Origin of the sequence: Haloferax sp. DFSO52 (assembly GCF_048158745.1) — an archaeon.
GTDB lineage: Archaea > Halobacteriota > Halobacteria > Halobacteriales > Haloferacaceae > Haloferax.
Window position 1 is genome coordinate 111,895 of the sequence record NZ_JBLOPB010000001.1, and the last position, 57,131, is coordinate 169,025.

Below are 57,131 nucleotides of genomic sequence, written 5' to 3' on the forward strand. Positions count from 1 at the left end.
GTAGTCGAGGACGCGGTCTGTCACCTGTCCTAATCGTTCTGGGTCGTCGGTCTGGGCCGCGTAGAGCGTCTGGTCGAGGAATTCGAGCAGTCCCTCGCGGGTGTGGGCGAATCCCGACGCGATCGTCGCGAGCAAGTGCGTCCGAAGCGCGGGTTCGGCCGCGAGTTTCGAGTGCACGTCTTCTGCGTCGGCCCAGATGTATCGCTCGAACAGTTCGTCGCGCGAGTCGGCGTCTTTGGCGAGCAGCACCGCTTCACCGTAGGGATCGAGTCCCGGTCGGCCGGCACGACCCATCATCTGGTGAATTTCGAGGACGTCGAGCGGTTTCATGCCGCCGTAGTCGCCGTCGTAGCGCTGCCAGTCGCGGACGACGACGCGGCGACTCGGTGTGTTGACGCCGGCAGCGAGGGTCGGCGTGGCGCAGATACACTTGATGAGTCGGTCACGGAACGCGTCTTCGACGAGTGTTCGGTGTTCCGAGGCGAGGCCGGCGTGGTGGAACGCCGCGCCTTTCGCGACCACTTTCGCCAGGTCCTCGGAGGTTTCGGTGTCGGAGATATCGCGTATCTCGGCGGCGAGTTCCGCGAGTTCGCCGCGTTCGTCGCCCGTGATGTACTGCTCTGTCACGTCGGCCATCCGCCGGGCGGCGGACTCGGCGTTTCGCCGTGAGTTGACGAAGACGAGCGACGAGCCCTGGTCGTCGGCGTCGTCGCCCTCCAGAGCGTCGGCCACGAGTGCCGGTGTCTGTCGCTCGCCACGGCCGACGGGGACTTCTCGCTGGCTTCCATCGTCGAAGTTGATGGCGTTGCCGTAGTGGACACCCATCTTCAGGTCGATTGGTCGCCAGTCCGAGTGGACGAGTTCGGCGTCCAACCAGTCGGCGACGACGTCCGCGTTGCCGACAGTTGCCGACAGTGCGACCACCTGCAGATTCGGGTTGAGTCGGCGGAGTTTCGCCAGCGTGACTTCGAGCGTCGGCCCGCGGTTTCGGTCGTTGACGAGGTGAACTTCGTCGGCGACGACGCAGGTCAACTGGTCCATCCACGCCGCGTTGTTGCGGACGAGCGAGTCCACTTTTTCGGAGGTGGCGACGATGATATCTCGGGACGAAAGCCACTCGCCGGACGATTCGTAGTTCCCGGTGGAGACGCCCACGTCGATGCCGTACTCCTCCCAGCGCTCGAACTCGGCTTTCTTCTCCGACGCGAGCGCTCTGAGCGGGACGATGTAGAGTGCTTTTCCGCCGCGTGCGACGCTCGACAGCATCGCGAGTTCCGCGATGAGCGTCTTTCCACTCGCCGTCGGGACGGCGGCAACGAGGCTCTCGCCGTCGGTCAAGCCGGCCTCGACGGCCTCGGCCTGCGGTGGGTAGAGTTCCTCGATACCCTCGTCGTGGAGGGCCTCGGGAATCCCCGTCGGCAGGCCCGTCAGGTCCGCTGTTCGCATTGGGTCTCTCTTGGACCGTCTTTCGGTTTAAGCCATCGGGTCGGGGCGGGTCACTCGAACTCGTCTCTGTCGCCCGAATCGGTTGCGAACGTCGCACCCTGTCGTGGGTTTCGAACTCCGTTGCGAGCGTCGAAAAGTACCGTCCCGCGTCGGCAGGGCTATGTATGCCCCGGCGGAAACCCTCGCTATGAGAGTCGAGTTCGACCGAGACACCTGTATCGGCATCTTCCAGTGTGTCGACGAGTGGGACGCGTTCCAGAAGAATCTCGACGCCGGAAAGGCCGACCTCGACGGTGCCGAGGAGACCGACGACGACGTGTTCGTCCGCGAAATCCCCGAAGACGAGGAGTTCGACGCGAAGTTCGCCGCCCGCGTCTGTCCCGTCGAAGCCATCCGCATCATCGACGACGACGGCGAGCAACTCATTCCCTGAGTTCGTCGCTGGCAGCGTCTCGTCGACACGTCGTGCCCAGACGAGTCGTGAGACCGCCCACCGTGGTGACCACCTTCAAACCCCTTCGTTTCGAGTGGAGATTCGCCCGACGACAGACTGTAAGGGTTTAAGCGGCGGCGCAGGTAATCGTGCCAGTATGAGCCAAGCCACGAAAATCGTGCTCGGAACCATCGGCGTGTCGGCCGTCCTGGCCGTCATCTTCGTTGGGATGAGCCTCGCCTAGGATGTTCGAGACGCGCACGCTCCCGCCGGACCTCGAATCGGTTCGAGAGGAGTACGCACCGGGCGCGCTCGTCGTCGACGTTGCCAGAGATTTCGACACCATTCCTCCGGAAGCCGCCGAGAACCTCGGCCTCGTCGTCGAGTCACTCTCGCCGGCGGCCTACCCCAAAGAGTGGCTACCAGACGACGCGCCACAGGCACTCCGTCGATATGCCTCGTCGGATTTCACCATCGGAATGCCCGAACACGGAACCGTCACGTGGACCGACCAGACCACGCCGCCAGTCGTCCTCGTCAAGTATCGCGCGAAGGGAACACCCACGGATTTCCTCGACTTCCTCATCGCTGAGGCGCTCGTTCAGGCCGGAAACGACGACGTTCCCGAACAGTTCCTTCCGTTCTTCGGTGCCCAGTACCGCGAACTCGCGGATGCGATACCGCTCGGCCCGAGCGAAGTGTATCAGGTCGCCGCCGCGCTCTTCGACGGGTGGGTCGGCCTCCAGACGCGCGACGAGTTCGCCTCGTGGGAGGGTCGACACGACAGACTGTACGACGCGTGGGTCGACGCAGGCGAGCGATTAGACGACAGACTCGCCAGCCTTCCACGACTCGTCGCCACCGACCGACTCTCGTTCGCCGAGGCGACGGAGTTCGCGTGTTCGGCAATCAAGCACGAACGTGACCTGCCAGCACCATTCTCGGCACTCGACACGGCGGCCTACCTCGACCACGGCGCGACCTACGCGGTTCAGTGGGCACAGAAGACGTTCGAACAGTTAGCCGACGCGCGCGACGACATCTCCGACGCAGAATAAGGCCGTCTCAGAACTCGGTCGTGACGCTGCCGTCTTCGTTCAGGTCGACGACACCGTCGAACAGTTCGCGGAAGCGGTCGAGTGTCTCCTGGTCGTGGACTTCTTTCGAGAGGTGAAAGAGGCCGACAGCGTCGTACTCTTCGAGCAACTCCAGAATCTGCTTCGTCGCTTCGTAGGCTCGCTCTTCGTCGGCGTAGTAGGCCATCTCCGTCACCGAATCGACGCTGAGTCGGAGTTTTCCGTCGTGTCGTTCGAGGAACTCTCGGGTCTTCTCGACGATGCCGTCGAGATTGTCGGGGGAGGCGACGTAGTAGATGTTGTCCGCGCTCCGTCGCGAGTAGCCTCGTTCGATAGAGAGCGTGTCGAGAATCGTCGCACGGGATTCGTCGACCTCGTAGTACTCTAGCTTCTGTTCGACTTCACGTGCTGTCGTCCGTGTCGAGATGACGAGGAAGTGGTCGGTGTCGACTTTGAAGAAGTCGGTGTCGATGCGGTCGGTCTCGCCGATGCTCGGATGAAGAAGTAAGATACCTGTTCCGCCCGGAATCGTCTCGGGCGTCTCTTCGATGGCGAGCTCGTAATCCATAGTGGATGCAGATACTCTGCGGACTTAATCCTTCATGTCAATCCGCCACTCGTCGTGAAAATCACGGGGCCACGCGGTGTCAAAACAGGGAGTCGGCCGTCGCGGCACCGATGACGCTGAACACCGCGCCGACGCTCGTCGCTTTGAGCGTGATGGCGAGGACTGCGAGGTCGACCTGGATGCCGAACCCGTCGACGACGTCGCCCGACACGTCGGCGAGGAACGTCGCCGGCGCGTCGAATGCGAGTGCGAGGATGAACACCGAGAGATACGATACGGTGATGAGCGAGATGAATCGGATGGGGATGCCGCCGACTTCTTTCTCTTTGTCTGGGTCTCTGTTGTCTGCTTTGTAGAGCGTGCCGTAGCCGACCATGAGGACGATGATGAGCGTCAGAACGCCCTGGAGAGACGACATACTCCGGGCGAGAACCCACACCTCCTCGGTGACGACGAACGGCCCGGCCAACAGGAACCCACCGACGACCTGTTGTGCCGTGTCAGCGAGTGCGAATCGACGGCGGACTCCGACCATACACCGCTCGTCGGGACGGTGGCCATTAAATGACGCGCCCGCTCGGGTCGCCGTGGTTCGACTGTGCTTCGAACTGATTTTGTCCCCACCCACCGAGGGTGGAGTATGAGCGTCCGCGACGAGTTCGACGCCTGGGCGGCCGACGGCCGCGACAGGGGCATGGAAGACCGACACTGGCACACCGCGAAGCACGCGCTCGCCCGGATGCCAGTCGAAGAAGGCGACACCGTCGTCGACCTTGGAACCGGCAGTGGGTACGCCCTTCGCGCCCTCTACGATACCAAAGGAATCGGCAAGGGATTCGGTCTCGACGGGTCGCCACAGATGGTCGAGAACGCCCGCGACTACACCGACACCGACGACATCGAGTTCCTCGTCGGCGACTTCGACGACCTGCCGTTTGCCGACGACAGCGTCGACCACGTCTGGTCGATGGAGGCGTTCTACTACGCACCCGACCCGCACCACACGCTCGAAGAAGTCGCTCGCATCCTCGAACCCGGCGGCACCTTCTACTGCGCCGTGAACTACTACGAGGAGAACGTCCACTCGCACCACTGGCAGGACAACATCTCGATCGACATGACGCGCTGGTCCCACGCGGAGTATCGCGAGGCGTTCCGCGACGCCGGCCTCTACGTCGCAGAACAGGACTCCATCGCCGACGTGGACATCGACATCCCGCCGGCAGACGAGTTCCCGACCGACGACTGGGAGACGCGACAGGAGATGGTCGACCGCTACCGAACCTTCGGAACGCTCCTGACCGTCGGCGTCGCACCCTGAACGTCCGCCCTCTCTCTTCTCGATGAACCGAACCACCCTGTTTGGCTTCGCTCCACTGCTCGCAGCAGCACTCTGGGGTGGGATGTACGTCGTGAGCAAGTGGGGGTTCGACGCGATTCCACCGCTCACGCTCGCATTCTTGCGAATCGTTCTGGGTGCGGCGGCGCTCGGCATCGTCGTCGCAGCGACGACACCCCGGCGACAGTTCGCCCGCGAGGAGTGGCGACGGTTCGGTGGCCTCGCGGTCTGGTTGACGGCCGCTCTCACCACGCAGTTCGTCGGGACGGACCTCACGAACGCCAGTCAGGGATCGGTCCTCACTGTACTGACTCCCGTGTTCATCCTCGCACTCGGTGTTACCGTTCTCGACGAACGACTGAGTCGGCGTGCGCTCGTCGGAAGTGCCCTCGCCGTGTTCGGAACACTTGGCGTTCTCGCCGGCCGAGGCCTCGACACTATCGCGACGAATATCGACCCGCTCGGCGTCGCACTGCTCGTCCTCTCGTCGTTCTTCTTCGCTGGCTTCACCGTCTACGGAAAGCCGGTCATTCGACGGTATTCCGCGCTCGAAGCCGTCACGTACGCGACGATTCTCTCGGTGCCGCTGTTCGGGCTGTTCGTCCCGTTCGAAATGGCGACTCACGACATCTCGCTGCTGGCAGTCGATCTCACTCCGTCTGTCGTCGGTGCAGTCTTGTACCTCGGTCTGGCCAGTACGGCCGCAGCGTGGTACTTCTGGTACAAGGGTATGGAGTACACGAACGCGAGTCACGTCGCCGTCTTCTTCTTCGCGCAACCGGTCGTTGGCACGCTTCTCGGCGTGGCATTTCTCGGAGAACAGGTGGACGTTGGCTTCGTCGTCGGTGGCGTCGTCCTCGCTCTCGGTGTCTATCTCGTCAGTACCGATTCGTCCACCTGAGAGACAGCGACCGGCGTGAGGGAAACAGTAGCTCCGAGTTTACTCGACGACGTGCACCGACTCGGAGTCGAATCCCACGCCGAGTTCCGACCCGAGTTCGACCGTCTCGTCCCCGTCGTCTGCGACCACCACGGTCAGTTCGGTTCCCTGCCAGTCGAGTCTGAGACGCGTGGTCGACCCCTGAAACTCGGTTTCGACGACGGTCCCACGGATTCGGTTTTCCCCCGAATCGAGGCGCAGGTCTTCTGGCCGGAGACAGAACGTGACCGTCTCACCGACCGCCGCATCGACGCCGTCGAGTGCGACCATCTGGTCGTTGAGGCCGACCACAACCCCTCCAGTTTCCAGTCGAGACTCCACGACACCGGTGAGGACGTTGTTTTCGCCGACGAACTCCGCGACGAATCTGGTCGCTGGTCGGTGGTACACCTCACGCGGGGTTCCGACCTGTTCGACACGGCCACGGTTGAGGACGGCCACACGGTCTGAGACTGCGAGCGCTTCCGACTGGTCGTGGGTGACGTACACCGTCGTGACGCCGAGTTCCGATTGGATACGCTTGACCTGTCGGCGAAGTCGTTCCCGCAAGCGGGCGTCCAGTGCCGACATCGGCTCGTCGAGGAGGAGGAGGTCGGGCCCGGGCGCGAGCGCACGGGCGAGCGCGACACGTTGTTGTTGCCCGCCGGAGAGCGAATCCGGGTCACGGTCTTCGAATCCCGCGAGGTCGACGAGTTCGAGCAGTTCCGCGACGCGTTCGTCGCGGGAGAGGCCGCCCGGCGGGTCAGCAAATCGGAGGCCGTAGGCGACGTTCTCGCCGACACTCATGTGGGGAAACAGCGCGTAGTTCTGGAACACGACGCCGACCCCTCTCGCTTCGGGTGGAACACCCTCCATCGACTTCCTGTCGAATCGAACCTCCCCGTCTGTCGGCGATTCGAACCCCGCGATACAGCGGAGCGTCGTCGTCTTCCCACATCCGGAGGGGCCGACGAGCGTGAAGAACTCGCCTTCGTCGACCGACAGCGACACTGAATCGAGCGCCGTCGCCGTTCCGTAGCGTTTCGAGACGCGATCGAGTTCGAGTTTCACGGGGTGGCCTCCGGGGTCACGTCTCTCTGTCTTCGTCCGACCGGCATAACGTTCAGCACTGTCGGTCGGTGATTCTGCGTTGGCCGTCGACCGTTGCTCACTCATAGTTCACCCCACCGACCGCCGAACCGGTCCACGACGAGGAAACTGATGGACGTGACCACGAGAAGGACACACCCCATCGCCGTCGCAGGGCCGAGTCTCCGACCCAGTAATCGCTCGACTGCGACGGGCATCGTGTACCGTCCTGCACCCTCTGCGAGGATAATCGTCGAGTCGAACTCACCGATGCTGATGGCGACGGCGAACGCCGCACCCGCGACGACACCGGTCCAGACGAGCGGGAGTTCGACGTCGACGAGCGCGCGCGTTCGCGTCGCACCGAGACTCCGCGCCGATTCGACGAGTCGGTCGTCGAGGCGAGAAAAGAGTGGTGCGACGTTTCGGGTGACGAATGGATACGCACTCACTGAGTGCGCGGCGACGATTGCGAGCGCGCCGGTCACCCGAATCGTCGTGCCGAAGACGTCGACACCGAAGACCAGCCCACGAAGCAACCCCAGTCCGACGACGATTCCCGAGACGGCAAACGGTGCCATCGCCAGCGCGTCGATGAGTGTTCGTCCCCGGTAGCGACGGGTCGTGAGGACAGCCATCGTCACTCCCATCGGGACGGCGACGAGGAGTGTGCCGGCGGCAAAGAGAAGCGAGTTCCAGATTGCCGGGAGCGGCTTGACCTGGAACGACGCGCCGGTCGCCTGTCGCTCTGCGAGGAAGGCGTAATGTTCGAGCGTGAACCCGCCGTCAGCGCCGGTGACGCTGGCGAGAATCATGCTCGCGATGGGGACGACGAACACGAGGCCGACGACGAGCGCGTATCCGGCGATACCGATGGTTCGGAGCGTCGATTTCGGCGTCCACCTGGTGGGGAGAACGGGCTGTCGTGGCAGCGGGTTCGCGGTCCCACCGGCGGCGCGCTGATTCGCCTCGTAACTGAGGTACACCACGGTCAATCCGAGCGAGATGACCGTCTCGATGACGGCGAGACTCGCAGCCTCGGCGTACGCGAGGTCACGCACTTTCGCGAAGACGAACACCTCGATGGTCGCAAGTTGGAACCCGCCCAGTGCGAGGACGATCGGGAACGACGCGAAGGTGAAGATGAACGTCAGCGTCGCGCCGATGCCGATTGCGGGGAGGAGTTGCGGGAGCACCACGTCGCGGAACGCTCGTCGTGGATTCGCGCCGAGCGAGCGAGCAGTCTCGACGGCACGGGCGTCCACGCTCTCCCACGCGGCGGTGACGACGCGAGCGACGAGTGGCGCGTTGTAGAAGGCGTGGGCGATGATGATAGCTTCCAGCGTGAACAGCAACTCGACGGGGGGAAGGCCGACGAACGCGAGGGCGCGATTGAGCGTCCCGTTGCGGCCGAACGTCGCGACGAACCCGATTGCGACCATGATAGAGGGCATGACGAACGGGAGAATCGTGAGCGAGCGAAGCGTCTCACGGCCGGGGAACTCGAAGCGAGCGAACAGCCACGCCGCCGGGAGGCCGAGTGCGAGACTGGCGAGCGTGGAGTAGAACGCCTGTTTCGCGGTGAACCAGATGATATCGTAGAGGTAGAACTCGCTCGTCAGAATCGCCGTGAGCGGTTCGAGCGTGAACGCGCCGTCTTCGAGAACCGCGTCCGCGAAGACAGTGGCGACGGGATAGTAAAAGAGGACGACGAGGACGACGGCGGTGAGGAGTGCGACGAGAGTGAGCAATCGCTCTTCGAATGCGTGGACGACAGCGCGAACCGGTCGTTTGGTCGCTTCAGAGAGTGTTTCGATTGTACTCACAAATCTCACCGTGAACGGTCGATACAGGAATTGGGCGTGGGGGAGGGGGCGTTTACCCGTGCGTATTTATTTGCTCGCGAATTCGCGTGCCCACGCGTCGGTCCAGTCACTCAAGTTGTCCTTGAGGCGGTCGTACGAGAAGGTGACGGCTTCTGGGGGTTCCTGCGCGAACTTGGCGAACTCCTCGGGAAGTTCCGCCGTCGTGGTCGCCGGGAACTGGACGTTTCGGACGGCGATTTCGGCCTGCACGTCGGGTCGGAGGACGAAGTCCATGAACTCGCTCGCGAGGCCGGGTTCGGTGGCGTCGGCGAAGGGAGCCATCCCCTCGGGGTTGGCGTAGCCCTGGTCGTTCAGGAACCGAATCTGGTGTTTGGCCATGTCGGCACCGGACTCGTTGGCGTACACCTGGTCGGTCGAATACGAGACCACCATGGGTGCTTCGCCGTTGGAGTAGGCGGTGTAGGAGTCGGCCCAGTTGCCGAGGACGCGGACGTCGTTTTCCTTCAACTGTGCCCAGTAGTCGAGATAGCCGTCTTCTCCCATCGCGTCGATGGTGTGGAGTAAGAACGCTTGCCCCGTCGCCGACGACGTGGGATTCTGTGCGAGGAGTGCGCCCGAGTACTCGGGGTCGAGCAAGCCATCGAACGTCTCGGGAGCGATGAACTTTCCATCGTCGCCCTGCGTCTCGTCGTAGACGAGCGAGATGTAGCCCGTGTCGTAGGGGACCGCACGTCCCTGTGGGTCGAACTCTAACTGTTCGTTCACGTCACCACGACGCGAGAGGTCTTCTGCTGGTGCGAACAGAGCGTCGTCGAGGTTTTCGTCGATGCGGACGAGCATCTGAGCGTCGAGTCCGACGTAGAGGTCTGCGCCCGACTCGACACCGCGCAGAGCGCGCTCGATGTAGTGATTGACGCCTGCGTCTGGTGTCTGCCACTCGATGGTCGCGTCGAATTCGGATTCGAACTCCTCTTTCAACCAGACGCCCGGACTCGAACTTGGTGCGTCGACGAACGACCCGTAGGTCCCAATCGTGAGTGTCGGTGTTTCACTACCCGTGGTCGTTCCGCTGGTCGTCTCTTCTGTGGTCGTCGTTTCGGTTCCGCCCGACGACGCTGTCGTCGTCGGTTCGTCACCCGCTCCCCCGGTACATCCCGCGAGGAGTGCGGCAACTCCGCTTGCCCCGGCCGCTTTCAGGTACGCTCGACGTTTCATTACTCAGTTGTTATACTCGGTGGTATTTAATTACGGTGGTGTGTGGCATTCTGCTGTTTCACGCTGACACGACCGACTCAGCGTGTCGTCGGCGCAATGATTTTGCACTCGGCGGGTGAACCGCCGAGAGTGAATCGTTCTCGTCCGTACGTTCTCGGTGGGGTGCTAGCGCTGTTTGCCCTCCTCGCAGCGCTCATCCTCGTGGACGTTCTCGGCACAGTGTTCTTCGCGATTACCGTTGCGTACCTGCTGATTCCACTCAGACACCGACTCGAAGCACGAGGTGCCTCGCAGTGGATGGCGAGTGCGGCCGCCACCGTCGTCGCGGGCATCGGTGTGTTCGTCGTCCTCGCGCCGCTCTTCATCATCTTCTTTCTCCGATTGAACGAACTGCTCGCACTCGCGTCTCTCCTCCCCGATGCAGTCTCTGTGGAACTCTTTAACACGCTTTACGAGGTGACGCTCGACGAGGCGCTGGCAGTCGTCTTCGCACTGATTCGGTCGGTTGGCCGGTCAGTCGCGACGGCGGCACCCGAGGTCTTCATCAAACTCACGTTGTTCAGCTTCCTTGTGTTCTCACTGGTTCTCAGCGGCGGGTCGGCCGGGCGGACGCTTCTCGCACTGGTTCCTGCAGAGTACCACGACGCTGTCAGGGCGCTCGACTCACGGGCACGTGAGACGTTGTTCGCTATCTACGTCTTGCAGGCGGCCACTGCCGTCGGCACGTTCCTCATCGCCCTCGTCGTGTTCTGGGCACTCGGCTACGACTACGTCATCACGCTCGCGACTGTGGCCGCCATCCTCCAGTTCATCCCCATCGTGGGTCCGAGTTTCCTCCTCGCCGCGATGGCGGTGTATCAGGTCGCAATCAACGACATCGTCGCCGCCGTGCTCATCATCGTCGTCGGCGGATTCGCCGTCGCGTGGCTTCCCGACATCCTCATCCGCCCGCGTCTCGCCAAAGAGACGGCCGACTTGCCGGGTAGCCTCTACTTCATCGGGTTCGTCGGCGGACTGCTCAGTCTCGGACCGGTCGGTATCATCGCCGGGCCACTCGTCGTTGCCCTGCTCGTCGAGTCAGTCGCCCTTCTGAGTGACGAGCTGCACGTCGAAGACGACGGACCGGACCATTCCGACACCAGTTCAGAAACGAATTCTGCTACTCCTGAACGATAGCCCCGTCGCGCGCTTCCCACTCCGTGAGGCTTCCTTCGTAAAACTGCACGTCGTCGTAGCCGAGGTGCGCGAGCACGACGTACGTGTGACTGATTCGTCGCGCAGTGTTACAGTAGAGGACGATTCGACGGTCGGGTGTGATGCCCGCCGATTCGAGGATGGTTTCGAGTTCGTCGTGTGGTTTGAGGCCGCGCGTCTCGTCGTCGACGAGTTCGCGCCAGTCGAGGTTGACCGCACCGGGGAGATGCCCCTCGGCGAACTCCGCTGGGTCGCGCGTGTCGACGATGACCGCCGAGGAGTCGTCGAGTGCGTCTTCGACCGTCTCGAAATCGACCAGCGGAGACACGGCTGGGTCCGTCACCTCGTACGACGCTGCTGGCACGTCGCTCGCAGCGCTCGTCGTCTCGTACTCGCGGTTCCACGCGCTGAAGTCGCCATCGAGGAGGTGGAGTTTCGCCGGGTCGTGGCCGTACAGGAGCGCAGTCACGATGAACCGTGCCGCGAAGACGCCGTGCGTGTCGTCGTAAGCGACGATATCGTCGTCGGCCGTGATTCCGGCAGTCGACAGTAAGTCGGCCCACACGTCTCTCCCCGGAAGCATCCCCACGTCTCCCTCGGCGCTTCGAAACTCGTCGAACGGAATCGACGCGGCGTTCGGGATGTGTCCGATGCCGTCGAACTCCCATCCATCGCGAACGTCGACGACACGAACGTCGTCGAGGCGCTCTGAAAGCCACGCCGCAGAGACCACGTCTACCATACCCTTGTCTTCCGCGCCGGCGGGTTTAGGTTCGCGGCTCGATGCACCCCTCGCCACGTGTCCGAAATACCGGATGTTCTTACCGCATCACTCGTTTTTCGCCTAAAAGACGGGGATTTCGGCCGAATATGGGCGTCAAATCGGGCGACTGACCCACCGCATTACGGCAACATTTGCACCATCACCCGAGGTCAGGCCGTACATGCCGCCGCTGTGAGAGTTATGCCTGTTGCTGGCGTAGCTACTGTTACAATGTCAAGCTCCGACTACGCGAAAGACGTACTCGTCTCTGCGGACTGGGTGGAGTCCCACCTCGACGAGTTCCAGAGTGACGACCCGGCGTATCGACTCGTCGAAGTCGACGTCGACACCGAGGCGTACGACGAAAACCACGCCCCCGGTGCCATCGGGTTCAACTGGGAATCCCAGCTACAGGACCAGACGACTCGTGACGTTCTGACCAAAGAAGACTTCGGCGAACTCCTCGGGTCGCACGGTATCTCCGAGGACTCGACCGTCGTCCTCTACGGCGACAACTCGAACTGGTTCGCCGCCTACACCTACTGGCAGTTCAAGTACTACGGCCACGAGGACGTTCGCCTCATGAACGGTGGCCGCGACTACTGGCTGGACAACGACTACCCGACTACCGACGAAGTCCCGTCGTTCCCGGCGCAATCCTACACGGCAAAAGGTCCGTACGAGGAGATTCGTGCCTACCGCGATGACGTTCAGAAGGCAGTCAACAAGGGCCTGCCGCTCGTCGACGTTCGCTCGCCCGAAGAGTTCTCCGGCGAGATTCTCGCACCCCCGGGACTGCAGGAAACCGCCCAGCGCGGTGGCCACGTCCCCGGTGCCAGCAACATCTCGTGGGCCGCGACGGTCAACGACGACGGCACCTTCAAGTCTGCTGACGAACTCCGTGACCTCTACGCCACCGAAGGCATCGAAGGCGACGAATCGACCATCGCCTACTGCCGCATCGGCGAGCGCTCGTCGATCGCGTGGTTCGCGCTCCACGAACTGCTCGGCTACGACAACGTCACCAACTACGACGGCTCGTGGACCGAGTGGGGCAACCTCGTGGGCGCCCCCGTCGAGAAAGGAAACTAATCGAGCTACCCGACCCTCGAATTCCGTTCTTTTGTGACCTGCTCAGTGTGAGTGGCGTCGCTCTCTTAGCAGCACTCTCTGTACGAGTGACCAGCATCGTTCGACAGCGTTGCGGCGTCGTAGAACCCCACCCGAACTCGCCGCCGCCGATGGGTACAAACCCGAATCGGTCGTATGTACCCGCATGTCCGACTCCCTCGATTCTCTTCGCGACGCCCACGAGACACCCCTCTCCCGACTCGGCTCTTCGAAGGCGCTGTTCGCCGTCACCGGCGGCGAGATGAACGGTGACGCAGTTCGCGTCGCCGCCGCCGCAGAGGCAGCGGCCGCCGCGGAACTCTTCGACTCGTGGGCCGCCGACGAGTCGAACGACGAGGCGGCCGAGCTCTTTTCGGACCTCGCGGACACCGCCCGCGAACACGCCGAGACTGTGAACGCCGACCCCGATGCCGACGCACCAGCCATCTACGCTGTCCTCGACGACTTCGACGCGACTGACGAACGACTCGGCGGGGCGCTCGCGCGTGCGCTCGTCTCACTCAAAGCCGTCGAGCAGATGGTCGGCTTCTTCATCGGCGACGCCGACCCGAAGGCCGCCAACACGTTCCGCACGCTCAAGTCTGACCTGCAGGACCAACTCGAAACGCTCGCTGATGCGGTAGACGAACTCGCCAGCGACGAAGACGCCGCCCGCGACGCCGCAGATGAAGTCGTCGAAGCCGCCTACGACGAGTACGTCGAGACGTTGGAGGGGATGGGAATCAAGCCGAAGAACGTCTGTTAGACCCCCAGCTTTTTCGTCGTCAGTGGGTTCTTGGGGTGTCTGTTCGTACGGACGGTATGAGCGGTTTACTACTAGTTGTAGCCGGAGGGATAGCGGTCGTTGTTCTCCTGTCGATGAGCGCGTTCTTTTCGAGTTCAGAGACGGCGGTTTTCTCGTTGCCCCGAAAGTGGATAGAACAGCAGGCGACGACGGACGATCGCCGGGCACACATTCTGAAAGACTTGGTCGACGACCCGCATCGTCTTCTCGTGACGTTGCTGGTCGGAAACAATATCGTGAACATCGCGATTTCGAGTATTACGACAGTGCTCGTCGCTAGCTATCTCTCACCCGGTCAGACAGTCGTCGTTACGACAGTGCTCACCAGTTCGCTCGTCCTGATATTCGGTGAAATCGTTCCGAAAGCGTTCGGACTCGGGAACGCGAAACGCTGGGCGTTAACCATCGCGCCGCCCGTTCGGATCATCGAGCGTGTGCTCTCCCCGCTTATCACGCTGTTCGACGGGATTACTCGTCAGATGAACGCATTCATCACTGTCGACGAGAACATCGAAAAGCCGTACACTGACTGACCGAGTCTCGACTGTGCGACGGTGATGTTCCAAGTCGTTGTACACTCGTTCGCACGGCGACGTGAGACCGCATGTCTCCGACTACTTTCTGTGCCTGCCAACCCCACACGTTCCAGTGGAAACGAAGGGGTCTGTCTGCCGGGCGTCAGACGCCGGGAACCGTTTTTCGGTATTCGAGTACCTGCTGTCGGGCCGCTCGAACTGTCTCTGCTGTGTCGCCGTCGAGTTGGTTCGCGAGGTCGTGGAGGACGGTCATGTGGCGGGCGAGTCGCCCGTGGTCCGGTCCCTGCGCGCGGTCGGCCAGTTTGGCCAACTGGTCGGACTGGTTGTAGAGTCGTTCTCGGACCTCGCCGTCGGTCGCTTCGGCGGCGTCTTTGAGCAGTTGACTCGCTTTCTGTAGCTCCTCTCGTGTCATAGTATCACATACGCGTTCGCGTCGGAAAACCATTCTCCCGGCGGAAAACACCGCCTCGCTCAAGTACGCCGACTTCTAACACCAGACAATGAGCGAGTCCGGTCCCCTGTCTGCCGACAGACCAGAGGCAGAACGCGAATTCCGCGTCGATGCCCCCTTCGAACCGGCGGGAGACCAACCAGAGGCTATCGACGCGTTGGTCCGTGGTTACCGCGACGGAGCCGATATTCAGACACTGCTCGGCGTCACCGGTTCCGGCAAAACGAACACCGTCTCGTGGGTCGTCGAAGAGATTCAGAAACCGACGCTCGTCCTCGCCCACAACAAGACGCTCGCCGCGCAGTTGTACGAGGAGTTCAAGAACCTCTTTCCCGACAACGCGGTGGAGTACTTCGTCTCGTACTACGACTACTACCAGCCCGAAGCCTACATCGAACAGACCGACACCTACATCGACAAGGACATGTCCATCAACGAGGAGATCGACCGACTCCGCCACTCTGCGACGCGGTCGCTTCTCACCCGCGACGACGTCATCGTCGTGGCGTCCGTCTCGGCTATCTACGGTCTCGGTGACCCGAAGAACTACACCGACATGTCTCTCCGTCTCGAAGTCGGTGACGAACTCGACCGTGACGAGTTACTGCGCCAACTCGTCGACCTGAACTACGAACGCAACGACGTGGACTTCCACCACGGGACGTTCCGCGTCCGCGGCGACACCGTCGAAGTCTTCCCGATGTACGGCCGCTACGCCGTCCGCATCGAGTTCTGGGGCGACGAAATCGACCGGATGCTAAAACTCGACCCACTCGACGGCGACGTGAAATCCTCCGAACCCGCCGTCCTCGTCCACCCGGCAGAACACTACTCGATTCCCGAAGCACAACTCGAACAGGCCATCTCAGAAATCGAGGAACTGATGGAAGAACGGGTCAAGTACTTCCAGCGTCAGGGCGACCTCGTCGCGGCCCAGCGCATCGAAGAACGAACCACCTTCGACATCGAGATGATGCGCGAGACGGGCCACTGCTCCGGCATCGAAAACTACTCGGTCCACCTCTCGGACAGACAGTCGGGCGACGCCCCCTACACACTTCTCGACTACTTCCCCGACGACTTCCTCACCGTCGTGGACGAATCACACGTCACGCTCCCACAAATCAAGGGACAGTACGCGGGCGACAAGTCCCGCAAAGATTCGCTCGTCGAAAACGGATTCCGCCTCCCGACGGCCTACGACAACCGCCCGTTGACGTTCGAAGAGTTCGAAGAGAAGACTGGCAAGCTGCTCTTCGTCTCCGCGACACCCAGCGACTACGAACGCGAACACTCCGACCAGATCGTCGAACAGATCGTTCGCCCGACGCACCTCGTGGACCCGAAGGTGGAAGTCGCAGACGCGACGGGACAGATAGACGACCTGATGGCCCGCATCGACGACCGAATCGACCGCGAGGAACGCGTTCTCGTGACGACACTCACGAAACGGATGGCCGAAGATCTCACCGAGTATCTCGAAGAAGCGGGCGTCGACGTGGCCTACATGCACGACGAGACGGACACGCTCGAACGGCACGAACTCATTCGGTCGCTCCGACTCGGCGATATCGACGTACTGGTCGGTATCAACCTCCTTCGAGAGGGTCTCGACATCCCGGAAGTGTCGCTCGTCGCCATCCTCGACGCCGACCAGCAGGGATTCCTTCGCTCCGAAACCACGCTCGTCCAGACGATGGGGCGTGCTGCCCGCAACGTCAACGGTGAAGTCGTCCTCTATGCAGACGACCGGACCGACGCGATGGAGGCCGCGATTTCAGAGACACAACGTCGTCGTCGCATCCAGCAGGAGTTCAACGAGGAACACGGTTACACGCCGAAGACTATCGAGAAGGAAGTCGGCGAGACCAACCTCCCCGGGAGCAAGACCGATACACGCGGCGTCTCGGGCGATGCACCTGCCGACGCCGACGAAGCGGCCGAACAGATTCTCTTCTTGCAGGACCGGATGCAAGAGGCCGCCGACAACCTCGAATTCGAACTCGCGGCCGACATCCGCGACCGCATCCAGAAACTCCGCCGCGAGTACGACGTGGACCACCTCGACGACGGCATCGAACCCGAAGTCCCCGACGAAGACGACGACAGCCTCGCACCGCCGGACGAGTTCTGACGTGGCTGATTCGACTGCACTCACGTTTGCCGCTGGCGGTCTTCTCCGCCGCGACGACGGCCGACTCTGCCTCGTCTACCGTACTCGCTACGACGACTGGTCGCTCCCGAAAGGGAAGGTCAAACCGGGCGAACTGCTGGTCGAGACTGCCATTCGCGAAGTCAGCGAGGAGACCCGATGCTCGGTCGATTGCGGTGGTTTCGCTGGACGCTACGACTACCACGTCGCTGCCGATGCAAACACTTCGAGTGGGCCGAAAGCAGTCTTCATCTGGCATATGCGACTCGTCGACGAACACCCATTCGACCCCGACGACGAGGTGGGTGCGCGCGAGTGGCTTTCCCCCACTGAAGCCGTCGACCGTCTTTCGTATCAGAACGAACGTTCCCTCGTTCGACGTCTGCTCGACCCCTCGAACTGAGTACAGACTAGGGGTTGGTACACATGTTTCCGCTTTTTCGACACTTGTCGGTGTGTGGTCAGTACCCAAAAGTGGAGTCGGTATCAAGACTTATTACCCCGACTTCGCTATGCCCGTTTCACCGTGACCCGCATCTCTGCGGATGAGTCTGCAGGATACACAGTTCACCACGCATTCCCGAACGGGGGTATTACTTAGATGCCCACGTTCACCGAGTCACAGTCGCTCGACTCGTCGGGTGTCCACTCGTCACCGGCGACGCCGGTGTGTGAGACGGTCACATCGATTGCTGTGGATGAACCTCGCACGCGGTGCGAACCCGCTGCTGTTTCGGCAGACAACCTGTTTTGGTCGCGTCACTCGACCCGAGTGAACGCGCATGTCACAACGTACTGAACACAACGAGAACAATGAGCTCTCAGTCTCTCAGTCACGTCCAGAAGTCGTTCCTGAAGTATCAACACATCCTCGTGTTCATCGCACCCGTGCTGTTCATCGCCGCCGTCTTCACTGTGGCCCCGACGCCCACTGACGCCGGCATGGACTACTGGCTCAACTACTGGTGGTTGTTCCCGGTGTTCGTCCTCGGTGCAACCACTGTGAACACGGTCGGAATCAGTGGGTCGGCACTGTTCGTCCCGTTCCTCATCTTCATCTTCCCGGTGTTCGCACACCCGCTCGAACCTGCGACCATCGTGAAGGTGGGTCTCATCAGTGAAGCGTTCGGCCTCTCGAGTTCGGCCGTCGCGTTCATCCAGTACGGCCTCGTCGACCGCCGACTGGCGCTCAGCCTCGTCGCCGGGTCGATTCCGTTCGTCGTCGGCGGCGCGCTGCTGTCGTTCGTCATCCCCGAAGTCGTCTTCCACGCACTCCTCGGCATCGCCCTCCTGGCGGCGTCGTACCTGCTGTTCAAAGCCGACCTCGGCCACGACGAACCCAGTGGCTCCAGTTCCGAACACGCCGCGGCGACCGACGGTGGGACCGTCACGTCGAGTCTTCCGAACGACCCCGGCAAGCTCGGCCCGGCGGGCGTCCGAACCGACGACGACGGTACTGTCACCCGCGTCGACAGAGAGGGTGACGACTACACGTACACTCGCGGTGGCTACCTCCGCCGCTTCGCCAACTACAGCATCGGCGGGACGTTCCAGGGACTCGCCGGATTCGGTGTCGGCGAACTCGGCATCATCTCGATGCTCAGCACGAAAGTTCCCGTCCGCGTCGCTATCGGGACGAACCACATCGTCGTCGCACTGACGGCCATCCTCGCGTCGCTCGTCCACGTCTTCGGTGGCGGCCTCGTCGGTGGCCACACGCTGAGTCTGGCGTCGACGCCGTGGAACATGGTCATCTTCACCGTTCCGGCGACGGTTCTCGGCGGCCAAATCGCACCGTACGTGTCCAACGCACTGGAGACTGAGACTATCAAGACGTTCGTCGGCGGCCTCTTCGCGGTCATCTCCATCGCGCTGTTCCTGATGGCCGCAGGTATCTAACCGACGCGCACACCCACACCACACACTCGTTTCACACGACAGCAACACACCACTCGTTTCACCCAACCTCATGTACGACACCATCCTGTTACCGACCGACGGCAGCGATGCGACCGAAGCAACTATCGAACACGCAACGACGCTCGCACGGACCTACGATGCGACGGTCCGCGTCCTCTCGGTCGCCGACTCGCGCAACCGGTTCGAGACGCCGTCTGCCGGCATCGCCCCAGACGTGTGGAAAGAGTCCGAACTCGAACGCGCCGAACACGCCGTCGATGCCGTTCTCGAGGCCCTTCCGGACGACGTCGCGACGGAGCGAGTCGTCGAAGAAGGCGTGCCAGACTCGGTCATCGTCGACCACGCGAACGACGCCGACATCGACGTGGTCGTGATGGCGACCCACGGCCGAACCGGTCTCGACCACTACCTCATCGGAAGCGTCACCGAACGTGTCGTCCGGCAGTCGTCGGCCCCCGTTCTGACGGTTCGCGCCGCAGACGAGTAGGCAACGAACCCCCTCACTCACGTCCCATCTCGCCGTTTTCCGTGCGGATTAGTACCACGTCAATATCCCACACTCTCGAAATTCGAGAACCTTCTCACACGATTAATAGTCACTGCGTCGAACTTTCATACGTCTGCGAAACACGCAGACGTGAAGGGGGGAGTACGATGCTGTTCGTATCATACTGGGAGATAAACGAGAACAAGCCGCCCGCCGAGATCCTCGAAGCGGGCGCGAAACTGATGGAATCGGAGCTGTGGCCACCGGAGGGTGTCGAGATTATCCGCTGGGACCTGACCAGTGACAACTGGGGGGTTACCGTCTTCGAAGCGGACACGGCCGAAGCGGCAGAACGCGTCGTAACCGTCTGGCGTCTCGCCGTCCCGGGAATGTTCACGAAGACGAAAACCGCGCCTGCCGGACCGGCCGACCAGGCGATGCTCGACTTACTCGACATGATGGACGCGGTTCCGGTCGAAGCGTAACCCGAACACTCATTTTTCGACGCTCGTCCCGGCTACTTCTGTGATTCCATCTCGACGCCGCCGTCTTCGATTTCGATATCGATTGCCCCGGCGTCGGCGTCGATGTCTTCAGTCTGTATCGACCCGAGTTCACTGAGAATCTCTTCGATGTCGTCGAGTCCGATGAGCTCTCGCGTCTCTTCGTCGAACGCCAGACTCTCCAGACCGGCGGTTTTCTGCACGTCCGACTCGCTCAGTCCCTTCCCGTAGCGCCCGAGCAGCGACGTGAGTTCCTGCGGGAGGACGTACGTCGTCGAGGGCGACGTTCCGATGCGTCCCAGCGTCTCCATGCCCTTGTCGATGATGGCGCGTTCGCCCATCGATTCCGCGGCACGGGCACGCAGGACGGTCGAGATGGCGTCACCCTGTGCACGCAAGATGGCGGCCTGTTTCTTCCCCTGTGCGCTGATGATGTTCGACTGTTTGTCACCTTCTGCCTTCTCGACGGCAGACCGGCGTTCACCCTGCGCTTCCAGAATCATGGCGCGACGACGGCGTTCGGCGGCGGTCTGTTGTTCCATCGCGTTCTCGACGTCGGCCGATGGTTTCACCTCGCGAACTTCGACGGATTCCACGCGGACGCCCCACTCGTCGGTCGGTTCGTCGAGTTCTTCGCGGATACGGGCGTTGATGTGGTCACGGCGAGCGAGCGTCTCGTCGAGTTCCATATCTCCGAGTGCCGCGCGGAGCGTCGTCTGGGCGAGCAACGAGACGGCCCGGCGGTAGTTGTCGACTTCGAGGAAGGCACGCTCGGGGTCCATCACGCGGATGTAGACGACGGCGTCGGCAGTCACCGGCGAGTTGTCTTCGGTGATTGCCTCCTGTGAGGGAACGTCGAGCGTCTGGGTCCGCATGTCGAAGCGGTAGGTCTTCGAGACGAACGGCGGGACGAAGTTGATACCCGGTTCGAGGATGCCTTTGTAGTCGCCGAAGACGGTGAGCGTCCGCTTTTCGTACGCTTGCACGATTTCGACGGCGTCGTACACCGCCGCGATAGCGAGTGCGAGGATGACGTAGCCTGCCAGCGTCAGCGGTGTGACGGGCAGGACGACGACGGCGATGCCGAACAGCACCACCGCGAGTGCGAGGGGACCAAGCCAACGTGGGATGCGGGACGACCCACCGACTTTCGCCGATGACTCTGCGCCGGAGTCTGGTCGGCTGAGTCGCCCGAGTTGGTAGAACACGCTGTCCATGCAAGAGAGTGACACCGTAGACGAATAAACCTACCCAGCACCCGACAGTCAACGGCCCACACCCACAGCCGACACCCGGAACCCAGAGCATAGACCCCAACGACAGTGTCAACTGGCTTTCTTCTGGCCACCAAGTATTTACTGCCAACTCTCTGACCGGCCGTGTATGAAACTGAATCGTGCCCGCATCGACGTCGAAGACCTCCTCAAACTCGTGTTGGTCCTCGTCCTCATCTGGTTGGTTCTCGAAATCGTCGGGGAGATTCTCGGCCTCTTCACGATGCTCCTGGGGCCGCTCAAGCCACTCCTGGGTCTCGCTGTCGCCGCGCTCATCGTCCTCTGGTTACTCGACCGAATCTGATTCGAAACCGTCGGGGCGGTTCTCGACCAGCCCGACGACGACACGTCTTTGTACCTCACCCGTGAGACACGGCCGTGTACAGTCTGAACGTCCCGGTGCCGGGGCGGGTCGCCCGTCTCGCGTCTGACCTGTTTCCGTATCTCGCCCCGTTCGACCGGGTCCGTGACCGACACACGCTCGTCTGCAAACGGTTCGAAGAGACCGACCTCGACCGACTGCGTGAGCGCCTCCGACAGACGCTCAGCGGTGCGCCGGCGTTCGACGCTCGCGTCACGGGTATCGGGTTCTTCGAACACCCACCACGTGGATCTGCACCGGTCGTCTACCTCGAAATCGAGAGTCCCGGTCTCGAAGCGTTACACTCGCGACTCGTCGAGGAGTTCGGGGCTATCGACGGACTCGAAGGCGACGACTACGTGCCACACGTCACGCTCGCTCGCGGCGGCGACATCGCAGACGCCCGCGCGGTCGTGGGTCAACACGTCGACTCGGTCGACTGGACCGTCTCGCACGTCGACCTCTACGATGGCAACTTCCGCGAGACTGTGGCGTCTATCTCACTGCCGGCCTGACCGAGACGAGACGAGGGCCGGTCGGCCGGTCGCTACTTCCGAGCGTGTAGTCGCATCCCCATCGGTTCTCGGGGGTGCATCGTCAGCGACCCGCGGAGCGAAAACGGCTCGTCTCTGCTGTAGTCGAGTTCGTACTGTTGGGCCACCGTCCCGAGGATGAGACGGCCTTCGAGCAACGAGAGGTGCTTGCCGATACAGTGGCGCGGACCGCCACCGAACGGGAAGTACGCGAAGCTTGGTCGGTCCTTCATTCGCTCCGGTGACCATCTGTCGGGGTCGAACTCGAGGGGGTCGTCCCACCAGCGCTCCGACCGGTGGACGACCCACTGCGGGAGCATGATTGCCGACCCTTCTGGGACGCGATAGCCGCCGAGACGCACGTCGACTTTGGGCTCGCGGAACATCACGTACACGGGGGGATACAGACGCATCGACTCGTTCAACACGCGTTCTGTGTACTCCAACTGCCGAACGTCCTCGTACGTCGGCGTTCGCCCGCCGAGGACGTCGTCCAGTTCGCGGTGGAGTTTCGCTTCGGCCTCGGGATGTTGCGAGAGCAGATACCACGCGTACGTCAGCGTCAACGCCGTGGTGTCGTGGCCCGCGAGGAGCATCGTCATCAGTTCGTCGCGGAGGTTCTCGTCGGTCTGTTCGCCCGCGTCGTAGGCGCGGAGGAGAATCGACAGCAGGTCCATCGGTTGCTCACCGGCCGAAGCGCCCGCCGACACCGACGACGCTGGTGTCTGTCCGTACTCGCTCCCCCGACGTTCCTCGACGATGTCCCAGATGAGGTCTTCGAGCACTGACAGCGACTCTCTGTACTCGCGGTTTTCTCTCGTCGGTACCCAGTCAGGTGTGAGAAAGCGAATCGGGTCGGGTTCGAACCGCGTCCCGAGTGGTTCGAGGTTCTCCTGAATGATTCGGATGCGCTCGGCGTCGAGGTCCGCCCCGAACATCGCGTCGACGATTATCTCGACGGTCAGTCGCGTCATCTCCAGTTGCACGTCGATAACGTCGCCGTTGTGCCACCCCGAGAGCATCCGTTCGGTTCGGTCGGTCATCATCCCTGCCATCGTGGAGATGCGACGCACGTCGAAGGCGGGTTGAGCGAGTTGGCGCTGTTTCTGCCACGTCGCTCCTTCACTCATGAGGAGCCCCTCACCGAGCAAATCACCGATAGCCCGGTCTTGGAACTGTGGCTTTCGGAACTTCGACGCGTCGCTCACGAGGACGCGTTCGATATCGGCGGGATTCGTCAGCATGTAGGTGTCCAGCGGACCGAGGTCGAAGTGAATCACGTCGCCGTAGGCGTCTGCGACCGCTGTCAGGAAGGTAAAGGGGTCACGGGCGTACTGGCGACTGGCACCGAAGACGGGGACGCCCTTCGGTCCTGGAGGGGTCGAACTCATCGGATATGTGTTGGTTTGGAGAGGGAAGAATCTCTCGCCGAGGTCGCGCCCGACGAAGAAGGGAGTCGTCGCCAGTTAGTCGTGACCAACAAGTCGTCGCCAGCTAGTCATCACCAGCACCTCGTCGCCAGCGACTGCTCAGGGTCGCGGCGGGTCGCCGTCGTAGGCGTCGTGGTCGTTGTAGAAGTTCAGCATCGCGAACTTGAGTTTCGCCGGCGCGATGTCGACCATCTCGGCACGCTCTTCGACGGGAAACGACCCGCGGACGCCGTATTTCCCCATCGAAGAACTCTCTCGCGTGTAGCGCTTGTCGGCGAGGATGCGCACTCCGAAGTCGTCGGGTGAGCGGATGACTCGGCCGAGTGCCTGTCTGGTCTTGCGGATGGTCGGAATCTCGACGGCGTAGCGCCACCCGGCCGCTTTCTTCCCGCGGTAGATGCGGTCGTAGGCGTCTTGGACTGCTTCGAGACGCTCCGAGAGATGTGGATACGGCACGCCCACGACGACGACGGTTCGTGCGTCGTCGCCGTCGAAACTCACGCCTTCGGCGAGTGTCCCCCACAGCGAGGTGAGGAGTATCCCGTTGTCTTTGCCGACGAACTCCTGTCGTGCTTCCTCGGCACGGACGCCGGGTTCGTCGAGGAAGAAGTCGAAGTCGGCGACTGGGTTCGCTCGCAAGCGTTCGTGATACCGTTCGGCCTCGGCGTACGACGGGAAGAACACGAGTGTGTTACCCGGTGTAAATCGCGCCGCATCGACGAGCAGCTGCTCGATCGTCTCCTGTGTCGCCGGGTTGTCGCGCTCCGAGGAAAACAGCGCCGGCAACGAGACGGCGAACGTTCGCCGGTTGTCTTCGGGATATTCGAGACCGTAGGCCATCGTCACCGGGTTCTCGAGGCCGAGCGTCTCTTCTGTCACGTCGAACGGTCGCAGCGTCGCCGACATCAGAATGCTCGCGTGGACTTCTTCGAACAGTTCGCGAGTGACCTCACGGGGGATGCAGGTGTAGAGTTCAGCACGGCCGTAAATCTCCTCGGTGCCGCCGTCGCGCCGCACCGACAGCATGGGGTGGCGGCCGAGTTCGTCACCCATCTCCATCCAGTCGGCGATGAAGTTCGCCGCCTGCAGGGTCTGGCACTCCTTGCGCGTCGTCGAGTCGCCGTTTTTGTACTCGTCTTCGTACTGCTCGTCGAGGCGTTTGCCCAACTGGAGTGCGAGTTCGATTTCGACGTCGATTCCGCGGCCTTCGTACGACCGGAGGAACTGCATCGTCAGGTCGTCTCGGCGGCCCTGACTGTCGATAGAGAGGTCGTGCCAGTTTTCGCCCACCTGTTCGCGTTCGCCGAACCCGAACGCGTCGTCGTAACTCTCCTGCAGGGCGTCGAGGAACGTTCCGATGACGTTGCGGGCGCTTTCTGCCCGCGAGTCGTCGATGTCTTCTAGCTCGTTCATCGCGCTTTCGAGGGTGTTCTCGGTGAGGGCGCGACTCGCGTGGTCACGGGCGGCCCCCTCGATGTTGTGCGCCTCGTCGAAGACGGTGATGATGTCGTCGGCGTCGCGGTCCAACCACCGGAAGAACTGCTCGCGAATCATCGGGTCGAGCAGGTGGTGGTAGTTACAGACCACGAGGTCGACGCCTTCCATCCCCTCTTTCAGCAATTCGTAGCCACAGAGGTTCTGCCGGCCGGCGTGTGCGAAAATTTCGTCTGGCGTCCGCACGTCGTCGAACAACCACTGGAAGAACTCGTCCGTGTTCTGTGTGAGGTTGTTGTAGTAGTGTTCGCAGAAGTTGCCCTCTTTCAACTGGTCTAACTCGTCGTCGATGGCGTCGAGTTCGTCCGTGACGGCGTTTCTGGCCTCGCCTGCGCCGGATTCGCCGTCGCGCATCCGGTCGAGAAGTGTCTGCGCCTGTTCCGAGAGTTCGGCTTTGTCGGATTCCTTTTCGACGATGCTTCGCGTCGTATCGCGGAGGGTCTGGCACTCCTGAAACCCGACTTCGATGTGGCACATCGAGGATTTGCCGCGGAACACCACCGACCGGATTGGTTCGCGACGGGTGATTGCACGGGCGTCTTCGATGAACTGTCGCATCTGCTGGTGGACGTTCGTCGTGATGACCACCGTCTTATCGTGCTCGCGGGCGTATTCGAGCGCCGGCACGAGCGCCGAAATCGTCTTTCCCGTCCCCGTCGCGCCTTCGAGGAGGACGTTGCGTTCGCCGTCGAGCGCGTCTGCGATGCTCGACATCGCCGCCTCCTGATTCGGATACGGGGCGTCGTACGGGAAGAAGCGCCACGCTCTCTCCGAGTCGCTGTCGTCGCGTCCGTCGTTGGCGTGGGCCACGAACAGTTCTCGGCCGCCATCTGATTAAAAGTCTCGGAGGGGTGTCCCCGAATCACCAACTCTGTTCTCCGAGACGACGTTCTGGAAACCAAGATAGACCACACCATTTGACAAATATATCATATTTTCACAGAGCGTAGACTCACGTGGTGAACTGAGATGGATACCATTCCGACAGCCGAGATGAAAGCGAAGGTTCGGAAGATCGAAGAGAAGGTGTGGAACGGCCGGGACCCGGCGGCCTTCGACGAGATTGCGACCGACGACTTCGTGATGCGGGACCCGATGGGCGACCGCGACCTCGACGGGGCGAGAGAGATGATTCAAGCGGTGCTCGACGGGACGCCGGACCTCGAATTCGCCATCGAGGACATGTTCGCTGCAGGCGACCGAATCGCCGTCCGCTACACGCTGGAAGGGACCAACGAGGCCCCGTCGTTCCTCACGAAGGAACCGACGGGGAACCACTGGCGTTCGAGTGGCATCACAATCTACCGATTCGAGGGCGACAAGGTCGCAGAACAGTGGGACGCCTTCGACTACTTCGGAACCATGCAGCAACTCGGCCTCATTCCGGCCGAAGCAGAAACCGAGGCCGAAGGCGGTGCCGGCGCGCCAGCGTAGCCTGTTCGACTTTTCTTAGTTGTCGAGCAACTCGACGATGAGTCCCTTCTGGGCGTGCAAGCGATTCTCCGCCTGGTCCCAGACGATGGACTGCTCGCCTTCGAGCACGTCGCCGGTAATCTCCTCGCCACGGTGGGCGGGTAGACAGTGCATGACTTTCGCGTCGCTGTCGGCCAGCAGGTCGTCGTTGAGCTGGAAGCCTTCGAACGCCTGCAACTTCTGGTGACGCTCGCTCTCTTGCCCCATCGATATCCACACGTCGGTGTAGATGACGTCGGCTCCGTCGATTGCTTCGTGAGGGTCCGTCGTCACCGTCGGTGCCTGTCCGAGTTCGGCGGCCTGTGCGATGACTTCGTCGTCCATCGCGTAGTCGGGTGGCGTCGCGACAGTCAGGTCGACGCCGGCCATCGCACAGCCTTTGACGAACGACTGTCCGACGTTGTTGCCGTCGCCGACCCACGCCGCCTGTACCTCGTCGAACGGGCCGACGTGTTCCTGAATCGTGAGCAGGTCGGCGAGCGTCTGGCACGGGTGGGCGTCGTCGGTCAGGCCGTTGATGACCGGTGCGTCGGAGTGCTCGGCAATCTCCAGCAAGTCGGCGTGTTCGAACAGGCGAACCATGATGGCGTCGCCGTAGCGTCCGAGCACTCGGGCGGTGTCTGAGAGCGGTTCGCCGTGACCGAGTTGGATGTCTTCGGGGCCGAGAAAGAGGGCGTGGCCGCCCAGTTGCGTCATCCCCGTCTCGAAGGAGACACGCGTGCGCGTACTCGGTTTCTCGAAGAGCATCGCCAGCGTCGCTCGGGAGAGTTGCGTCTCGTCGTCGCCGGATTTGATGTCGGCGGCGCGGGTGAGGACGCGGTCTAACTCCGATGCGCTGATGTCGTCGATGTCGGTGAAATGTGTCGTTTCGAGCATTGTGTCGTGTGTCGTGTCTCCGTGTCGATTCGGTCTCTCAGTCTTCTACGAGCGTCTCGCAAACGTCCACGAGCACGCCGATGGATTTGTCGAACTCGGCGAGTTCGAGGCGTTCGTCGGGTGCGTGGTCGAGGTCAGAGTCGCCGGGGCCGTAGGTTGCCATCGGGCAGTCCCACGTGCCGGCGAAGATGTTCATGTCACTGGTTCCAGTCTTGCGAAGCAAGCGTGGTTTCGTCCCGTCGACGCCGCGGATGGCGACGCGAAACGCCCGCGCGACTTCGGTCCGCGGACTCATCATCACGGGCGGGATGGGCCTGTTCCAGTGGACGCTCCCGCGAGTGAGTTCGCCTTCGGCGACTTCGCGCACGTCGTCGATGGTGTAGCGCGGCGGGACGCGGAACTGCACGTCCACCGTCGCCTCGACTGCGAGGCCATCCTCGGTGGGGCCGCCGTCGAAGCTCACGGGTTTGGTCGTCACCGTGTCGAAGACGCCGTCGTAGTCTTCGTCGAAGAAGTCGGCGACGCGTGACCACCACGCGACGGCCGACTGGATGGCGTTGTCTTCGGGGCGCGAGGAGTGGCCCTGTTCGCTGGTCGAGACGTACGTCCCGTCGAGGAATCCGCGGTAGCCGAGGGTGACGCCGTCCCAGCCGGACGGTTCGCCGTTGATGACGGCGTCGGGCGCGTCACGGGTCTCGACGAGGTGCCACGCACCACGCGACGATGTCTCCTCGCCGACGACGCCGACGAACGAGACGCCAGTTTCGACGGCGGCAGCGGCCATCGAACAGAGCGGACCGGTCGCGTCGACGCTTCCGCGACCCCACAGAACACCGTCTTCGACCTTGACCGGGACTTCGCCGGGAACGGTGTCGATGTGTGAGGTGAGAAGCACCGAATCGTCAGCAGGTGCGCGAACGTTTCCGACTTCGTCTATCCACACCTCGCGGCCGTGTGCTTCGAAGAACGCCTTCAGCACTTCGGCGGCGGCTGTCTCCTCGCCCGACACCGAGGGTGTCGAGACCATATCGAAGAGGAGACGACGTGCGCCGGCCCAGTCGCTCCCGGCGATGAGGTCGGCGTCCGTCTCGGTGTGCCGGTCGTGTGTGGTTCCAGCGTTCATGATAACACGTTCGTCATGGCCTCAACCGCGTCGTCGGCGTGCGATTCGTCGATGATGAGCGGTGGGAGGAACCGAACGACGGTCCGGCCAGCAGGCAGTGCGAGCAGTTGTTCGGACAGTGCGAGATGCTTTAGGGTGCGGTTCGCACCGCGCTTGACCTCGACACCAATCATCAGGCCGTCGCCACGAACCTCGCGAACCGGCAGGTCGTGCGTCTCGACTGCTGCTTCGAGTTCGCTCGTGAGATAGTCTCCAATCTTTCCGGCGTGCCCGGGGATGTCCTGTTCGACGATGGTGTCGAGCGTGGCGTTGGCCGCCGCACAGACCACGGGGCCGCCGGAGAACGTCGACCCGTGAGACGCCGCACCGTCGGCAATCCAGTCGGCACAGAGCGTCGCACCGAGAGGCAGGCCGTTGGCGATACCTTTCGCGCTCGTGAGGATGTCGGGGACGACACCGGCCTGTTCGCAGGCCCACAGCGTCCCAGTGCGGCCGATTCCGGTCTGAATCTCGTCGAAGACGAGCGCCGCGCCCGCGTCTTCGGTCAGGTCGCGGGCGGTCTGCAGATACTCCGTCGTGGCGGGATTGATTCCGCCCTCGCCCTGAATGGGTTCGAGGAAGACGGCGGCCGTCTCGTCGTCGATTGCCTCGGCGAGTTCTTCTTCGTCGCCGTAGGTGACGAACTCGACACCGCCGGCGACCGGTTCGTACGGCTTCTTGTACTTCTGTTTCCACGTGAGTGCGAGCGAACCGAGGGTACGCCCGTGGAAGGCGCGCTTGGTGGCGATAATCTTCTGGCGACCGGTCGCAGAGCGAGCGAACTTCATCGCCGCTTCGTTGGCCTCCGTTCCGGAGTTACAGAGCCAGACGTTCTCGATGTCGCCGGGTGCGAGCGCCGCGAGTTTCTCGTACAACTCGGTGCGGACTTCGACCGGATACGACGCCTGCACGTAGGTCAACTTCGCGGCCTGCTCTTGAATCGCGGAGGTGACCGCGGGGTGCGAATGACCGAGTGCCGCGACGGCGTAACTCGCGCCGAAGTCGAGATACTCGGTGCCGTCGTCCGAGTAGAGGTAGGCTCCCTCACCGGATTCGATGGTGATGGGTTTCTCGTTGAAGACGAATCCAGACATTAGTCGGCCTCCTCCGCTTCGACCAGCGCACCGGGCGTCACGTGCGTACCGCCGCCGTTGAGCGCCGTCACGATGGGGTCGTTGAGGTTCGCGTCAGAGACGATGACCTCCGCGGCCCCGCCGTCGAGCGCTTCCTTGGCAGCCATGACTTTCTTCGTCATGAAGCCTTCTGCCGCCGCTTCGAGCGCTTCGAACTCCTCTGGCGTGTCGGCCGTCTCGATGAGCGTCGAGTCGTCGTCGGGGTCGGCGTAGACGCCTTTCACGTCGGTGAGGACGACGAGTTTCGCGCCGAGTGCGCCTGCGACTGCTGCGGCGGCACGGTCGGCGTCGGCGTTGACAGGCACGCCGTCGTCGGCCAGCATCGGGACGGTCACGATTGGCGTGTAGCCGCCGTCGAGGAGGGTTTCGAGGAGCGTCGCGTTGACCGAGGTAATCTTCCCGGAGTGGTCGCCGCGTTTGATCTTCTTCTTGCCGTTCTCGACGACGCGAACTGCCGACTTGCGGGGGCCGGTGAGAAGGCCACCGTCCACGCCGGAGAGGCCGAGCGCGTCGACGCCGGCCTCACGGAACAGCGCCGTCAGGTCGGTGTTGAGTTTGCCGGGCATCACCATCGAGAACACCTCCATGGTGCGCTCGTCGGTGAAGCGGCCGGTCACACCCGAGGGCGATTCGACGTAGGTCGGTTCCTCGCCGAGATCTTCGAGCGTCTCGTCTACTGCGGTGGACCCGCCGTGGACGACGACGACATCGGTGCCGTTGGCGACGAGGTGGGCGACATCTGCGACGGCTCCCTTCGGGTCGACGGCCTTCGCGCCGCCAATTTTGACGACGACTGGCGGTTCGGAACCGCCGTCAGTGATTAGATTCGCCTCGTTGTCGACGAGCTGTTCGTGTGCCGCGAGCAGTTCCTCACGTGTGTATCCTGTCATAGTCGGTGTGGTACGATGGTCAGTCTGGGTATGGTCGGTAGTCTGGAAATGGTGCGTTCGGGGGCGGGGGTTAGGGAGAGCCGATTGGGTGGAAGCCGGTGAAGTCGAGGCCGGCAGTCTCCTCCATGCCGAGCGCGATGTTGGCGGCGTGAACCGCCTGTCCGGCTGAGCCTTTCATCATGTTGTCGATGGCCGAGAAGACGACGAGTCGGCGGTTCGTGGGATCGATTTCGAAGCCGACTTCGCCGAAGTTGGTGCCAGCGACGGACTTCGGTTCGGGGTAGCGGTAGACGCCACCGCCGCCCGCGACGGTGCGCATGAAGGGTTCGTCGCCGTAGGAGCCACGGAAGGCTTTCCACATGTCGCCTTTCGACACCGGTCCGTCGGGGAAGACGTGACAGGTCGCCGCCGCACCGCGGACCATGTCCACCGCGTGGACGGTAAAGGAGACTGAGAGGCCGAGATACTCCTCGATTTCAGCCTCGTGGCGATGGCCGGTCGGTGCGTAGGGGCGAACGATACCGGAGCGTTCGGCGTGCGAGGACGCCTTGCTGGCACCTGCACCGCCCTCTGAGGACCCGACTTTCACGTCGACGACAACTTGCTCGTTGCCCGAGAGGATGTCGGCGTCGAACAGCGGCTTCAAGCCGAGAATCGTCGCCGTCGCGTTACAGCCACCCGCTGCGATGAGGTCCGCACCGGGCAGATTTTCCCGATTGAGTTCGGGAAGCGCGTACTCCGATTTGTCGAGGTATTCGGGACAGACGTGCCCGTCGTACCACTGGTCGTACTGTGCTTCTTCGGAGAGACGGAAGTCAGCGGAGAGGTCGACGACCGTATCGGCAGCGTCCTGAAACTCGTCGATGTGTTCCATCGAGACGCCGTGGGGCGTCGCCGTAAAGAGCACGTCCACGGATTCGAGGTCCTCCGGCGAGGTAAAGCGCAGGTCGAGGTGACGAAGGTTCGGGTGGACGTGACCGACGGTCTTGCGCTCGTAAGAGCGACTCGTCGCCTGTTCGATGTCGAAGTTCGGATGACCATCGAGCAGACGGAGCAGTTCGCCGCCGGTGAATCCGGACCCACCGACGACGCCCGCTGTGAGTACCTCGCTCACGCCGAAACCTCCGCGAGTGTCTGTCCGTTGGCGACTTTCGCCTCCAGCCAATCGACGACTTTCGCGGGAACGTCCACGTCGACTGCGTCGTTGAGCGCCTTGAACTCGACTGTGTGGTTGACCTCGTGGACGGTGTAGTCTTCACCGGTCTCCATGAGGTCGACGCCGAGTAGGCCGCCGCCGACCGCGTCCGAGGCCTGTTTCACGAGTTCTTTCGCGCGGTCGTCGAGTTCGAACGCCTCGGCGTTCGCGCCTTTCGCGGCGTTCGTGAGCCAGTGGTCCGACGAGCGAGTCATCGCGGCGATGGGTTCGCCGTCGACGGCGAGCACGCGAATGTCGCGGCCCGGTTTCTCGACGAACTCCTGGATGTAGAACACCTTGTGCTCGTAGTTGCCGAGCGTCGCCTTGTGCTCTAAAATCGCTTCTGCGGCCGCTTCGGAGTCGATTTTGGCCATCAGGCGGCCCCACGACCCGACGACGGGCTTGAGGACGCAGGGGTAGCCGAACTCTTCGACGATCTCCATCGCCGATTCGACCGTGAAGGCGACTTTCGTGTTCGGCGTGGGCACGCCCGCGTCCGCGAGTGCGAGACTGTTTTTCGCCTTGTCGGCGCAGACGTCAGCCGTCTCGTGTGAGTTGACGACTGGAATACCGTACGATTGCAGGAAGCGCGTGATGTAGAGGCTCCTGCTCGTCGCCAGACAGCGGTCGACGACGATGTCGAGGCCGTCGAACGCTTCCGGCGGCTCCGTGAGGTCGAACTGCTCTTTCCGAACGTCTATCTTCGTCACCTCGTGACCGCGCTCGCGAAGCTCGTTGAGAAGCAACTTCTCGTCGCGGCGAATCCGGGAGTAGAGCAGTCCAATCTTCACGCGAGCCACCCCCGGTGGCGAGTGTGAGCAGGGAGGTCCGAGAGTCCGACCATGTGCAATTTACTCTCCCCAGTCCTCTTCGAGTTCAGGTGCCTCTTCTAAAATCACGGGGTCGAGCGAGACGACTTCGAGCTCCGCGCCTGTGGCGGGGCTGTCGATGATTTCGCCGACTTCGACGTCGGCCGGCAGCTCGATTTCTTCTCCGCTCAGTGGGTCTTCCGCAGTGATGGTGTCGCTCATTACATCCTTGGCTGGGCCACGATGGGTATTAAATCCGTCGAAAATTACGCGTCAATAAAGCACGTAAAGAAGACTCTCACGGTGGGTATCAGACGAATCGACCGTCCATCGGGGTCGGTCGAACGACGTGTCGAGCTCGGTTGCCACCCTCACCCAACACCGGAGACGGGACCGGTCGCGGAACCGGTCGGGCCGTCCCCCGCGTCGGGCGTGGTCGCGGTCGCGGTTCGGTTCGCAGTCGCCGAACCGAAACCGGTCGTCGTGGTCGTCGCAGCGCACCCGCTCGCGGTGGTCGTGGCAGACCAGCTTCGGTGGGTGCTCTCTCAGACATAGTTCGAAACCTCTTCGTCGAGTTCCTCGGCGGCGGCCGTGAGCGTGTCGCGGGCGTCTGCGACGGCCGCGTAATCTGCCGAGAGTTCGTCACGGGCCGTCGAGAGCGTCGATTCGACGGCGGCAGGCGCTGGCCCACCGACGGAATCGCGACCCGCGACGCTCTCGGTCGGGTCGAGCGCCGCTTCGACGGCCGCTTCAGTCACGTGTGTAAAGAGAGACTCCCCTAATACGTCCGTAGCGACGGCGTCAAGTGTTGCCACGTCGGGCGTTCCCGAGGACCGAGCGGCGGCCTCGGCGACCACTTCGTGGGCGGTACGGAACGGGAGTCCGGCCATCGCCAGCAGGTCTGCGACGCCCGTCGCCGTCGAAAAGCCGTCTCCGGCGGCCGCGGCGAGTTCGTCTTCGGGCCACGTCGCGGAGGCCACTGCGCCGGCGGCGACTGCCGCCGCTTCGCTCACGTCGTCGACGGCGCGGAATGCGTGCTTGTGCGCGCGTTGTAAGTCGCGGTTGTACGCACGTGGCAGTCCCTTCAGCGTCGTCAGGAGTCCGGTGAGTTCCCCGACTGCGTCGCCCGCGACGGCGCGGACGAGTTCCATCGTGTCGGGGTTCTTCTTCTGGGGCATAATCGAGGAGGTGGACGAGTAGTCGTCCGAAAGCTCGACCAGCCCTTTGTTCGAGAAGATGACGAGGTCCTCGGCGAGTCCAGAGAGCGTGATGGCGTGTGTCGCCAGCGCCCCGAGCGTCTCCGCGAGGAAGTCGCGGGTCGCAGAGGCGTCCATCGAGTTCTCCATCACGCTGTCGAATCCGAGCAGGTCGGCGACGAGTTCGCGATTCACGTCGAACGGCGTGCCGGCGAAGGCTGCCGACCCGAGGGGTGACTGGTTGATACGCTCGTACGCGCACATGAGGCGGGCGCAGTCGCGAGCGACCGCCCGCTCGTACGAGAGCAGGAAGTGCGCAACCGTCGTCGGTTGAGCGGGTTGCAGGTGCGTGTATCCGGGCATCACCGTCTCGGTGTGCTCGCTCGCCGTCTCGACGAGTGATTCGCGCAGGGCGAGCGCAGCGTCGAGTGCCTCCAACACGTCGTCGCGGAGGCGGTAGCGAATGCAGGTCGCCACCTCGTCGTTGCGCGAGCGCGCGGTGTGCATCTTTCCACCGTCGGGGCCGACGATGTCGATGACGGCGGCCTCGATGGCTTCGTGGACGTCTTCGCCACCGGAGAGTGAATCGTGGCCGGCGGCTTCCACGTCGTCGAGCGCGTCGAGGATGGCTGCTGCAACGTCAGACTCGATGATGTCCTGTGCTGCGAGCATCACCACATGCGCCCGGTCGACGGCGAGGTCGGCTTCGAAGATGCGTTCGTCGGCCGCGAGGCTCGACATGAACCCGCGGGCGGGGCCGCCACTGAAGCGGTCCCGGCGAATGACGCTCTCGGAGGTGCCGTCCTCGCCTGTCATCTTACTCGTCGCTACCGCCGTCGGCGGCCAGTTCAGGCTTCTGCTTCTTCGTGCTCTGGTTGGCGAGACGCGCCTGGAAGCCGTGGTACTTGGCGACGCCCGTCGCGTCGGCCTGTTCGATGCCGTCGACCGTCTCCGTGTTGAAGGAGGCTGCCGATTCGGAGTAGGCGGCGAACTCGGATTCGCGGCCGACCGGACGGGCCTGTCCGCCCTCGAACTTGATGGTCACGGTGCCCGTGACGCGCTCTTGGGTCTTCTCGACGAAGGCACTCAGTGCGCCTACGAGCGGGGCGTCGATGAGGCCTTCGTAGGCCTTCTGGGACCACTCGTTGTCGACGGTGGCCTTGAAGTCACGTTCTTCTTTCGTGAGGACGAGTCCCTCGAGCGCCTTGTGGGCGTTGAGGAGCGTCGTCGCGGCCGGGTGCTCGTAGTTCTCGCGAACCTTCAGGCCGAGCATGCGGTCTTCCATCATATCCGTGCGACCGACGCCGTAGGAACCGGCTTTCTCGTTGAGGAAGGCGATGAGTTCGAGGGGCTCCATCTCGTCGCCGTCGATGGCGACGGGGTAACCGTCTTCGAACTCGATTTCGATGAGTTCCGTCTCGCCCGAGGGCTGGTCGGTCCACTCGTAGATGTCTTCCGGCGGGACGTAGCCGGGGTCTTCGAGGTTGCCGCCCTCGATGGAACGGCTCCAGAGGTTCGTGTCGATGGACCAGACGCCTTCGTTGCCACCCTGTACGGGGAGGTTCTTCTCGGCGGCGTACTCGATTTCCCACTCGCGGGTCATCCCCATCTCGCGGACGGGTGCGATGACTTCGAGGTCCGACGCGCGCCAGACGGCTTCGAAGCGGAGTTGGTCGTTTCCTTTGCCCGTACAGCCGTGGGCGATGCCGTCACAGTCTTCTTCCTGTGCGAGGTCGAGGATGGCGTTCGCGATGACCGGGCGTGCGAGCGCGGTTCCGAGCGGGTAGCCCTGATAGTCTGCGTTCGCGGTCACCGAGTCGAGACAGAGCTGTGCGAACTCCTCTTTCGCGTCGATGACGTAGTGTTCGAGTCCGAGGGCTTCGGCCGTCTCGTAGGCCTCCTCGAACTCTTCTTCGGGTTGACCGACGTCGACGGTGACGCCGATTACTTCGTCGTATCCGTACTCTTCTTTGAGAATCGGGACACAGATTGTGGTGTCGAGTCCGCCCGAGAACGCGAGTGCGACTTTCTTCATGTATACTCGTCTGTGGCATGGACATACAGATAAATTCTTTGCATTCGTTTTGTGAAATTAAAGGGTAGAGATGCCTATAGCCAAGAAAACTGGAGATTAGCAATTTCGACGTGTCCCGAAGGATATGGTAGTTATGGCCCTAAAGGGCCGGTCGTCGTCGGACAGCAGCGGCTCGCAGCGGGGCAAAAGTGGCGCGGGTGCTGCGAGACGCCATGGTTATGAAATCCTACAGTGTCACCCATATTAAATCCTTTCGGCGTCGCAACGTTCGCCGCTGTCGTCCGCCCCGACAGCGTTCGGGCTAAAACTGGCATCTCAGGCGTCCGAACCTGCCGACCCGCTGCGGAAGACCAGTCGTTCGACGAGGTCCGACCGCTGCATCAACACCGTCCCGAGCGCGCTCATCACGAGGACGTAGCCGACGGCGAACGCCGGAATCACCTCGCGCATCACCTGCGTGGACCCAGACGCTGCCAGCGCCGCGATGACCAGCGAGAACTCACCACGCGGGACCATTCCGACGCCGACACGGAGCGACCGGTGGGTCGAGAGGTCGTAGACCCGGCCACCGAGATACCCCGAGAAGACTTTCGCGGGTGTCGTCACCAGCACCGCGACGACGAGTGGAATCGCGGCGGCGGCGAGGAGTGCCGGGTCCGTCCCGAGGCCAATCCAAAAGAAGAAGATGGCTGCGAACACGTCGCGGACGGCAGTGAGTCGGCGTTCGATTGCCTCGCGGTGCCCGCTCGTCGAAAAGCCCATCCCGACGAAGAACGCCGCGACGGCCTCACTCACGCCGAGTGCCAGCGCCGCGCCCGAGATGACGATGACTACGGCGAGCGCACGCAGGACGAACGCTTCCTGATTACCCACGGCGAGGACGCGCGTGAACAACCGCGTCCCGTACTGGACGGCAACGAGGAGGAGTCCGAGAAAGCCGAACGCGATGGCGAGCGAGTGCCCGATGGCGACGAGGCCACCGTCGCCCCCGAGGACGAGCGACGTGACGGCGGCGAGGTAGACGGCGATTGCGAGGTCCTCGAAGACGAGTGTCCCCAGGATTGGTTCCGACTCTGGGTCGGCGATCCACCCGAGGTCGATGAGTGTCTTCGTCACGATGGCAGACGACGAGATGTAGACGATGCCACCGAGGAGGAACGACTCCACGAGCGTCCACCCGAGTGCGAGGCCGATGGCGACGCCGAGTGGAAGATTGACCACGAGGTCGACTGCGCCGGCACGGCCGATGTTGCTTCGTGCGGCACGAAGTCTGTCGAGACTGAACTCCAGTCCGAGGAAGAACAGCAAGAGGACGATTCCGACTTCTGCGAGTAACGACACCACCTCGCCGTTCGCGACGTACGGGAGTCCGAACCGGCCGGCGACGTAGGGGCCGACGACGACGCCGCCGACGACGTACAGTGGGATAACCGACAGCCCGAGACGGAGCGCGACCGCGCCGGTGAGCGCGAGGACGGCGAACAGATAGCCGAATTCGAGGAGTTCCGCCGCCATCAGGTTCCGGTCACGAATGCTTCGAACGCTCGGCACGAGTCTTTCGACCCGATGACGACGAGTGTGTCACCCACGTCGACCATCGTGTCGCGACCCGGTGAGGTGATAACGTCGGTACCGCGCTCGATGGCGATGACCGACGCACCAGTCTCTGCCCGGATGTTCGACTCTCCGAGTGTCTTTCCGGCGATGTCGGAGTCAGCAGCGACTTCGACCCACTCGATGAGCATGCTGTCGCCCAGCAACGTTTCGATGTGACTCGATTGGACCGGTTGGAAGTACGCGCCTTCGAGGAGCGTCCCCACTTGTCGTGCGAGTTGGTCGTCGAGTTCGAACAGTTTCTCGGAGTCACTTTCGGCGCTTTCGCGGCGGAACACCTCTCGTTTCCCGGTGTTGTGGGTGACGATGACGAGTCGTTTCCCACCGCCGAGTTCTACCTCGTGCTTCTTTCCGACACCCGGAAGGTCGCTCTCGTAGATAGTCACGTACGGGACGTTAGCGACCCGGTGAAATAAAAACGCGTCTCTGTTTTGCAGACGTGGTCGAGAAAACGCGTCTCTGTTTTGCAGACGTGGTCGAGAAAACGCGTCTCTGTATCGCACAGATGGACGAAAAATTGCGTTCGCCCGTGACGACGATGAACTGACTTGCGCGCCGACGAACGGCACTCTCACACGACGACGACGAACAACGCCGCCGCAATCGCCGTACAGGCGACCGGTGGAATCGAGAGATTGTCGTCGATGACGTAGCCTGCGACGACGGGTTTCACGCCATCTGCGACCGTCGCGCCGAGTGCGCCCACAGCCGCCGCGATGCTTCCTGCGACGACGCCAGCGACCGGTATCACGAACGGTGCGGCGAGCGCGAAGCAGACGGTGAACATCACGGCGAGCGTGCTGAGTGACTTCATCTCGCCGACCGGTGCAGACCCGAGGAGGCCGCTTATCGGGTCGCCGATGGTGAGCATGAGCATTCCGGGGACTGCGATGTACGGCGCGAAGACGAGCGCGACGAACGTCTGACTGTACGCGTAGAGGGCGTAGCCAGCGACGTTGTCCTGTTCGTACTCGCGGGTGAGTTCGTCGTAGATTCCCCACTGGAGGCCACCGTAGAGACGAAGCAGTTCGAGGACCGTCACGACGGCCGAGACGAGGACGAACAGGTAGCCCAACGTCTGCCAGTCGACGATGCCGAGGATGTACAAAAGCGGCATCCCCGACCCGCTCGCGTGGACCAGTCGCCGTTTTATCTCGGCGGTAGCCGGACGGACCACGGATACATCAGGCCTCGACGACTTCGTTTGCGTCGAGTACGTCGTCGAACGACGTGGTGCCGGCACGGAGGCCGACGAACGTCTCGACGAGGTCGGAGACCGGAACGCGGACCTGCCGACCGGTGTCGCGTTCGCGGATGGTCACCGTGTTCGGGCCCTCTCCTTCGATACCGTCTCGGTCGATGGTGATACAGAACGGAGTGCCGACTTCGTCCTGTCGTCGGTAGCGACGGCCGATGCTGCCGGAGTCGTCGTGGACGACGGCGAATCCGGCCGCACGGAGTTCTTCGGCCACGTCGTCTGCGAGTTCGACGAGCTCGTCGACGTTGCTGACGAGCGGGAAGACACCGACGTTCGTCGGTGCGACGGTCGGCGACAGCGAGAGGAACGTTCGTTCTTCGCCGTCCACCTCGTCTTTCTTGTGCGCGTGCGCGAGGAGCGTGTACACCGTCCGGTCCACACCGAACGAGGGTTCGACGACGTGCGGCGTGATGTGTTCGCCCGATTCGGTCTGCGTCTCCACCGAGAAGTTCGCCACGTCGGTATCGACGGTCACTTCTTCGCCGTCGATGTCGAGGGTGAGTTCGTCGGCGTCGAAGGCGTCGGGGTCGCGCTGGGCGAGCGATTCGAGTGCCTCGGCCACGTCTGCGGCCTGCGCACCGAACTCTGGACCGAGCGTCGCCATGTCGGGGTCGACGACGGCGCGTTCGACCGTCTTGGGTTCGTCGTACTGCTGGAAGACGGTGAAGTCGTCGTCGCCGTACTCGCCGTGTTTCGAGAGGTCGTAGTCGCTGCGGTACGAGAAGCCAGCGATCTCTATCCAGTCGCCATCGACTTCGCTCTCGGCGTCCCAGCAGTCTGCGGAGTAGTGGGCACGCTCGCCGGCGAGGTGTTGGCGGAAGCGGAAGCGGTCCATATCGACGCCGATGGATTCGTACCACTCCTGTGCGATACCGAGGAAGTAGCCGATCCACGCGTTGGCGATGATGCCCTCGTCCACGGCGGCACCGATGGTCGTCTCGACGTACTCGCCGTCGTCTTTCTCCTGTTCGGTCGCGGGGTAGAGCAGCACCTCGATGTCCTCGACTGCCGAGAGGTCGGGTTCGTCTCGTTCGGGGTCGATGAAGTGCTCTAACTCCGCTTGCGTGAACTCGCGGGTGCGGACGATGTTCTTCCGTGGGCTAATCTCGTTGCGGTAAGCGCGACCAATCTGGGTCACGCCGAACGGCAGGCGATTGCGTGCGTACTCTTTGATGCGCGGAAACTCCACGAAGATGCCCTGTGCCGTCTCGGGACGGAGATAGCCGGGCGTCTTCGAACCGGGGCCGATGTTCGTCGCGAACATCAGGTTGAACTCCTCGACGGGCTGGCCGGCGAGTTCGGCACCGCAGTTCGGACAGACGAGGCCGAGGGCCGAAATCTTCTCGGCGGCCTCCTCGGGGGAGAGCGTCTCTGCGTCTTCTAACTCGGAGTTGTCCTCGATGAGATGGTCTGCGCGGTGGGACTCACCACACTCGGCACACTCGACGAGCATGTCGTCGAATCCGTCGAGGTGACCAGATGCCTCGAAGACCGGTTCGGGCATGATGGTCGGGGCCTCGATCTCGAGGTTGCCCTCCTGGACGGCGAAGCGCTCGCGCCACGCCTCTTCGACGTTCGACTTCAGCGCCGCGCCCTGTGGGCCGTAGGTGTAAAAGCCGCCGACGCCGCCGTAAGCTTCCGAGGAACCGAAGAAGAAGCCACGACGTTTCGCCAGTTCGGCGAGTGCAGCCGACTCGGTGCCCTCACTCATACAGTGCCTCCAGCAGGTTGATGTCGCGGACGATGCCGACGAGTTCGTCGCCGCTGACGAGCGGAATCTGCTCGATATCCTCACGGATCATCATCTGGGCGGCGTCCTTCGCGTTGACGCGCGTCGAGACGGTTTCGATGTCGTCGGTCATGAACTTCGAGACTGGCTCGGCCGGGATCTCGACGTTACGGGTGGGGATGTAGCGGTTGCCGACGGCTTTGATGCCTTCCCACATCCACTCGTCGTCCTGATTGGCGACCGAGTCACCGGTTCCCGCTTCGCCTTCGACGACGCGGGCGACTTCGATGATGTCGACTTCGGTGACGATGCCTGCCAGCGAGGCATCCTCGTCGAGAACGACTGCATAGGGGACGTTCGCGTAGAAAATCTCGCGTTCGACGATTGGGAGGGGAACCTTGATGTACGTCGTGTTCACGTCGCGAGAGGCGAGGTCACCGACGAGTGTTTCGCCGTCGATATCGCCACGGGCGATGGCGCGAATCACGTCGGTCACGGTGAGAATTCCTTCGATTGAATCTCCTTCGACGACCGGGAGTCTGCGTGCACTTTCCGAAACCATCGTCGCCGCTGCATCTTCCAGGTCGTCGTCGGCGCTGACGGTCGGAACCTCGCGGACGAGCACTGCGAGTTGGTCTTCGTCCGGATGCTTGATGAGATCCTCTCGGGAGATAAGACCGCGGTACGTAGCGCCGTCGTCGGAATCTTTGACGACAGGCACAGACGAAAAGCCACGCTCTTGGAGGTATTCCAGAACGTCGTCGCGCGTGCCCGGAAGGGACACGGTCACGACCTCCTCACCGGGCGTCATCGCGTCGGCTACTTTCATATACCCACCGTACAGGCCGCCGCCTCTTGTAGTCTACGAAGGGGTGCGACCAAGGAACATGGTCGGCGAGTGGGCTGCTCTGCACTCTCGGCATCGCCTGTGACTCGGTCTGCACTCGGGTCGTCACTTGCGATTTGGTCTGCAGTCGGGTCGCCATCTGTGCTATCGTCGTGTGTGAACGACACGAGATAGTCGCTCAGACCTGTCTGCAGAACGCCTCTCAAGAAAGAACTGTCCGCAGAAAACGCGTCTCGGGAACGTTCACCACTCGGACCCGTCAAAATCGCCCGCCCGTTCGCCGCAATTCGATATTTTAGACGGTTCGACGGTGTCCGACGTTCTATATGTCAGTCTCGTACGCGTAGAACTGGTCTGGGTCAGGGAAGAACGACTCTGGGTGCTCGTGTTCGAAGGTGTGGATGAGGGTCCCGTCGAGTCGCTTGAGGTGGGAGTACATCTTTCCTTCTTCCATCGCAGTCCGAACCATCGGTGGTGAAAATCGGATTCTGTAGGCACCACCGATGAACAACGAGAGCTTCGCCTCTGGGTCGATACACTCAGTCACGATGAACACGTTTTCGCCGGCCGTACTCTGGTAGACTGCCGTCTCAGAGAAATTCGCCCGTTCGTTGAACTCGATGAATGGGTCGACCTTGTTTCCGGGAACGATGTACGACAGTCCCCACTCTTCGGTCTCACCAGACTCAGGGTTCTTCGGCGTCGTGTGCCCAGACGGAAGGAACAACGTCTCGTACCCCTCGTTTTCTCGATCTGCCATCATCGCCTGCACGTCTTCGACAGTCTGAATCCATCCCTCTCGCGAGACCTCAGGCGAGCGGGCGATTCGATCGAGATCGCTGGGTTGGCTCTCACCCTGATCGATGTTGACCATACTGGTACTTCGACTCACGGTTGATAAAAGACACGAGTATGGGCCTCACTCCCACCGTTGTGGCCTCGTGGGGCCTCACTGTCGAGTCTCGTCGCGGCCGGTTGGTCACCCGGCGATGTCGAACCCGACTTCGAGGAGGTACGACACCCCGAGAATCACGAGACTCACGACGAATAGCTTCGTATTTCGACTCACTCGCTCTTCGAGCGGGAGTCGACCCTCGCTCGGGAGGATATCCTGAATCCGCGCTTCGAATCCGTACTCCGAATCGCTGTCGAGGGTGACTCGTTTCCGGTCGCGGCGTGGTGACTTCGGCTGAATCGCGAAACTCCCGACGCCGAACAGGAGAAATCCGACGACGAACAGGATGTACTTCAGCGTCAAGAGGCCGCTTCCGAGGACGAACGAGACCACTGCGAACGCACCGACGATTGCTGCGACTACCGTCGCAACCCAGAGGGCGAATTCAGTGAACTGGTACCACTTATTCGCCATATACGCGCCGATCGAGCACGGTATCGACGTCTTCGTAGTCGTCGACGTGGCGGTGACAGTAGCTCTGTCGGTCGTCGCCGACCGAGGTGAACGCTGGGCGCTCGTGGTCACAGATGCTCCCGAACTCGTCGAGCAGGTACTCCCGGGCGTCGCCCGGATGACCGTCTTTGATCATCTCGACAGCGGCGTCGATGTGTTCGTCGACGTCGGACGGCACGTCGATATCTCCGAAGAAGTCGTTGACCGCTTCGTCGATATCGTCGTATTTCGAGAACATCCCTAACTGCCGCGCAACTCTGTCTTTCGTGCTCAGGCTGAGTCGAGAGCGCTCACGAACGATTTCTCGGAATCGTTCGAGGCCGTCCCACACCTCGTTCGGGAGGTCATCGTACTCAGCAGGGTATATCTTCGCGGGACACCGGGTGGAGAACTGACATCCCTTCGGTGGGTCACGCGGACTCGGTGGCGTCCCCGGAAGCGTGATTCGAGCGCGAGTTGCGGTCGGGTCGGGTCGCGGAATTGCAGAGAGCAACGCTCGCGTATATGGGTTCTCGGGGTTCTCGTACAGGCTTTCTGTCTCTCCGAGTTCCATAATCTTCCCGAGGTACATCACCGCGACGCGGTCACAGATGTGGCGGACGACAGAGAGGTCGTGTGCGATAAAGAGGTACGTGAGGTCGAACTCCTCTTGGAGGTCTTCGAGCAACGTGATGATCTTTGCCTGAACACTCACGTCGAGCGCAGACACCGGCTCGTCGAGAACGACGAACTCGGGCTCTAACGCGAGCGAGCGGGCGATACCGATACGCTGGCGCTGGCCGCCTGAGAACTGGTGCGGGTATCGGAAGTAGTGTTCTTCCTGCAGTCCGACCTCCGAAAGCAGGTCCATCACACGCTCACGTCGCTCTTTTTTGTTCCCCCAGTTGTGTGCTTCGAGCGGTTCCCTGATAATCTCGCCAACGGTCATCCGGTCGTTCAGGCTCGACTCGGGGTCCTGAAACACCATCTGGGCGTTTCGTCGCCACTCTTTGAGGTCTTTGCCCTGTAACTCGGTGATGTCGGTTCCCGCGAACGAAACTGTCCCTTCGGTTGCGGTTTCGAGTTGGAGGAGCGTTCGTCCGAGTGTACTCTTTCCAGAGCCTGACTCGCCGACGAGTCCGAACGTCTCGCCACGCTTGATGTCGAAGCTAACGTCGTCGACGGCTTTCACTGGTGGCTCGGCCAAGAGACCGCTGTCACCGTAATACTTCTTCAGATTCTCGACTTCGATGAGCGTCTCGCTTGCGGTCGCTGTCTGTCTACTCGAACCTTCTACAGTCTGACTCATGCTGTATCACTCTCCGTTTCAACGGCCTTTCCATCACTCTGCGACGAATGATACTCGATACGCTTCGTCACCGGCATCTCCTCGGGATACAGCAAACACGCTGCACTGTGATTCCCGCTTTCGTTGACGGCGACGTGTGTTGGTGCGACCGCGTCGCACTCTTCGAACGCCTTTGGACACCGCGGTGCGAACCGGCAGTAACTCGCCGGCTCGTTCGGCGTCGGAACGTCTCCTTCGATCGTCTGGAGTCGCTCACCTTGCGCTTGCTGGCCGGGGATCGCACCGAGTAGCCCTCGGGTGTAGGGGTGTTTGGGGTTCGCGAAGAGTTCCTCGACCGGTGCCGATTCGATAATCTGACCTGCGTACATCACGTTGACGCGGTCGGCGATCTCTGCGATGACACCCATGTCGTGGGTGATGAACAGAATCGACAGCCCACGCTCTTCTTGCAAGTCCTTCAGCAGGTCGAGAATCTGCGCCTGGATGGTCACGTCGAGCGCCGTCGTTGGCTCGTCACAGATGAGGAACTCTGGGTCACATGCGAGCATCATCGCGATGACCGCTCGTTGACGCATCCCGCCAGAGAACTCGTGTGGATACTCGTTGAGTCGGCGTGAGGCGTCAGGAATCGCGACGTCTTCGAGGAGGCGAATTGCCTCTTCTGTCGCTTCCTTTCCACGGAGTCCACGGTTGACCCGGAGCGCCTCCTTGATCTGATTCCCGACCGTGTAGACGGGGTTCATCGACTTCTGCGGGTCCTGGAACACCATTCCAATCCCGCTCCCTCTGACGTGTTGATACTGCTTTTCGGTGTACTCGGTGAGCTCTTCGCCGTTGAATTTGATCGACGAACCGGATTGAATCTCACCGGGGGATTTGATCAATCCCATGATGGACCGAGCAGTGACGGATTTTCCAGACCCGGACTCGCCGACGATACCGACGGTCTCACCCTCGTGAACGTCGAAGCTGACACCATCGACAGCGTAGATGTTCTCCCGGTCCGTTCTGAACACTGTCCGAAGGTTTCGAACTGAAAGGACTGGCTCTTCGTCTTGGTCGCTCATCGTCGCTTCAGACTGCATCAGGCACCACCTCCTGCGGTCTCTTCTTTAGAGGCACCTTCACTTTCGGGGTCGATTGCGTCACGAATTCCGTCACCGACCGCGTTGAGGCCGGTGACGAGCACCACGATCATGAGGCCGGGAATCAGCGAGATGTGCCACGACGGACCGGACACGTAGTCCTGTCCGAGCGACACTGCGCGACCCCACGCGGGGGTCGGCGGCGTAATCCCGAGGCCGTTCCCGAGGAACGACAGCGCAGCGAGCGAGATGATGATCCCACCCGTGGACATCGACGCGTACACGAGGAGGTAGCCGACCACGTATGGGAGCATGTGCTTGCGCATGATGACGCGCGGTCGCTGTCCGAAACTCTTCGCAGCGTCGATCCACTCTTCTTGTGCCACCTGCAAGGCGGGCCCACGCAGGGCACGCCAGAGGAACGGCCACGTCGTGAACGCGAACACTAACGCGAGTAAGAACCCGCCGTCGAGTACGTCTGCAAGCCAGTGACTGGCGAAGACTGCGCTCACCATAATGAGCAAGAGCAGTTGCGGTATCGACACCACCCCGTCGGCAGTCGTGAGGATACCCAGGTCGATAGTCCCGCTGTAGAACGCGGATATCATCGACAGTCCGCCTGCAATCAGGGCGGCAAGCCCAATTGCGAGTCCGGAGACGATGAGTGTAATCCGTGCCCCGCCCATCATGAAGGTGAACAGGTCACGGCCGTTCGGTAACGTCCCGAACGGATGGTACCGATTGAAATTGTCGTAGGTCATCGGTCCGACGTTCTGGTCACCTGCGCCCTTCGACTTCGAGTCGAAGTTGGCGTCGCCGGGCGTAATCGTCTCTACCTGTCCACTCTCTTCGGAGAAGTACTGAATCTCGTAGCTGTACGGCGATTGGATGTTCTGGTCGACCGTCGTCGGGCCGAGTGCCGGACCGAACAGTGCCATCGTGACGAACAACGCGAGGACGATAAGTCCGAACTGCCCCCAGCGGTGGTCCCGAAGTCGGTTGACGATGTCGTCGGACGGGGCCCAGTTAGCCTGCCGGTAGTATTTCCGGAAGATGAGCCAGCCGCGGAACACCCAGTAGAACACGAAGAGGGAGTACGCGACGATGAGGACGACGCGAATCGCCCACGCGTAGGCGGGTTCGAGGCCGAGGAACGTGTCGACCCACGGGCCGTCTGGTCCGGCCAAGTGACCCTGGTTCGGAATCGTGTCGCGACTGAGGAGTGTTGGAAGTCCTTCGGCCGCATCACGGAAGCCGGTAATCGTGTTCGAGAGTGAGGTCTGGAACGAGACGACTGACGCTGCGAGACCCTCGGAGACGTACCCAAAGAGGACGTCGAAGAACGCAGTCACACCGATGACGAGTGCATCGAGTACAGTGAGCACGCCACCGAGGAACGCGCCTAATTCGACGACGAGAAGCGCCAGTGCGACGGCCAGCCATCGGATGGCTGGCTGGGGATTCGCTTCGATTCGTGAACGCAACGTCGAGTCCTCTGCGAACGTCGACTCGACCGTGGTCTTCTCGGAACCTGTGTTTGTAGCCATAGTTACGTATCCTCCAGAGTAATCCGTGGGTCGATGAGCGTGTACAGCAGGTCCTGTACGATGTTGAACAACACCTGAATCACGACGAAGATGAACACCAGTGCCATAACCACTGGAATGTCCGGTCCAAGGATGGACCTGAAGAACAGATTCCCGAGACCGTTGATACTGAAGACTTGCTCGACGAGAACTGAGCCGCCAATCAGGAGATAGAACTCACCCATAATGACGGGGAGTAGTGGGACGACCGCATTTCGACCCACGTGTTTGACGATAATCGCGCGAGGCGACAGGCCCTTTGCCTTCGCGGTTTCGACGTACTTCGAATTGATGCTTTCGAGCACGGCGGTTCGCCCGATTCGAATCTCGTTCCCCATCGATGCAGAACCGAGTACCAGCGCCGCTGGAAGAATCCATTTGAACGCGATGAGCATGTTCTGGATGTTGGGCACTGGGATGAACAACAGCTCCAGAACGGGAACACCGGTGAAGAGGTCGATCGTGGAGAATAGATTTGCGACCTCGTCAGGCGTCCCGATAACGTCTGTTTTGAAAAGCCACCCACGGTACCACGAGAGGGCACCACCGGCGGTGAGGCTCCCTGCAATCATGACTGCGAGCCAGAAGTTCGGCATCGCCCGCCAGATAATTCCGCCACCGGAAGCGAGGTAGTCGCCCCAGGTGTTCGCTTTCAGCCCTGCATAGAGACCAATCGGAATACCAAATACGAGTGCAACGACGACGGACCACCAGCCAAGCCACAGCGTCGCGGGCATTCGGGCGATGATGACCTTCATGACCGGGACGTTGCGCTGGATAATCCAGGACTTACCGAACTGGAGGGTGAACAGGTCGGTCATGACCATCCGATACTGGTCCCAGAGCGGGACTGGATTCCCGTTCGGATAGTTGATCCCGAGTGCAATCCGCAACTGCCGAGCAGCCTCCGGGTTTGCGTCACGGCCGAGGATGGACAACACAGGGTCGATGGGACCGAGATACATGACCATGAACGAAATCGTGAGCCCGAACAGGACGACTGGCACACCGAGGACTAACCGTTTTCCAAGATAGGCCAGTTTGTTCATGCTGCACTCACCCGGGTTGTGAGTGGTGCTTCCTGTCCACACCCCGAGGGAGCGGTGAGGAACTGTCTGCGTTCGCGTACTATAGGTGACGAACTGCGCCCAGCTGTTGGCACTTCTCGCCGTCGTATGCTAAGTTCAATCATAGCGAGGGGCTTCTTGTCATTTCAGCTATCGAAATTCTACTGCTTGAGGCAGGATTTGCAATTCAACGTTTTTAGTATGTCGATACGAAACCGCCGCGAAAAATTGGAGGACGTGTGCTTATTCGCCTTGCCAGTGGCTGTTGTAGGCGTCTGGGCCACCGGGGAACATCTGCGTCGGCGTCAGGTGGAACGCAGGTGCGCCACGGCCCTTGAACACGTTCTGGACGAACTGTTCACGGTTGACGACGTATGCCATCGCCTGACGGACTGCCTTCGGAACTGCTTCCATGTTGAAGCCGATGTAGAAGGTGTTGAGCGTCGCCGTCTGGGACATGTTGACGGTCTTGTCATTCTCGAGCGGACCGTACGTACCGCGCTTGATGCCGTCGATCGTCTCTTCGATGTTGACCTTGTTCGGGTCGTACTTCGACGTCGGGATGCCGGCTCTGTCGGCGTTCTCGTTGAGGAAGTAGTTGTACGAAGCGCTCGTGTCCGTGATGATTGCCGAATCGATACCCTCGATTGCGGCGGGCTTGCCGTGGTAGTCGTCGAACTTGTCGGCGGAGAACTCGCCACCGTTGCCGGGTTCCCAGTTGACGAACTCGAACGGACCACAGCCAATCGGGCTGGTCGTCGAGAACTCTTCCCAGCTCATGTCGCCGTCGTAGCCCTCGATGTCGCCAACGATGCCCTCGGGGACGACAGAGAAGGAGGAGTACGCGAGCACGGAGAGTGCGAACGAGAACGGCTTCTGGAGCGTGATCTTGAACGAGTAGTCGCCCGTCTTCTCGACACCGGTCGAACCGGGGACGACGTTTCCGTCGTCGTCGGTCTCGCGCACGATGTTGAGAACCGAGTTCGGGAAGTAGGTGTTCGTGGAGTTGACAGACTCGACGAGGCGGCGGATGGAGTACACCATGTCGTCGGCGGTGACTTCACCGTAGTCGCCGTGGAACTGGATGCCCTGCTTGAGCATGAACTCGTACTCGGTGAGGTCGTCGCTGATGGTGTAATCCTCGACGAGCAGGTTCTCGACTTCCGTCGTCCCGTTGTAGTAGTTCATCGGGGCGTCGAACATGTTCATGATCTTGCTACCACTTGCGGTGTTACCCGAAGCGATAGGGTCGAGGGAACTGAACGTCGCCGAGATGCCGTCGAGGCGGTCCTTGCCTTCGAGGCTGTTGACGGAGATGTTCTCTTTCGAGCGGGATGCGCCCATCCCGCCTGCCGGGTTGTAGTCGAGACGGTCGTACCAGAACTCTTCGTCGACACGGTGGTACAGCGGCAGCAGACCTGCCGACTCCCAGAGACCTTCTTCGAGCTTCGCTGCGGCTTCGTCGCGTTCCTTCTGTGCAGCGTCGGTCTGCTCGGGGTTGTTCTGGATACGGTCGAACTGTGCGGTCATGAAGTCGCGGACGGCCTTGCTCTCGTTGGCGTCCTCGGACCAGAACAGGCGTGCACCGTTCGGGGTTGCGCCTTCTGCGTCGTAGACCGTGTTCTCTGGGTCGACGAGCTGGAGGAAGTTCTGCGGTGCTGGGTAGTCCGCAATCCACCCGAGCGTGTAGGCCATGTGGTCACCCTTCTCGGTCTTCTTGAGGAGGGCACCGAAGTCGGCCTCACTGATGTTCATGTCGATGTAGGCGGACTCGAGACGGGCACGGATGGTGTTCGCCATCTCCTTCCACGCAGGACTGGTGTACTGGACCCAGTCAAGCTTGAAGCGGTTGTCGGGGCCGTAGCCGGCCTCCTCCATCACTTTCTTTGCGTTTGCGACGTCCGTCTGGTTCGGACTGTACGGATAGGCGTCGAGTCCAGTGAACTCTTCCATTCCTCCCGTCTCAGTCTCCGTCGAACCGTTGTCCTCGGTTTCGGTGTCGGAGCTGGTCGTCGTTTCGCCTTCGTTGTTCGAGTTACCGGAACCTGAACAGCCGGCAATCCCTGCAGTCAGCGCAGCTGCGCCAGTCGCCTTCAGGAAGCGGCGGCGTGATGGTTTGTTAGTGTCTGGCATTCGGACCAATCTTCTTAGGCCGGGTGGATAAACTTACCGTATTCGATTTGTTTGATATAGGATGGCAATGTAGGGGTATAGTTCTGTGCCCAAATGGTGAATTCTGCCACAAGAAGTGCTCAAACAAACATTTTAGTATGTAAACCCGATTTTTCGGCGACAGATTGGTGTGTGGGTGTGTACCGTGCCTGCCGTTTCGGTCAACTTATATAGGGGTGTCACTACGTATCATACATGACGCCGGATGCGAAGGTTTCCGTCGACGACTCGGGCGCCGAGGTTATGGCCTCGGTGGACAGCAGCCAGACGGGCCAGCGTCTCATTATTGCGGACATCTCCCGCGACGACGCCTGGCTCGCTGCCGACGTAGCCAACGCACTCGCCCTCGACGACTGGCGATAATCATTCCGGTACTGTTGAACGACTCGGTTCGCCCACGTTCGGGCGGCCGAGACCATTTACATTTTAGTCCGACTCGCTCGTGGTACAGAGCATGAACGCTCGAGCGGTGACGGTCAGCGAGGAGTACCTCGCACGCCTCGAACACGGTGCGGACTGGCGCGAAGAGATTGAGGAGTTCTGCGCACGGAAGGGTATCGAGTCCGCGTGGTTCAACGCGATGGGTGCGGTACAGGACGCCGAAATCTGGTTTTACGACCAGGACGACCAGGAGTATCAGGCTGTCACGTTCGACGAACCGCTCGAAGTCGCTGCGTGTGTCGGCAACGTCTCGCTGCTCGACGGCGAGCCGTTCGCACACACTCACGCGGTCCTCTCGCGACGAAGCGGCCAGTCGCTCGCGGGGCACCTCGATTCGGCAACCGTCTTCGCTGGCGAGGTGAACCTCCGCGTCTTCGACGAACCACTGGAACGGGCGCACGACGACGTAACCGACCTCGACCTCTGGCTCTAAACCGTGCGAGAGGAAGAAGAGCGCTACTTCGCGCGAATCGAAGACCGTCTGGACGAAGCCTTCGAACTCGCACGCGCCGCGAAGGCACAAGGGCACGACCCGAAGACAAAAGTCGAGATTCCGGTCGCCAAGGACATGGCCGACCGTGTCGAGAACATTCTCGGCATCGACGGCGTCGCAGAACGGGTCCGTGAACTCGAAGGACAGATGTCGCGCGAAGAGGCCGCTCTGGAACTCGTCACCGACTTCGTCGACGGCAACGTCGGCGATTACGACTCCCGCGAGGGCAAAATTGAGGGCGCGGTTCGCACCGCCGTCGCTCTCCTCACCGAAGGTGTGGTCGCCGCTCCAATCGAGGGAATCGACCGCGTCGAAATTCTCGACAACGACGACGGCACCGAGTTCGTCAACGTCTACTACGCCGGGCCGATTCGCTCGGCCGGTGGGACCGCACAGGCACTCTCCGTGCTCGTGGCCGACTACGCCCGGTCGCTTCTCGGCATCGACGAGTACAAGACACGGAGCGACGAGGCCGAACGCTACGTCGAAGAGGTCAACCTCTACGACAAAGAGACCGGGCTTCAGTACTCGCCGAAGGACAAAGAGACGCGCTTTATCGCCGAGAACATGCCCATCATGCTCGACGGCGAAGCGACGGGCGACGAAGAAGTCTCGGGCTACCGTGACCTCGAACGCGTCGATACCAACTCCGCCCGCGGTGGGATGTGTCTCGTCATGGCCGAGGGGATCGCGCTCAAGGCCCCGAAGATTCAGCGCTACACCCGCCAACTCGACGAAGTCGACTGGCCGTGGTTACAGGACCTCATCGACGGGACGATTGGCAAAGACGGCGACGACGCTGCCGACGAGGCAGCCGACGCCGACGAAGACGAGGCAGCCGACGCCGACGAAGCGAACGCTGACGACACCGAGGATGCCGAACCCGAAGGCTCGGTCCGGGTCGAACCCGCGACGAAATATCTCCGTGACCTCATCGCCGGACGGCCCGTCTTCGGCCATCCGTCTGCACCCGGTGGCTTCCGCCTTCGGTATGGCCGTGCCCGCAACCACGGATTCGCAACCGCTGGCGTCCACCCCGCGACGATGCACATCGTCGACGACTTCATCGCGACTGGAACCCAGATAAAGACCGAGCGGCCGGGGAAAGCAGGCGGTGTCGTCCCGGTCGATTCCATCGAGGGCCCGACGGTCAGACTCGCGAACGGCGACGTTCGCCGCATCGACGACCCCGAAGAGGCCGAAGAACTCCAGAACGGTGTCGAGAAGATTCTGGACCTCGGCGAGTATCTCGTCAACTTCGGCGAGTTCGTCGAAAACAACCATCCGCTCGCACCCGCCTCGTACGTCTTCGAGTGGTGGATTCAGGACTTCGAAGCCACCGACGCCAACGTCCAGGCACTCCGCGACGACCCGACAGTCGACCTCGAAGAGCCGACTGTCGACGCGGCACTCGACTGGGCAACCGAGTACGATGCACCCCTCCACCCCAAATTCACCTACCTCTGGCACGACATCTCGGTCGAGCGATTCGACGCACTCGCCGACGTTGTCGCCGACGGTGACCTCGCCGCCGCCGAAACAGACGGCGGGGCAGGTGTGGGTGTCGGTGCCGACAACGAACCGGAACACGGTGACGCCGGCACACTCGTCCTCGAAAACACGCCCGAAACCCGGGAAGCACTCGAACACCTCCTCGTCGCACACCGCCAGACCGACGAGAAGCTTCGCGTCCCCGTTTGGCGACCGCTCGCACGAACCCTCGGTCTGACCGACGACCGAGAACGGACGTGGGAACTCGACGACCTGTCGGACCACGCCCGCGAGTGGGACGACGGCACCAACGCCATCGAGGCGGTCAACGAAGTCGCTCCGTTCATCGTTCGCGAACGCGCGCCCACGCGAATCGGTAACCGAATGGGTCGCCCAGAGAAGTCCGAACGTCGTGACCTCTCGCCGGCGGTCCACACGCTCTTTCCCATCGGCGAGGCCGGTGGCAGTCAACGTGACGTTGGCGACGCCGCCCGCGACTTCGGCGACTCCGGGAAGCGCGGCCACATCTCGGTCCGCGTGGGCAAGCGAAAATGCCCCGACTGCGGTGCGTTTGGATTCAAACCGAAATGTCACAGTTGCGGGTCACACACCGACCCCCACTACGAATGTGACGACTGTGGAACGGTCGTCGAACCCGACGAGTCGGGTCGCGTCTTCTGTGACCGCTGTGAGTGGGACGTCGAGAGCGTCGAGTGGCAGGAAATCGACCTGAACACCGAGTACCGAAACGCACTCGAGAACGTTGGCGAGCGCGAGTCGTCGTTCAAGATTCTGAAAGGCGTCAAAGGTCTCACCTCCTCGAACAAGACGCCCGAACCCATCGAGAAAGGCGTCCTCCGGGCGAAACACGACGTGTCGTCGTTCAAAGATGGCACGGTCCGCTACGACATGACCGACCTGCCCGTCACGGCGGTCCGCCCGGAAGAACTCGACGTGACGGCCGGCCACTTCCGCGAACTCGGCTACGAGACGGACATCGACGGCGAACCACTCCGGTTCGACGACCAACTGGTCGAACTCAAAGTGCAGGACATCGTCCTCTCGAACGGCGCGGCGAAGCACATGATGCAGACTGCGAACTTCGTCGACGACCTCTTGGAGAAGTTCTACGGACTCGACCGGTTCTACCAGATGGACGAGCGCGACGACCTCATCGGCGAACTCGTCTTCGGGATGGCTCCGCACACGTCCGCGGCAGTCGTCGGCAGAGTTGTCGGATTTACGACAGCAGCGGTCGGATATGCACATCCGTACTTTCACGCCGCGAAACGTCGGAATTGCGATGGGGACGAAGACTGTGTGATGCTCCTCATGGACGGACTTCTCAACTTCTCGAAAGAGTTCCTCCCGGACAAACGCGGCGGACAGATGGACGCCCCACTCGTGATGTCCTCGCGCATCGACCCCTCGGAAATCGACGACGAGGCGCACAACATGGACATCGTCCGGCAGTACCCCCGTGAGTTCTACGAAGCGACCCTCCGGATGGAAGACGCGGACGACTGGGAAGAAGAGGTCACCATCGCGGAGGAGTACCTCGGCACCGACCGCGAGTACACCGGATTCGACCACACCCACGACACGACGGATATCGCCGCCGGCCCGGACCTCTCTGCGTACAAGACGCTCGGGTCGATGATGGACAAGATGGACGCGCAGCTCTTCCTCGCGCGCAAACTCCGCGCCGTGGACGAAACAGACGTCGCCGAACGCGTTATCGAGGGCCACTTCCTGCCGGACCTCATCGGGAACCTCCGTGCCTTCTCGCGACAGGAGACGCGGTGTCTCGATTGCGGCGAGAAGTACCGCCGCATGCCACTCACGGGTGAGTGCCGCGAGTGCGGTGGTCGGGTAAATCTCACGGTGCATCAGGGAAGTGTGAACAAGTACATGGACGTCGCCATCGAGGTGGCAGAGGAGTTCAACTGCCGCGACTACACCAAACAGCGTCTCGAAGTGCTCGAAAAGAGTCTGGAGTCTATCTTCGAGAACGACAAGAACAAACAGTCTGGGATCGCGGACTTCATGTAGGAACTACAGTGTCGGTTTTTCCTCCACCGTGAGACACGGTGCGTCTCACGAGCCTTCGTTCGCTATCGCTCACGAAGACAGGTTTTGCGAGACGAGCGGAGCGAGGCTCGGAAAAAGTGGAGAACGAGCAATCTGGTATCGCGGACTTCATGTAACTCGTCTGGGCTCCTCACCTGCCATCTGCACGGCACGAGACTGTTTTCGCTGAACGATCCGGGCTCGATACTTGCACTTCTGGTGTTTGGTGTACCAACACTTCTCTACATTCCTGAATCTCGTACGCTCATGCTCAAATTCGTACACTGGCACTAGTGCTTGTCCGGCACGCGCGCGAGGGATGTCACCAAATCCCGTTCTTCGGTACCCGTCTCTCGGACGACTGAGTCTCCGATGTCCATCTCTCGGATCAACGAGGGATGTGCCACGCACGCAGCGTCACAGTGAACGGTCGTCTCCGACGAGAGCATCACCACGATGGGCACGGGACAGACACACGAACGGGATTCACGTCTGAGAATCAATTCTATATCGCGCTATTTGGTTTATTACTTATACTGGGGCAGTTCAGACCCACTGAATCGAAAGTATGTGGCCATTCGATTTTACGGTCGTGCGTGCCTATAGTTCACATATGGCTACCGAGACACAGCCAACCGTCGGGATGACGGTGTACGCGGAAGACGGAACGGAGATCGGTCGCATCCGCGGATTCGACGAAGACGGATTCTTCGTCACGACTCGCGAAGGCCTCGCCGGCATGTCCATCGAACACGAGCGCGCTGGACACGAGTTCGGAGAGGCAGAGTTGATGTGGCGCTGCAGCAACTGCGGCGAGATGGGAGACATCGAGGCGATTCCGGACAGCTGTCCGAACTGCGGCGCAGAACGCGAACAACTCTACTACTGGACCGAAGACTGAGTCACCCTCGAGACTCCCCGATTTTTATCGCCAGCCGAGAACCTGTAGCCATGCGTATTCTCGTCTTCGGCGCGGGGAGCCTCGGAACCCTCGTCGGCGGCCTTCTCGCGTCGGTTCACGACGTGACGCTCGTCGGCCGACAGCGACACGTCGCACGCGTCTCGAAGACCGGTCTCGATATCGTCGGTGCGGAGTCCAGACACGTCACACCACAGGCGACGACGACCCAAACGGGACACGACGCCGACCTCGCGCTCGTCACTGTCAAGTCGTTCGACACACTCGCGGCGGCCGATGCGCTCGCGGAGTGTACCGTCGATTCCGTGCTCTCGCTGCAAAACGGCCTCACCGAAGAGCGACTCGAATCCACGCTCGACGTGCCCGTCCTCGCCGGAACTGTGACGTACGGAGCCCGTCTCATCGCTCCCGGTCGCGTCGAGTGTACCGGTGTTGGTCGCGTCGTCCTCGGTGCGCTCGACGGCGGCACGTCACCCGTCGCAGAGCGTGCGGGGAAGGCGTTTCGTGACGCGAATATCAACACGCTCGTCGCCTCGGATATGCCACGTCGCAGATGGGAAAAACTCGCCGTCAACGCCGGAATCAACGCCGTCACCGCACTCACACGAGTCGAAAACGGCGCGCTGGCAACTGACGAGGCGCACGACGTGGCGCATCGTGCCGCCCGCGAAACTGCGCGAATCGCCCGGTTAGCGGGTGTTCGACTCCCGAACCGCGTGGCACGAGAGGCTCTCGACCGAGTTGTCGAGCAGACCGCCGCCAATCACTCGTCGATGCTTCAGGACGTGGAGTCAGGAAAGCGAACCGAAGTGGACGCAATCAACGGCGCTGTGGTCGAGACGGCCGAGAAACACGATTTCGAGGTGCCGACGAACCGGACGCTCACGGCGTTGTTGCGTGCGTGGGAACGCGGAGAAGGACTGCGGTAACAGTCGAACATTGCGGTACCAGTCGAACTCGTTCGGTGCGGTCAAGCCCCATTGTCTCGTTGTACAAGCATGAACCAACAGACTGCGTGGCTCGTCCTCGTCGGGGCTGCTGTCTTCGAGACGGCGTGGGCAATCGGTCTGGAGTACGCCGATGGCTTTACGAACCTCCGTGCCACCGCGTTCGTCGTCGTCGCGCTCGCGATTAGTATGGCGGGCCTCGCAAAGGCCGTCCAAGTTCTTCCCGTCGGAACTGCCTATGCCGTCTGGACCGGTATCGGCGCTGTCGGGACGGTCATCCTCGGAATCATCCTCTTTGACGAATCGACATCGGTGATTCGACTCGTGTGTATCGTCGCTATCGTCGGTGGTGTCCTCGGTCTCCGAATGACGGCCTGAATACGAGTGTTCGCCGACGACGGTTATTCGAGATATCCCAGGTCGCGGAGTCGTTCCTGCGCCTCGTCGTCCATCTCGTCGACCGAATCGTCCGACACGTCGGTGTCGAGTGCGTCGGTCCACGCACCGCCGGTGGCGTCTTCGAAGGTGGAGAGTGCGGCCTCCGTCTCGGCGATAGCCTCGTCGTCCGAATCCGCGAGGTTCTTCGTCTCGTCCGGGTCAGAATCGAGTCGGTAGGCTTCGTCGGGTATGCGGTCGATTCGGGTGTATTTGGCGTCGGTTCGACGGGCAGACCGCATTCGGGAGTAGTACCGTGAGTCTTCGGGGAGAACGATATCGGCACTGGACGCCTTCTCTTCTAACTGCTTGAGTTCGACGACGGGGCGGGAGTACTCGACGAACGCGTACTGGCCATCGTGGTGTTGTCCAGGGTCAGCGTTGTCCACACCGGCGAACTCGCGGTAGTCTGCAGAGAGTAGCGACCGGGTTCGGTCGAGTGCAACCACGTCGTCGTCGGGCGCTGCGGGTTCGCCGCCTTCGACGCCCAGTGAGTCCAGAACCGTGTGATAGAGGTCCACGAGTTCGACCTGGTCATCGCGACGGCCACTGCCGAGTTCCGGGTGTTTGACCATGAGCGGGACGTTG

55 protein-coding genes (2 of these 55 only partly in view) are annotated in these 57,131 nt (G+C 61.8%); 22 read left to right on the top strand and 33 right to left on the bottom strand.

The window, feature by feature from the left end:
• A protein-coding gene (locus tag ACK3SC_RS00555) for an ATP-dependent DNA helicase (protein ID WP_416838186.1) crosses the window boundary here: on the bottom strand, positions 1–1,446 show its 5' portion. Its footprint begins 1,014 nt before the window's first position; only the first 1,446 of its 2,460 coding nucleotides appear in the window; its start codon is at positions 1,444–1,446; its stop codon lies off the left edge, out of view.
• Positions 1,447–1,633: 187 nt separating this feature from the next.
• Between ACK3SC_RS00555 and ACK3SC_RS00560 the strand changes: the two genes are divergently transcribed.
• Together ACK3SC_RS00560 and ACK3SC_RS00565 are read left to right on the top strand one after the other, a co-directional pair.
• Complete coding sequence (locus ACK3SC_RS00560) at positions 1,634–1,879, top strand: ferredoxin (RefSeq protein ID WP_416838187.1); 246 nt, start codon at positions 1,634–1,636, stop codon at positions 1,877–1,879.
• A gap of 245 nt (positions 1,880–2,124) precedes the next feature.
• Positions 2,125–2,937 carry a hypothetical protein gene (locus ACK3SC_RS00565; protein WP_416838188.1) on the top strand — a complete coding sequence of 271 codons (813 nt, stop codon included), beginning with the start codon at positions 2,125–2,127 and terminating at the stop codon, positions 2,935–2,937.
• 7 nt (positions 2,938–2,944) lie between these two features.
• Here ACK3SC_RS00565 and ACK3SC_RS00570 read toward each other — a convergent pair whose 3' ends face one another.
• Both ACK3SC_RS00570 and ACK3SC_RS00575 read right to left on the bottom strand, forming a co-directional pair.
• Complete coding sequence (locus ACK3SC_RS00570; protein ID WP_416838189.1) at positions 2,945–3,523, bottom strand: hypothetical protein; 579 nt, start codon at positions 3,521–3,523, stop codon at positions 2,945–2,947.
• Positions 3,524–3,602: 79 nt separating this feature from the next.
• Positions 3,603–4,058: a DUF2391 family protein gene (locus tag ACK3SC_RS00575; protein WP_416838190.1), complete on the bottom strand. Its 456-nt coding sequence runs from the start codon at positions 4,056–4,058 to the stop codon at positions 3,603–3,605.
• A 105-nt stretch (positions 4,059–4,163) separates the two neighbouring features.
• On the opposite strand from ACK3SC_RS00575, the gene ACK3SC_RS00580 reads away from it, so the two are divergent.
• Positions 4,164–4,844 (top strand): class I SAM-dependent methyltransferase, encoded by a 681-nt coding sequence (locus ACK3SC_RS00580; protein WP_416838191.1) that lies wholly within the window; start codon positions 4,164–4,166, stop codon positions 4,842–4,844.
• 22 nt (positions 4,845–4,866) lie between these two features.
• The gene (locus ACK3SC_RS00585) at positions 4,867–5,763 is read left to right on the top strand and encodes a DMT family transporter (protein WP_416838192.1); all 897 of its coding nucleotides are present in this window, start codon (positions 4,867–4,869) and stop codon (positions 5,761–5,763) included.
• 39 nt (positions 5,764–5,802) lie between these two features.
• Here the strand turns inward: ACK3SC_RS00585 and ACK3SC_RS00590 are convergent, their stop codons facing one another.
• The 3 genes from ACK3SC_RS00590 to ACK3SC_RS00600 all read right to left on the bottom strand — a co-directional run bounded on the left by ACK3SC_RS00590 (position 5,803) and on the right by ACK3SC_RS00600 (position 9,911).
• Positions 5,803–6,852, bottom strand: a complete 1,050-nt coding sequence (locus ACK3SC_RS00590; RefSeq protein WP_416839912.1) for an ABC transporter ATP-binding protein — start codon at positions 6,850–6,852, stop codon at positions 5,803–5,805.
• A 101-nt stretch (positions 6,853–6,953) separates the two neighbouring features.
• A complete protein-coding gene (locus ACK3SC_RS00595; RefSeq protein ID WP_416839913.1) occupies positions 6,954–8,687 on the bottom strand; it encodes an ABC transporter permease in 1,734 nt (577 codons plus the stop codon).
• Between the two features lie 75 nt (positions 8,688–8,762).
• Complete coding sequence (locus ACK3SC_RS00600) at positions 8,763–9,911, bottom strand: thiamine ABC transporter substrate-binding protein (RefSeq protein ID WP_416838193.1); 1,149 nt, start codon at positions 9,909–9,911, stop codon at positions 8,763–8,765.
• Between the two features lie 129 nt (positions 9,912–10,040).
• Here ACK3SC_RS00600 and ACK3SC_RS00605 point away from each other — a divergent pair, with 129 nt between their 5' ends.
• Entirely contained in the window at positions 10,041–11,087 is a 1,047-nt protein-coding gene (locus tag ACK3SC_RS00605) for an AI-2E family transporter (protein ID WP_416838194.1), read from the top strand.
• Here ACK3SC_RS00605 and ACK3SC_RS00610 read toward each other — a convergent pair.
• Positions 11,071–11,847: a sulfurtransferase gene (locus ACK3SC_RS00610; protein WP_416838195.1), complete on the bottom strand. Its 777-nt coding sequence runs from the start codon at positions 11,845–11,847 to the stop codon at positions 11,071–11,073. The genes ACK3SC_RS00605 and ACK3SC_RS00610 overlap by 17 nt on opposite strands.
• A gap of 252 nt (positions 11,848–12,099) precedes the next feature.
• Here ACK3SC_RS00610 and ACK3SC_RS00615 point away from each other — a divergent pair, with 252 nt between their 5' ends.
• From ACK3SC_RS00615 to ACK3SC_RS00625, 3 genes are all read left to right on the top strand, one after another.
• Positions 12,100–12,960, top strand: a complete 861-nt coding sequence (locus ACK3SC_RS00615) for a sulfurtransferase (protein WP_416838196.1) — start codon at positions 12,100–12,102, stop codon at positions 12,958–12,960.
• A gap of 184 nt (positions 12,961–13,144) precedes the next feature.
• On the top strand, positions 13,145–13,744 hold the full coding sequence (locus tag ACK3SC_RS00620) for a transcription antitermination protein (RefSeq protein WP_416838197.1): 600 nt from the start codon (positions 13,145–13,147) through the stop codon (positions 13,742–13,744).
• 56 nt (positions 13,745–13,800) lie between these two features.
• Positions 13,801–14,316 carry a DUF21 domain-containing protein gene (locus ACK3SC_RS00625; RefSeq protein ID WP_416838198.1) on the top strand — a complete coding sequence of 172 codons (516 nt, stop codon included), beginning with the start codon at positions 13,801–13,803 and terminating at the stop codon, positions 14,314–14,316.
• A 145-nt stretch (positions 14,317–14,461) separates the two neighbouring features.
• On the opposite strand, the gene ACK3SC_RS00630 is transcribed toward ACK3SC_RS00625, so the two are convergent.
• Complete coding sequence (locus ACK3SC_RS00630; RefSeq protein WP_416838199.1) at positions 14,462–14,731, bottom strand: hypothetical protein; 270 nt, start codon at positions 14,729–14,731, stop codon at positions 14,462–14,464.
• Positions 14,732–14,819: 88 nt separating this feature from the next.
• Here ACK3SC_RS00630 and uvrB point away from each other — a divergent pair, with 88 nt between their 5' ends.
• From uvrB to ACK3SC_RS00655, 5 genes are all read left to right on the top strand, one after another.
• Positions 14,820–16,904, top strand: a complete 2,085-nt coding sequence (gene uvrB / locus ACK3SC_RS00635) for an excinuclease ABC subunit UvrB (protein ID WP_416838200.1) — start codon at positions 14,820–14,822, stop codon at positions 16,902–16,904.
• Position 16,905: 1 nt separating this feature from the next.
• Positions 16,906–17,325 (top strand): NUDIX hydrolase, encoded by a 420-nt coding sequence (locus ACK3SC_RS00640; protein WP_416838201.1) that lies wholly within the window; start codon positions 16,906–16,908, stop codon positions 17,323–17,325.
• A 410-nt stretch (positions 17,326–17,735) separates the two neighbouring features.
• Entirely contained in the window at positions 17,736–18,821 is a 1,086-nt protein-coding gene (locus ACK3SC_RS00645) for a sulfite exporter TauE/SafE family protein (protein WP_416838202.1), read from the top strand.
• A 70-nt stretch (positions 18,822–18,891) separates the two neighbouring features.
• The gene (locus tag ACK3SC_RS00650; RefSeq protein WP_416838203.1) at positions 18,892–19,329 is read left to right on the top strand and encodes a universal stress protein; all 438 of its coding nucleotides are present in this window, start codon (positions 18,892–18,894) and stop codon (positions 19,327–19,329) included.
• Between the two features lie 167 nt (positions 19,330–19,496).
• Positions 19,497–19,814, top strand: a complete 318-nt coding sequence (locus ACK3SC_RS00655) for a DUF3303 family protein (RefSeq protein WP_416838204.1) — start codon at positions 19,497–19,499, stop codon at positions 19,812–19,814.
• A 32-nt stretch (positions 19,815–19,846) separates the two neighbouring features.
• Here ACK3SC_RS00655 and ACK3SC_RS00660 read toward each other — a convergent pair whose 3' ends face one another.
• Entirely contained in the window at positions 19,847–21,049 is a 1,203-nt protein-coding gene (locus ACK3SC_RS00660) for an SPFH domain-containing protein (protein ID WP_416838205.1), read from the bottom strand.
• Positions 21,050–21,215: 166 nt separating this feature from the next.
• Here ACK3SC_RS00660 and ACK3SC_RS00665 point away from each other — a divergent pair, with 166 nt between their 5' ends.
• Positions 21,216–21,410 (top strand): hypothetical protein, encoded by a 195-nt coding sequence (locus ACK3SC_RS00665; RefSeq protein ID WP_416838206.1) that lies wholly within the window; start codon positions 21,216–21,218, stop codon positions 21,408–21,410.
• Positions 21,411–21,484: 74 nt separating this feature from the next.
• Positions 21,485–21,982 (top strand): 2'-5' RNA ligase family protein, encoded by a 498-nt coding sequence (locus ACK3SC_RS00670; protein WP_416838207.1) that lies wholly within the window; start codon positions 21,485–21,487, stop codon positions 21,980–21,982.
• 32 nt (positions 21,983–22,014) lie between these two features.
• Here the strand turns inward: ACK3SC_RS00670 and ACK3SC_RS00675 are convergent, their stop codons facing one another.
• Positions 22,015–23,391, bottom strand: a complete 1,377-nt coding sequence (locus ACK3SC_RS00675; RefSeq protein WP_416838208.1) for a cytochrome P450 — start codon at positions 23,389–23,391, stop codon at positions 22,015–22,017.
• A gap of 138 nt (positions 23,392–23,529) precedes the next feature.
• A complete protein-coding gene (locus tag ACK3SC_RS00680) occupies positions 23,530–25,734 on the bottom strand; it encodes an ATP-dependent DNA helicase (protein WP_416838209.1) in 2,205 nt (734 codons plus the stop codon).
• A gap of 159 nt (positions 25,735–25,893) precedes the next feature.
• On the opposite strand from ACK3SC_RS00680, the gene ACK3SC_RS00685 reads away from it, so the two are divergent.
• Positions 25,894–26,358 (top strand): ester cyclase, encoded by a 465-nt coding sequence (locus tag ACK3SC_RS00685; RefSeq protein WP_416838210.1) that lies wholly within the window; start codon positions 25,894–25,896, stop codon positions 26,356–26,358.
• 15 nt (positions 26,359–26,373) lie between these two features.
• Here the strand turns inward: ACK3SC_RS00685 and argF are convergent, their stop codons facing one another.
• The 7 genes from argF to lysW form a co-directional block, all read right to left on the bottom strand.
• Positions 26,374–27,273, bottom strand: coding sequence for an ornithine carbamoyltransferase (argF, locus tag ACK3SC_RS00690; protein ID WP_416838211.1), 900 nt, complete (start codon positions 27,271–27,273; stop codon positions 26,374–26,376).
• Between the two features lie 37 nt (positions 27,274–27,310).
• Positions 27,311–28,396: a [LysW]-lysine hydrolase gene (locus ACK3SC_RS00695; RefSeq protein ID WP_416838212.1), complete on the bottom strand. Its 1,086-nt coding sequence runs from the start codon at positions 28,394–28,396 to the stop codon at positions 27,311–27,313.
• Entirely contained in the window at positions 28,393–29,529 is a 1,137-nt protein-coding gene (locus tag ACK3SC_RS00700; protein ID WP_416838213.1) for an aspartate aminotransferase family protein, read from the bottom strand. Before ACK3SC_RS00700 ends, ACK3SC_RS00695 begins: the two co-directional genes overlap by 4 nt.
• On the bottom strand, positions 29,529–30,458 hold the full coding sequence (locus ACK3SC_RS00705; RefSeq protein ID WP_416838214.1) for an acetylglutamate/acetylaminoadipate kinase: 930 nt from the start codon (positions 30,456–30,458) through the stop codon (positions 29,529–29,531). The genes ACK3SC_RS00700 and ACK3SC_RS00705 overlap by 1 nt, the downstream gene beginning before the upstream one ends.
• Positions 30,459–30,528: 70 nt before the next feature.
• Positions 30,529–31,572, bottom strand: a complete 1,044-nt coding sequence (gene argC / locus ACK3SC_RS00710) for an N-acetyl-gamma-glutamyl-phosphate reductase (RefSeq protein WP_416838215.1) — start codon at positions 31,570–31,572, stop codon at positions 30,529–30,531.
• Positions 31,569–32,444 carry a lysine biosynthesis protein LysX gene (lysX, locus tag ACK3SC_RS00715; RefSeq protein ID WP_416838216.1) on the bottom strand — a complete coding sequence of 292 codons (876 nt, stop codon included), beginning with the start codon at positions 32,442–32,444 and terminating at the stop codon, positions 31,569–31,571. The genes argC and lysX overlap by 4 nt, the downstream gene beginning before the upstream one ends.
• Before the next feature lie 60 nt (positions 32,445–32,504).
• Positions 32,505–32,684, bottom strand: coding sequence for a lysine biosynthesis protein LysW (gene lysW, locus ACK3SC_RS00720; RefSeq protein ID WP_151113920.1), 180 nt, complete (start codon positions 32,682–32,684; stop codon positions 32,505–32,507).
• 81 nt (positions 32,685–32,765) lie between these two features.
• Here lysW and ACK3SC_RS00725 point away from each other — a divergent pair, with 81 nt between their 5' ends.
• On the top strand, positions 32,766–33,017 hold the full coding sequence (locus ACK3SC_RS00725) for a hypothetical protein (RefSeq protein ID WP_416838217.1): 252 nt from the start codon (positions 32,766–32,768) through the stop codon (positions 33,015–33,017).
• On the opposite strand, the gene argH is transcribed toward ACK3SC_RS00725, so the two are convergent.
• The 14 genes from argH to ACK3SC_RS00795 all read right to left on the bottom strand — a co-directional run bounded on the left by argH (position 33,008) and on the right by ACK3SC_RS00795 (position 49,708).
• Positions 33,008–34,474 carry an argininosuccinate lyase gene (gene argH, locus ACK3SC_RS00730; RefSeq protein ID WP_416838218.1) on the bottom strand — a complete coding sequence of 489 codons (1,467 nt, stop codon included), beginning with the start codon at positions 34,472–34,474 and terminating at the stop codon, positions 33,008–33,010. The two genes, ACK3SC_RS00725 and argH, sit on opposite strands and share 10 nt — an antisense overlap.
• A gap of 1 nt (position 34,475) precedes the next feature.
• Positions 34,476–35,693 carry an argininosuccinate synthase gene (locus ACK3SC_RS00735; protein WP_416838219.1) on the bottom strand — a complete coding sequence of 406 codons (1,218 nt, stop codon included), beginning with the start codon at positions 35,691–35,693 and terminating at the stop codon, positions 34,476–34,478.
• A gap of 315 nt (positions 35,694–36,008) precedes the next feature.
• Complete coding sequence (locus ACK3SC_RS00740; protein ID WP_416839914.1) at positions 36,009–37,208, bottom strand: cation:proton antiporter; 1,200 nt, start codon at positions 37,206–37,208, stop codon at positions 36,009–36,011.
• A complete protein-coding gene (locus ACK3SC_RS00745; protein ID WP_416838220.1) occupies positions 37,208–37,693 on the bottom strand; it encodes a cation:proton antiporter regulatory subunit in 486 nt (161 codons plus the stop codon). Before ACK3SC_RS00745 ends, ACK3SC_RS00740 begins: the two co-directional genes overlap by 1 nt.
• A gap of 185 nt (positions 37,694–37,878) precedes the next feature.
• On the bottom strand, positions 37,879–38,484 hold the full coding sequence (locus tag ACK3SC_RS00750) for a dolichol kinase (RefSeq protein ID WP_416838221.1): 606 nt from the start codon (positions 38,482–38,484) through the stop codon (positions 37,879–37,881).
• A gap of 7 nt (positions 38,485–38,491) precedes the next feature.
• A complete protein-coding gene (gene glyS / locus ACK3SC_RS00755) occupies positions 38,492–40,276 on the bottom strand; it encodes a glycine--tRNA ligase (RefSeq protein WP_416838222.1) in 1,785 nt (594 codons plus the stop codon).
• Complete coding sequence (locus ACK3SC_RS00760) at positions 40,269–41,123, bottom strand: CBS domain-containing protein (RefSeq protein WP_416838223.1); 855 nt, start codon at positions 41,121–41,123, stop codon at positions 40,269–40,271. The genes glyS and ACK3SC_RS00760 overlap by 8 nt, the downstream gene beginning before the upstream one ends.
• Positions 41,124–41,463: 340 nt before the next feature.
• The gene (locus tag ACK3SC_RS00765; RefSeq protein WP_416838224.1) at positions 41,464–42,015 is read right to left on the bottom strand and encodes a hypothetical protein; all 552 of its coding nucleotides are present in this window, start codon (positions 42,013–42,015) and stop codon (positions 41,464–41,466) included.
• Between the two features lie 105 nt (positions 42,016–42,120).
• A complete protein-coding gene (locus ACK3SC_RS00770; RefSeq protein WP_416838225.1) occupies positions 42,121–42,510 on the bottom strand; it encodes a hypothetical protein in 390 nt (129 codons plus the stop codon).
• A complete protein-coding gene (locus tag ACK3SC_RS00775) occupies positions 42,500–43,837 on the bottom strand; it encodes an ABC transporter ATP-binding protein (RefSeq protein WP_416838226.1) in 1,338 nt (445 codons plus the stop codon). The genes ACK3SC_RS00770 and ACK3SC_RS00775 overlap by 11 nt, the downstream gene beginning before the upstream one ends.
• Complete coding sequence (locus ACK3SC_RS00780) at positions 43,834–44,922, bottom strand: ABC transporter ATP-binding protein (RefSeq protein WP_416838227.1); 1,089 nt, start codon at positions 44,920–44,922, stop codon at positions 43,834–43,836. The genes ACK3SC_RS00775 and ACK3SC_RS00780 overlap by 4 nt, the downstream gene beginning before the upstream one ends.
• Positions 44,922–46,469 carry an ABC transporter permease gene (locus tag ACK3SC_RS00785; RefSeq protein WP_416838228.1) on the bottom strand — a complete coding sequence of 516 codons (1,548 nt, stop codon included), beginning with the start codon at positions 46,467–46,469 and terminating at the stop codon, positions 44,922–44,924. The genes ACK3SC_RS00780 and ACK3SC_RS00785 overlap by 1 nt, the downstream gene beginning before the upstream one ends.
• Positions 46,470–46,471: 2 nt before the next feature.
• Complete coding sequence (locus ACK3SC_RS00790; RefSeq protein WP_416838229.1) at positions 46,472–47,557, bottom strand: ABC transporter permease; 1,086 nt, start codon at positions 47,555–47,557, stop codon at positions 46,472–46,474.
• A gap of 261 nt (positions 47,558–47,818) precedes the next feature.
• Complete coding sequence (locus ACK3SC_RS00795; RefSeq protein WP_416838230.1) at positions 47,819–49,708, bottom strand: ABC transporter substrate-binding protein; 1,890 nt, start codon at positions 49,706–49,708, stop codon at positions 47,819–47,821.
• A gap of 493 nt (positions 49,709–50,201) precedes the next feature.
• On the opposite strand from ACK3SC_RS00795, the gene ACK3SC_RS00800 reads away from it, so the two are divergent.
• The 5 genes from ACK3SC_RS00800 to ACK3SC_RS00820 all read left to right on the top strand — a co-directional run bounded on the left by ACK3SC_RS00800 (position 50,202) and on the right by ACK3SC_RS00820 (position 56,486).
• Positions 50,202–50,621, top strand: a complete 420-nt coding sequence (locus tag ACK3SC_RS00800; protein ID WP_416838231.1) for a PPC domain-containing DNA-binding protein — start codon at positions 50,202–50,204, stop codon at positions 50,619–50,621.
• 3 nt (positions 50,622–50,624) lie between these two features.
• Entirely contained in the window at positions 50,625–54,224 is a 3,600-nt protein-coding gene (locus ACK3SC_RS00805) for a DNA polymerase II large subunit (RefSeq protein WP_416838232.1), read from the top strand.
• 631 nt (positions 54,225–54,855) lie between these two features.
• The gene (locus tag ACK3SC_RS00810) at positions 54,856–55,143 is read left to right on the top strand and encodes a rubredoxin-like domain-containing protein (RefSeq protein ID WP_416838233.1); all 288 of its coding nucleotides are present in this window, start codon (positions 54,856–54,858) and stop codon (positions 55,141–55,143) included.
• A gap of 50 nt (positions 55,144–55,193) precedes the next feature.
• Positions 55,194–56,090: a ketopantoate reductase family protein gene (locus ACK3SC_RS00815; RefSeq protein WP_416838234.1), complete on the top strand. Its 897-nt coding sequence runs from the start codon at positions 55,194–55,196 to the stop codon at positions 56,088–56,090.
• 69 nt (positions 56,091–56,159) lie between these two features.
• Positions 56,160–56,486, top strand: a complete 327-nt coding sequence (locus ACK3SC_RS00820; protein WP_416838235.1) for a DMT family transporter — start codon at positions 56,160–56,162, stop codon at positions 56,484–56,486.
• Positions 56,487–56,509: 23 nt separating this feature from the next.
• Here ACK3SC_RS00820 and ACK3SC_RS00825 read toward each other — a convergent pair whose 3' ends face one another.
• A protein-coding gene (locus ACK3SC_RS00825) for a sulfatase (RefSeq protein ID WP_416838236.1) crosses the window boundary here: on the bottom strand, positions 56,510–57,131 show its 3' portion. Its footprint extends 920 nt past the window's final position; the window shows 622 of its 1,542 coding nt (coding positions 921–1,542); its start codon lies off the right edge, out of view; it ends in the stop codon at positions 56,510–56,512.

Bases quoted from the DNA above. Each gene is read 5' to 3' on its own strand.
- ACK3SC_RS00560 (WP_416838187.1), top strand. From the start codon at position 1,634: ATGAGAGTCGAGTTCGACCGAGACACCTGTATCGGCATCTTCCAGTGT.
- ACK3SC_RS00565 (WP_416838188.1), top strand. From the start codon at position 2,125: ATGTTCGAGACGCGCACGCTCCCGCCGGACCTCGAATCGGTTCGAGAG.
- ACK3SC_RS00570 (WP_416838189.1), bottom strand. From the start codon at position 3,523: ATGGATTACGAGCTCGCCATCGAAGAGACGCCCGAGACGATTCCGGGC.
- ACK3SC_RS00575 (WP_416838190.1), bottom strand. From the start codon at position 4,058: ATGGTCGGAGTCCGCCGTCGATTCGCACTCGCTGACACGGCACAACAG.
- ACK3SC_RS00580 (WP_416838191.1), top strand. From the start codon at position 4,164: ATGAGCGTCCGCGACGAGTTCGACGCCTGGGCGGCCGACGGCCGCGAC.
- ACK3SC_RS00585 (WP_416838192.1), top strand. From the start codon at position 4,867: ATGAACCGAACCACCCTGTTTGGCTTCGCTCCACTGCTCGCAGCAGCA.
- ACK3SC_RS00600 (WP_416838193.1), bottom strand. From the start codon at position 9,911: ATGAAACGTCGAGCGTACCTGAAAGCGGCCGGGGCAAGCGGAGTTGCC.
- ACK3SC_RS00610 (WP_416838195.1), bottom strand. From the start codon at position 11,847: ATGGTAGACGTGGTCTCTGCGGCGTGGCTTTCAGAGCGCCTCGACGAC.
- ACK3SC_RS00615 (WP_416838196.1), top strand. From the start codon at position 12,100: ATGTCAAGCTCCGACTACGCGAAAGACGTACTCGTCTCTGCGGACTGG.
- ACK3SC_RS00620 (WP_416838197.1), top strand. From the start codon at position 13,145: ATGTCCGACTCCCTCGATTCTCTTCGCGACGCCCACGAGACACCCCTC.
- ACK3SC_RS00625 (WP_416838198.1), top strand. From the start codon at position 13,801: ATGAGCGGTTTACTACTAGTTGTAGCCGGAGGGATAGCGGTCGTTGTT.
- ACK3SC_RS00630 (WP_416838199.1), bottom strand. From the start codon at position 14,731: ATGACACGAGAGGAGCTACAGAAAGCGAGTCAACTGCTCAAAGACGCC.
- uvrB (WP_416838200.1), top strand. From the start codon at position 14,820: ATGAGCGAGTCCGGTCCCCTGTCTGCCGACAGACCAGAGGCAGAACGC.
- ACK3SC_RS00645 (WP_416838202.1), top strand. From the start codon at position 17,736: ATGAGCTCTCAGTCTCTCAGTCACGTCCAGAAGTCGTTCCTGAAGTAT.
- ACK3SC_RS00650 (WP_416838203.1), top strand. From the start codon at position 18,892: ATGTACGACACCATCCTGTTACCGACCGACGGCAGCGATGCGACCGAA.
- ACK3SC_RS00655 (WP_416838204.1), top strand. From the start codon at position 19,497: ATGCTGTTCGTATCATACTGGGAGATAAACGAGAACAAGCCGCCCGCC.
- ACK3SC_RS00660 (WP_416838205.1), bottom strand. From the start codon at position 21,049: ATGGACAGCGTGTTCTACCAACTCGGGCGACTCAGCCGACCAGACTCC.
- ACK3SC_RS00665 (WP_416838206.1), top strand. From the start codon at position 21,216: ATGAAACTGAATCGTGCCCGCATCGACGTCGAAGACCTCCTCAAACTC.
- ACK3SC_RS00675 (WP_416838208.1), bottom strand. From the start codon at position 23,391: ATGAGTTCGACCCCTCCAGGACCGAAGGGCGTCCCCGTCTTCGGTGCC.
- ACK3SC_RS00685 (WP_416838210.1), top strand. From the start codon at position 25,894: ATGGATACCATTCCGACAGCCGAGATGAAAGCGAAGGTTCGGAAGATC.
- argF (WP_416838211.1), bottom strand. From the start codon at position 27,273: ATGCTCGAAACGACACATTTCACCGACATCGACGACATCAGCGCATCG.
- ACK3SC_RS00695 (WP_416838212.1), bottom strand. From the start codon at position 28,396: ATGAACGCTGGAACCACACACGACCGGCACACCGAGACGGACGCCGAC.
- ACK3SC_RS00700 (WP_416838213.1), bottom strand. From the start codon at position 29,529: ATGTCTGGATTCGTCTTCAACGAGAAACCCATCACCATCGAATCCGGT.
- ACK3SC_RS00705 (WP_416838214.1), bottom strand. From the start codon at position 30,458: ATGACAGGATACACACGTGAGGAACTGCTCGCGGCACACGAACAGCTC.
- lysW (WP_151113920.1), bottom strand. From the start codon at position 32,684: ATGAGCGACACCATCACTGCGGAAGACCCACTGAGCGGAGAAGAAATC.
- argH (WP_416838218.1), bottom strand. From the start codon at position 34,474: ATGACAGGCGAGGACGGCACCTCCGAGAGCGTCATTCGCCGGGACCGC.
- ACK3SC_RS00735 (WP_416838219.1), bottom strand. From the start codon at position 35,693: ATGAAGAAAGTCGCACTCGCGTTCTCGGGCGGACTCGACACCACAATC.
- ACK3SC_RS00740 (WP_416839914.1), bottom strand. From the start codon at position 37,208: ATGGCGGCGGAACTCCTCGAATTCGGCTATCTGTTCGCCGTCCTCGCG.
- glyS (WP_416838222.1), bottom strand. From the start codon at position 40,276: ATGAGTGAGGGCACCGAGTCGGCTGCACTCGCCGAACTGGCGAAACGT.
- ACK3SC_RS00760 (WP_416838223.1), bottom strand. From the start codon at position 41,123: ATGAAAGTAGCCGACGCGATGACGCCCGGTGAGGAGGTCGTGACCGTG.
- ACK3SC_RS00765 (WP_416838224.1), bottom strand. From the start codon at position 42,015: ATGGTCAACATCGATCAGGGTGAGAGCCAACCCAGCGATCTCGATCGA.
- ACK3SC_RS00770 (WP_416838225.1), bottom strand. From the start codon at position 42,510: ATGGCGAATAAGTGGTACCAGTTCACTGAATTCGCCCTCTGGGTTGCG.
- ACK3SC_RS00775 (WP_416838226.1), bottom strand. From the start codon at position 43,837: ATGAGTCAGACTGTAGAAGGTTCGAGTAGACAGACAGCGACCGCAAGC.
- ACK3SC_RS00780 (WP_416838227.1), bottom strand. From the start codon at position 44,922: ATGCAGTCTGAAGCGACGATGAGCGACCAAGACGAAGAGCCAGTCCTT.
- ACK3SC_RS00785 (WP_416838228.1), bottom strand. From the start codon at position 46,469: ATGGCTACAAACACAGGTTCCGAGAAGACCACGGTCGAGTCGACGTTC.
- ACK3SC_RS00790 (WP_416838229.1), bottom strand. From the start codon at position 47,557: ATGAACAAACTGGCCTATCTTGGAAAACGGTTAGTCCTCGGTGTGCCA.
- ACK3SC_RS00795 (WP_416838230.1), bottom strand. From the start codon at position 49,708: ATGCCAGACACTAACAAACCATCACGCCGCCGCTTCCTGAAGGCGACT.
- ACK3SC_RS00800 (WP_416838231.1), top strand. From the start codon at position 50,202: ATGAACGCTCGAGCGGTGACGGTCAGCGAGGAGTACCTCGCACGCCTC.
- ACK3SC_RS00810 (WP_416838233.1), top strand. From the start codon at position 54,856: ATGGCTACCGAGACACAGCCAACCGTCGGGATGACGGTGTACGCGGAA.
- ACK3SC_RS00815 (WP_416838234.1), top strand. From the start codon at position 55,194: ATGCGTATTCTCGTCTTCGGCGCGGGGAGCCTCGGAACCCTCGTCGGC.
- ACK3SC_RS00820 (WP_416838235.1), top strand. From the start codon at position 56,160: ATGAACCAACAGACTGCGTGGCTCGTCCTCGTCGGGGCTGCTGTCTTC.